The organism is Paenibacillus taihuensis (genome assembly GCF_003386535.1).
Lineage (GTDB): Bacteria > Bacillota > Bacilli > Paenibacillales > Paenibacillaceae > Paenibacillus_Z > Paenibacillus_Z taihuensis.
Genome location: NZ_QTTN01000006.1, coordinates 57,672 through 115,342, shown reverse-complemented (window position 1 = coordinate 115,342; position 57,671 = coordinate 57,672). Strand labels below are relative to the sequence as shown.

Below are 57,671 nucleotides of genomic sequence, written 5' to 3'. Positions count from 1 at the left end.
AGTTCATGCACGATGCAAGAAGAATCGCCATGCGCGGCGACAACGCCCGTGTTGATACGGAGGTTGCAATCGCATTAGCCGTATCATGGAAGCCATTGATAAAGTCAAATGCGAGTGCTAAGAAAATAACTACGCCAACCCAAATATATATCGTGTCCATCCTGCTCGTCCCCGCTCCTTAGCTATTACGCATAATGATGGTTTCGAGTGTGTTTGCAACGTCTTCGCAGTAATCGGTCGTTTGCTCCAGGCGCTCGTAGATCTCTTTGCGCTTAATCAGCTCGATCGGGTCTTTCACGTTGGTAAACAAGCTCTTGACGCTGACGCGAAGCAGGTCATCTGCCTGGTTCTCCAGCTCGTTGATATGAATCGCCGGCTCACGCATCGCAAGCAGCTTCTTGTCCGATAGGAGGTAGATCGCCTTCTTGATTTGCTGCGCGCAGCGCAGGATGTTGTCCGCGAACAATGTTACATACTCGTCCGGCTCCGTGATGTTGTACATCTCGAAACGGGAAGCGCATGCCTCGATACCGTCAAGCACATCGTCAAGCGACGTCGTCAGCTTCAGGATATCTTCACGCTCGATTGGGGTAATGAACGTCTTGTTCAATTCTGTCAGTATTTTATGTACGTAGCGATCGCACTTGCTTTCATACTCTTTCATCGACTTTGCAAACACGGTAGCATCCTTGATCTTCGAAACGTTCTGCTCGAAGTAATGCACGCCTTCCAAAATCGTGTCCGCCATCGACTCCAGCGTTGTAAAGAAAACGTCGTCTTTTTTCTTAAACATAGTTATCCCCTTCGTTTAACGTGCTTGGTTTACACTGGCGGCCCTAGTATTTTTCGCCAAAATCCACAGGAAACCGACAATATCTTAACATAGTATACCTTCCAATTGTTAAGCGATTGTAAAGGTTTTATGACTTTATTTCAAAATCCGAAATATATTTTTCGACAGCCGGCTTCATGCCCTCCTAGTGTTTTCTAGTGCTCCCGATTTTAACCGCCTTCTCAGCAAAAAAGAAGCCTGGAACCTCAGGGTAAGGTTCTAAGCTTCTTATCCAGCTCATACTCCAGTTAATGCTCCACTTACTACTCCAGTTGCTATTCCATTTCTATTCAGCCGCAATCTCCACATGGCCTTCGAACGTCGGCGTCATCGGCACGATGTGATAGAACGTATGGCCCGGCACGAACGGCAGCTCCTTGCCATCCTTCATAATGCGGATCGCCCCGTCGCTTCCGCGCTCCCATGCGGCGTCGATCTTCTTGCCAAGCTCGAACAGCATCGCTGGTCCGCCTGACTCCAGGTCAACCTCAAGCCGTCCGTAGTCGTCGTACGTCTTATGCTTCGCGCCAATAATGACAAGGTTCGCAGCCTTAAGCTGGTTGTTCGTCGTCAAGTCCGTATGCGGCTTATCGTTGATGAACCGGTCGTACAGCTCCGTGCTCGGATTGTAGATGTACGAGAGCTTGTAGTCCTTCAGCAGAAAATGAATGACGACCTTCGAGGCCGGATTTCCGCTCTCTGTCGCACCTGTCTCCGACCACTGGAACGTTGGAATATGCACCGTATCCTTGTACTTCTTCTTCGCGGCGCCTGCACGCAGCTTCTCCAGGTTCGAGTACAGATTGTGCGGCGCCTTGCGGAACGATTCGCGGTAGAAATAAGCGCCTGCGTTCGAGATTTCGTCGAGATAGTCCTTGCCGTGATGCTGCAGGATATCATAGCCCTGCTGGCTTGCCCCAGCGTGAGCGAGAATGGCGTTATAGCCGTCACCGATGCGAATGAGATACGGTCGATTGCTGCGAATCGGGCCGATTGGATCGCTCCCCGTGTAGCTTTGGAACACCGCAACGAGCCGCGTGATACCACCCTCGGCGAGCACTTCCCAGACTACGTCGGCATTCGGCAGTCCGGACTGTGGACGGGCTGCGGAGAAATTGTTCACCATCACCGCGATCGGGCGATTCTTCGCTTCCGTATCCTGCGCGAGCCCCGTCAGCGGCGCGATATATTGAGGCGGGTCCACTGCAGGAGGATCGATTGGAGCGGTGTCAGCCGGCTTGTCCGCATTCGTTGCTGGTGCCGTTACCGGCTCGGACGTATTCGCGTTCGAGTTGTTCTCGCCGCCGCAGCCGGTTACCATTACCGCTGCAAGCAGCAGCGTCGCGCCAAAGCCGATCGTACGCTTCACTCGATTCTGATTCGCATTCATATCTGCATACCCGCTTTCTTTTGGAGAATTTTGTCGTCGTACGAGGATTATACTTCATTACACCCCGCAAAGGGTAGCAGTCTCTTCCATCCTTGGCTGGAATTGAAAGCACGCATCCTTCGCATACTAGCACTACCGTAAAGCTCTAGCGCAAGCAGTCAGGAGGCTGTTCGTACGATGCCAACCGTTCTACATTGGATATCGCATCATTGGTTTTCGGTCACCATCATTGTTCTCTTGGCGATCGCCGTCTTCTTCGTCACCAAGAATCATAAATCCCTGTTCTACAAGGAATAGTGCGCGCTTGGACAAGATAACCCGATGAGCTACGTGCTGCGGACAGCACCTTGCTAATCGGGTTATTTGGGTTGTTCAACTTTAGTCGGAAGCCGGCTCCTGCCGCTCCTCGTCAGGCACGAGCGGGATGGAAATGAGCACTGTCGTTCCTTCGCCCGCAGCGCTGCTCACCTGGAACTGCCCGCCATGCAGCTCGACGATTTCTTTGCATATCGCAAGGCCAAGACCGCTTCCGGAACGCTGGCTTGTCCCTTTGTAGAACTTCTCCGTCACATGCGGCAGATCCTCGGGCGGGATGCCAGGTCCCGTGTCCTGAATCGTGATATGCGCTTCGCCGGACCTGCGCTCCCCAGTCACCGTCACCGTTCCGCCGCTAGGGGTGAACTTCAATGCATTATCGAGCACGTTGATGAATACCTGCTTCAGCCGGTTGGCGTCCACCCGTGCTACGAGCGGTTCATCGCTGTATTTGCCGATGATGCGAATGGACTCCCGCTGTCCGCGGGCGATGAATTGCCGCAGCGTCTCTCCAATTGTACGCCTGATATCAAGCGCCTCCGGATGAAGCACGATGCTCTTCGCATACAGCTTGGAAAAGTCGAGCAGGTCCTCGACCAGCCCGGACAGCCGCTCTGTCTCCCGCCCGATGATCGACAGCCCCATATTCAGCTCCTCGACGTCGCCGGGATCGCCGGATGCGAGCGTCTCGCTCCAGCCTCTGATCGACGTAAGCGGCGTCCGCAGTTCATGCGAGATGGAGGAGATGAAGTCCTCCTTCAGCTTCTCCCGGCGCGTCAGCTCGGAAGCCATCGTATTGAGCGTCTCCGCAAGCCGGCCGATCTCATCGCGATCATGGAGATGGACGGCGCGGCGCGTCCAATCGCCTTCTGCCATCTTCTCCGCTACGCGCGTCAAGTTCCGAATCGGCTTAGCAATTCGGTTCGCGATGAGCACGCTCATCGTGAAGAAGAGCAGGACGACGAATGAACCGACGAGCACCGTGATCGACAGTATGCTGCGGACGGTCTTATCGACCTCCTCCAGCGATGCCGTGTACCGGAACATCGCCACGACGCGCGGCCCTTGCATGACGGGCAGCGTCACGGCTGCGATGCGCTCTCCGGTGACTGGATCGGAGCCGCGCCAGATTCCTTTCTTCCCCTTCATCGCCTGATCGACGTCAGGCGTCAGCTCAGCCTGCTGCTCGCCAGCCGCGGCACCGCTATTGCTGCCACTGCCGCTGTTCGCCCCAAGCCCGTTGCTGTCCACGACGAGCTCGCCTGCGCTAGTCAGCAGCTGAAGATGCGTGGTGCCTTCGGACATATTTTGCAGCATGTATCTGGCTTTCGCTTTCATCGGCTCATACGCGATCATGCGGGTATGTATCGCCGATTCGGTCTCCGCCCGTTGGAGGACGGAACCGACGGCGCTGCTGTAGTAGTAGTTCCACACGAGCGTGCCGAACATCGTGCCAAGCATCACGACAACGAGAACGATCAGGATGCCGTAGCTTCGAACGATACGGGTTCGAAGACTGCCGCTCATTGCTCCTCGCCCCTCTTCCAGCGATAGCCGAAGCCCCACAGCGTCTCGATATGCTGCGGTTCGGAGGGGTTATTCTCGAGCTTCTGCCGGAGACGGCGGATATTGACGTCGACGATCTTCAGGTCCCCGACGTAATGGCGACCCCATACCGAGTTCAAGATATCATCGCGGCTCAGGCCCTCGCCCTCCCGCTCCATAAGCAGCTTCACAAGCGTCCATTCCGTCGGCGTCAGCACGATCTCGACGCCGGACTTCCACAGCCGGCGCTCCGCCGAAGAGAGGCGGAACGCGCCGGAGCGAAGCTCCCCCGCGGCTGAGGAGCGCGCGGCGGATTCCATCGCCGCCGCTGGCTGTTGCGCGCTCGGCGCCGGGCCGACGATCTGCGGCGGTACATCGACTGCTGCAGCGTCGCGTACCGCTGCCGCGCTGGCTCCCGCTGTCGCGCCGCTCTCGCCGCCGCTAGCCGCAGCTGCGCCGGCGTCGTCGCCAAGCGGCATCATGCGCCGCTTCAGCGCATGCAGCCGCGCGACAAGCTCGCCCGGGCTGAACGGCTTCTGCACGTAATCGTCAGCCCCGAGCTCAAGGCCGCGAATCTTATCTTCTTCCTGCGATTTCGCGGTCAACATAATAATACCCATGCGCGGGAACTGCTGACGCAGCTGCTCGCACACTTCAAAACCGCTCATTTTCGGCAGCATCACATCGAGCAGCGCGACGTCGAAGGGCGGATTCGCGTTTTGCGCGAGCACAAGCGCGCTCTCTCCGTCTTCCGCCTCCGTCACGTCCATGCCGCCCCGGCGCAAATTAATGCGGACGAATCCGCGGATCGCCTCTTCATCCTCTACATATAAAATACGCAATCTGCTTCTTCCTCCTTTGTAGCGGCAGCTCCTTAAGCTTCCGGCAGCAGCCTGAACAGCTGCATGATCTCTGCTTCATCAGGCGGGAACAACCCGCTTGCTTTACGCCCCTGCTGCTCATCCGCGCTATCCTCATCATCTGCCGAAGGCTTATCATGCCAGATCGCCACATAGACAAGTCCGCTCCCCGTACCAAGCTCGAGGTAACGGCTGCCGTCCTCGTTCAGCTGATGCACCTCTTTGCTCCAATCGGCCATCGGAATGACCCGAAGCGCCAATACTTGCTCGTGCAGCCCTCTCTCCGGATTGTAGGCATCCAGCGATACATCGCTGCCGCCCCCATCCTTCAATTGGCTAAATGTATAATTACTCCATTGCTCCGGAATTGTAATCGAATACGTTTGGCTCGGATCCACATACTGCTGACCGACGACGGCGAAGCTGCTCCTGCCGTCCCATTGCTTATACTGCTCAATCCAGAGCAGATCGCTGTAGGCAACGCCATTGGACTGCCCCGGCGCCTCATGCAGCATCGTGATATCCAGAATGCCGTCCCCGTTGCGATCGCCGCTCAGCTGGGTTCGAGCATTAATTTGCACCTGATCATCGCCTGTCTCCATCGGCGGATATACCGAGACGAGCTTGCCCGCTTCCCAAGCGAGCACCGTCGTCGTAGACGAATTCGCTCCAACCGTAGCATCCGCAACGATGCCATAAAGACCAGTTGGAGACACCTTGCCGAGCTTCAATTGCAAGTAGTCGTTCACCGATCCATCAAGTGCTGCAGCGCCGATCTTCTGCACGTTGTCAGCGGCAAATTTATAGATCCCGATGGTCGCTTGCATCTTATCACGCTGCAGCTTGATGAGCCCAAGCTCCGGGCTTCCATCGCCTTGCGCATCGCCAATCCCCATCGTATCGTACGGCAGCTCCGCAATCGGTTTCGGCAAATTCACCTCATCTACACCCGTGCGGACATGGTATATCGAGAGCACATGCTGCGGCTCCCCGTATTGATTCCATCCGATAAGCAGCTCCGGCTGGCCGTCCCGGTCCAGGTCGGCTGTGCGCAGCACATCAATCCCATAGCTCGAAGTCTCCGCGAAAATAAACCATTTGCGCCATGTCCCATTCACATTTTGCAGCACCATCACATGCTGATTGCCGCTGTCATCGGCATAGGTAACGAACGCTTCCTGCCGGCCGTCGCCGTCTGCGTCCATCTTCAGCACCGCCGTGTTCGTCGTCTCCTGCATCACAACAGTCAGCTTCGCCCTTGAGGGGAGCTCACTTTGCACGGCTGCAGCAAGGGCAGCACTGTCCGGCGATGAACGCGGACCTAATAGCAAGTCGGCCGGAGTCGCTGTGAACGAGCAGCCGGATAGAATGAACAACGCTAGCAGTCCGCTGAGGAGGAGCGCTCTTCTACGTATTTTGTTTCTTCGTTTCATCGTCGCCTTCCCTCCTCGCGCCTCGCGCTTACTTCTTCGATTGGCTTGACTGGCTAGCAGCCTTCGCTTTCGCTTTGGCATCCGCTTTGGCCGCCAGCAGCTCGCTTACTGTGACGAACGTATAGCCCTTGTTCTTCAAATCTTTAATAATAAGCGGCAGCAGCTGTACCGTATTGTCGAGCTTGCTGCCGAAAGAATGCATGAGAATAATGCCGCCTGGATGCGTGTTCTTGTTCACATTCGCCCGCATCGTCGCGACTGAGCTGCCCGCCCAGTCCCGCGTATCGACAGACCAACCGATCAGGTCGCGGTGATTTTCTTTCATAATCGTCCGCAGCAGCGGCGATACCGCACCATATGGTGCACGGACAATCCGCGGCACATAACCGCACTGCTTGTTAATGAGCACATCCGCCTGCTTAATTTGGCTAAGAATTTGATTGCGATCCAGCTTGCTCAGATCCTTATGCGAATAGCTGTGGTTCCCGATTTCGTTGCCTTCGGCCTTGATACGCTTCATCATCGAGCCGTAGTGGTTCACTTGAATGCCAACCGTGAAGAATGTGGCATGAATCTTGCTCGCCTTGAGAATCGAGAGAATCTCCGGCGTAAACCGTCCATCCGGCCCATCGTCGAACGTCAGAGCAACCAGCTTCGCCCCCTTCTTCGGCACATAGTCCACTGCCGGCTCGGTCGGTTTTTGCAGCAGGATCGGCACCGGCGGCAGCACTGGAGGAGTCGTCGACGTCTTGCCCGCCTGCTCAGCAGTGCCCGCCTTGGCCGGTGCGTTCGGCTTCGACTTCGGCGGTGTCGCTGTAGCGAGCGTAATCCCGCTATCCTGCTTCGGATTCGAATCCGCTGTTGCCGCAAGCTCTGGCTTCGCTCCATCCCGGTTCTGATCTTCGGACCAATTCACATCTATTATCGCTGCATGCTTCATCGAATGCGGCTTAATGCCGCAGCTCGTTGTAAGCGTGCCTATCATCAGGGTTGCCACAATCATTGCGGCTATTCTACTTCTGCTTCCTAATCGAACAGGTAACCGCATTTTAATCCCCTCGCCATTCAAAGAAAAGAATCTATGACCCTACTATACCTTATCTTAATAGAGTTGAGGGGGTGATGTAGTTACAAAGAGGTAACATAAAAGCTGGAAATGCTAGCCACGATGCAGGTTGCCCGGCAAGGCAGCGAGACAGCGAGGCGAGTGAGGCAACGCAAAAAGACCGCAGCCAGATTGGGCTGCGGTCTTCAATAGAGACCCCTCGTTTAACAGGAACGAGGGGTTCGGTTTGCTATAGTGGATAAATCCACTCATTTGTGCTGAAATCAGCGATTTCACTTGGCTATATTGGATTATTCCATTCATTTTCGGCGAAATAGCCGAAATAACGGCCATCGACGCAAAATGAGTGGATATTTCCAATATAGGCTGTTATTTTCTGCTTTTAGCCTGTTTTATAATGGATTTTTCCAATATAGCTACAGAGCTCCGAGAAAACGGCTTCCTGCCAATAACTCGTTTATCGCAATGCTTTCGCAGCGATATCGGTACGGCTGTGCATACCTTCAAAATGAATCGCGCTCACGGCCTCGTACGCCTTCGCGCGCGCTTCCGCAATATCGCGGCCGCGGCCGACGATGCCGAGCACACGTCCGCCGTTCGTGACGATATTGCCGTCCGCAAGCGCAGTGCCCGCGTGGAACACGAGCGCGCCTTGCGCCCGAGCAGCTTCCAGGCCAGTGATGACGCGGCCTTTCGGATACGGTGCCGGATAGCCTTCCGATGCGGCGATGACGCACACCGCTGCTTCGTCGCTCCACTCGATCTGAAGCTGATCGAGTCTTCCGTTCATCGAAGCGAGAATAATATCGAGCAGATCGGTCTTCAGGCGCGGGAGCACGACTTGCGTCTCCGGATCGCCCATGCGCGCGTTGAACTCGATCGTCTTGACTCCAGATTTCGTCATCATCAGACCTGCGAAGAGAACGCCGCGGAACGGACGGCCTTCGCTGACCATCGCACGCGCCGTCGGCTTGATGATGTTCTCGATCGCATCTTCGACAAGCGCCGGATCGATATGCGGCAGCGGGGAGTATGTACCCATGCCGCCTGTGTTCGGGCCTTTGTCATTGTCGAAGACTTGCTTATGGTCTTGAGCAGGCACCATCGCGCGAACCGTCTCGCCATCGACGAATGCGAGAATCGACATCTCTTGTCCCTCGAGGAACTCTTCGATGACGACGCGTCCGCCGGATTCGCCGAACACTTTGCCGACCATCATCCCTTGCAGCGCTTCCTCCGCTTCCTCCATCGAGAAAGCGACGGTAACGCCTTTGCCTGCCGCGAGTCCGTCCGCTTTGACAACGACAGGAATTTCTTGCTGACGCAAGTAAGTCAGTGCCGTCTCATAATCGGTGAACGTCTCGTACTTCGCAGTCGGAACGTTGTATTTCTTCAGCAGATTTTTCATGAAAATCTTGCTGCCTTCAATCTCTGCCGCATTCTTCCGCGGTCCGTAGATCGGAACGTTGCGCTCTTCGAACGCATCGACGATGCCGTCCGCAAGCGGATCATCCGGGCCGACGACAACGAGGTCGATCTCGTTGTCGCATGAGAACTGGATCAGGTCGTCGAACCGGTTAACCGGAATCGGCGCGCATTCCGCCAGCTCTGCAATGCCGGCGTTGCCAGGCGCACAGAAGATTTTGCTTACTTTATCGCTCTTGTTCAGCGCCCATACGATCGCATGCTCACGACCGCCGCTGCCGATAACGAGAATACGCATCGTTTACGCGCCTCCTTCGGCCGAACGGTTCACGACCGTCAGCGTCGACTCTCCGTCGCTAATGCGGATCGACTTCACGAGCAGCGAGATTTTGTTGTCCGCATCAAGCATGTCCCAGTAGAAGCGTGCCGTCTTCTCTTCATCGTCGAACAACGGCGCCATTTGCGGCTCGCCGGCGAACGAAGGCAGCGGATTGCCATCGCCCACATACGTGGAGATGAAGTGTCCGTAACCCGGAATCGCTTGCTCATAGTGGAAATATTGACGCTTCGTCTGCGATTCGTCGTTCTCGTTCGATTTCAGAATCGACAGCTTGTATGCGTTCTTTGCATCGTTCAGATCAACGATACCCGAGATACGCGGCGTAAAGTTCGGTGGATCCGGCTCGTACGTGCGTGTTGCGAGCGCACCTTCGAACGTACCGCCTGCTTTGATCGCTTCCCAGATCGTATCGGTCTGGTCGCCGTTCGTAACAATATGCGCGCCGCCTTCATGGCGAAGCGGATAATAGATGATCAGCGATGGATCAGTCAGCTTCGCTGGATCGCGAGCTTCCGTACGAAGGAAGCCGTTCTTCTCCGGAATGAATACACGGTTGCGGCTGTTCTCGCTGCGTCCCATGATCCAATAGACTTGCACGAAGCGCGTCGCGTCCGGCGTCAAGCCGATGATGATACCGCGCCCTGGATAGCTGTTCTCTTGCAAACGCTGTACGGTTGCATCCGCGAGCGTCTTCCATTTTGTCGTTGTGTTCGTGGACATCCTCGTCGCCTCCTACTCCTATCAGTGATGAAACAGGCGTACGCCCGAGTATACCATGACCATGCCGTAATCGTTCGCCGCTTGCACGACCTCTTCGTCGCGAAGCGAGCTGCCTGCTTGAATGACGTATTTCACGCCGCTGCGGCTTGCCCGGTCGAGATTGTCGCGGAATGGCAGGAACGCATCGGAACCGTAAGAAACGCCTTGCAGACCGTTCAACCATTCACGCTTCTGCTCGCGAGTGAGACGCGCGGGCACTTTTTCGAAGCAACGCTCCCAAGCTGCTTGTTCAACCGGCGTTACTTCGTCTTCGAGCCACAGGTCGATCGCGTTGTTCTGCTCCGCGCGCGACACGCCTTCGCGGAACTTCATGTTCAGCGCAGCCGGGTGCTGGCGAAGATACCAGCGATCCGCCTTGTCGCCTGCAAGACGCGTACAGTGAATACGCGATTGCTGACCCGCGCCGATGCCGATCGTTTGACCGTCCAGCGTATAGCAGATCGAGTTGGATTGCGTATATTTCAGCGTAACAAGCGCAACGAGCATGTCGCGCTTCGCGCCCTCCGTCAACTCTTTGTTCGCCGTAACGACTTTATCGAATACCGAAGCATCCGGAACGGCGCTGTTACGTTCTTGCTGCATTTTCATACCGAACAGCGTGCGCGTTTCGACTGGATCCGCCACATAGTCGGGATCGATCTGGAGAATCAGGTACTTGCCGCCCTTCTTCTGCTTCAGAATGTCGAGCGCTTCCGGCGTATAGCCTGGCGCTACGACAAGGTCAGACACTTCACGCTTGAGCAGCTGCGCCGTCGATGCGTCAACGATGTCGCTGAGCGCGGCAGCGTCGCCGAACGAAGACATACGGTCCGCGCCGCGGGCACGTGCGTATGCCGTTGCCAGCTCCGACAGCTCCATGCCGTCAACAAAGTAAGCCTTTGCCAGTTCTGCCGACATCGGCGCGTATACCGCAACGCCCGCTGGGCTTACGTGCTTGAACGAAGCCGCCGCAGGAAGTCCTGTTGCTTGGCGCAGCTCGCGCACAAGCTGGTACGCGTTCAATGCGTCAAGCAGATTGATGAAGCCAGGGTCGCCGTTAACGACAGTAAGCGGAAGCGCCTTGCCGTCTGCGGAGTAGATTTTCGCTTCCTTCTGGTGAGGGTTCATCCCGTATCGCAAAGCAATTTCTTTAATATCGCTCATAAATTCGTTCTTCGTCCTTTCTCGTATCCCGTCTTCGCGCGGAACTAGCCGCCGCTTCTTACCGTAACCTTGCGTCCGTCCAGCGCGACGCGTCCTTCAGCAATTGAGCGGACCGCCAGCGGCAGCAGCTCGTGCTCCACCGCATGGATTCGCTCGCCGAGCGTTTCTTCCGTATCGTCGTCTTGGACTTCGACCGCCTGCTGCATCATGATCGGCCCCGTGTCCATGCCGCCATCCACGAAGTGGACGGTTACACCCGTCACCTTGACGCCGTATTCCAGCGCCTGACGAACGCCTCGCACACCCGGAAAAGCAGGCAGAAGCGCCGGGTGCACGTTAATGATGCGCCCATAGTAGGGCTTCACGAGCACGTCGGTAATGATCCGCATGTACCCGGCAAGCACGATCAGATCAATGCCTTCCCGTCGCAGGAGGCCGACAATCTCTTCTTCGCAAGCTTCGCGGGAAGCATACGACTTCGGGTCGAAAAGATATGCCTTGACGTCCAGCGCCTCAGCGCGCTGCACGACCTTCGCCGCCGGCTTGTCGCATACGAGCAGCGCGATCTCTGCGGGGAACGCTTCCTCGCGGACTGCTTCGGCAAGCGCCTGAAAATTGCCCCCGTTGCCGGATGCAAATACGGCGATGCGCAGCCGCGAGTTCCCGTCCGTCATTACAGCTCGGCGCCTCCGAACGTGACGATCTTGTTGCCCGAAGTCACTTTGCCGATGATATACGCATCTTCGCCAAGCTCTTGAGCCGCGCGAAGCGCTTCCTCAGCTTGTTCAGCGCCAACGACGACGACCATGCCAACGCCCATGTTGAACGTTGTGAACATGTCACGGTCGGAGATGCTGCCTTGAGCCTGCATCAGCTTGAAGATAGGTTGGATCGGCCATGAGCCCATCTCGATGTCCACGTTCACGCCTTCCGGCAGCACGCGCGGAATGTTCTCGATGAAGCCGCCGCCTGTGATGTGCGCCATGCCTTTCACCGTTACGCGGTTGATCAGCTCCAGCACCGATTTCACATAGATGCGAGTCGGTTCGATGACGACATCGCCAAGCTTCTTGCCTTCCAGCTCAGGAAGCGAATCGTTCAAGCTATAGCCAGCTTGATCAAGCAGCAAACGGCGAACGAGCGAGAAGCCGTTGCTGTGAATGCCGCTCGATGCGAGGCCAAGCACCACGTCGCCCGGCTGGATGCTCTTGCCGTCGATGATTTTCTTCTTATCTACGATGCCGACCGTGAAACCAGCAATATCATACTCGTCGCCTTGGTACATGCCCGGCATTTCAGCCGTTTCGCCGCCGATCAATGCGCAGCCGGACTGCACGCAGCCGTCGGAAATGCCTTTGATGATCGCTTCGATCTTCTCCGGCTCTACCTTTGCGCAAGCGAGGTAGTCGAGGAAGAAGAGCGGCTCCGCGCCTTGTACCACGATATCGTTCACGCACATCGCAACGGCGTCGATACCGATCGTGTCATGCTTATCCATCGCGAAAGCGATCTTCAGCTTCGTGCCTACACCGTCAGTACCCGAAACAAGCACCGGCTCCTCATACTTGTCTTTGTTCAGACCGAACAGCGCGCCGAAACCGCCAAGATCCGTCAGCACTTCCGGACGGAACGTCTTCTTCACGTGCTTCTTCATCCGTTCGACTGCTTCATTACCCGCCGCAATATCGACGCCGGCTTGTTTATAAGCTTCTGACACGATAGTCACTCCTTAATGGTTTTTTGCAAAGGTTTCGTCCTTTGCCTTATCACTTTATATGCCAACCAGTCGGGTAAACGACGGTTGAATAATCTGTTCTTATACCCCGAGGTGAGGAGGAGGACGAAGGCTGATATGAAGTTGGAAAAGCGTCAGCGGTCGCCTTTGTACAGGAATTTCTACCTCTAATCACTTATTGTTCAAGGAAATTCTAGGTACAACAGCGATTGGAAACTCATATCAGCCGCAGGCCATACGCACTCACCTAACTAGCAGCTGCAGCTCTTCTCCGAAGTCGGATCAACCGGCGTCGGATAATCATTATCGAAGCAAGCCAGGCACATGCCGCGGTTGTACTCGCCGTCATTGCCGCCTACCGCTTCAATGAAACCATCGTGGCTCAAGAAATGCAGCGAATCCGCATTGATTGCCGCGCGAATCTCCTCGACCGACTTCTGCGAAGCGATCAGTTCCTTGCGGTCCGGCGTATCGATGCCGTAGTAGCAAGGGTTCTTGAACGGAGGCGACGTGATGCACACATGCACTTCAGTCGCGCCCGCTTCGCGAAGCAGGTTCACGATGCGAAGGCTTGTCGTACCGCGCACGATCGAGTCATCGATCATGACGACGCGCTTGCCCTCGACGACTTTGCGCACGGCGGACAGCTTCATCTTCACGCCCTTCTCGCGAAGCTCTTGCGAAGGCTGAATGAAGGTACGGCCGGTGTACTTGTTCTTGATCAAGCCGAGCTCGTACGGGATACCCGTCTGCTCCGCGTAACCGATTGCCGCCGAAATCGACGAATCCGGCACGCCAGTTACAACGTCCGCATCGATGAATGCTTCGAGCGCCAGGCGCTGACCCATTCTTTTGCGAGCCGAGTGCAGGTTGATGCCGTTGATGTCGCTGTCCGGGCGGGCAAAATAAATATATTCCATCGCGCAAGTCGCGCGGCGCTCCAGCTGATCGAAGCGATCTTCACGGAGTCCGTCACGATCGAGCACCAGCATCTCGCCAGGCTGCACATCGCGTACGTACTCCGCGCCGCATGTTTCAAGCGCGCAAGTTTCCGATGCAAACACATATCCGCCAGCCAGCTTGCCCATTACGAGCGGGCGCAAGCCATTCGGATCCGACGCGACGACAAGCTTGTCGTTGGTCATCAGAAGGAAAGCGAAGCCGCCAATAAGCCGCTGCAGCGCATCCTTTGCCGCACTGACAAAATCCTTGCTCGATCGAGCGATCAAATGCGCGATAACTTCCGTGTCGCTTGACGTTTGGAAGATTGAGCCTGAACGTTCGAGTTCTTCACGGATCGATGGCGCGTTCACGATATTACCGTTCGTCGCTACGGCAAGATCGCCGTCGCGATACTTGAAGATGAGCGGCTGCGCATTCGCCAGCTTGCTCTCGCCTGCAGTAGAGTAACGAACGTGACCGATGACGCGGTCGCCTGGGAGACCGTCCAGCGTCTTCTGGTCGAACACTTCCTTCACGAGGCCCATGCCGCGGTGGTAGGAGAACTTGCCGGTTTCGGATTCAACCGAAGCCATGCCAGAGCTTTCTTCGCCGCGATGCTGCAGCGCGTGTAGACCGTAGTAACCGAGCGAGCACGCATCCGGGATGCCGAACACCCCGAATACGCCGCACTCCTCACGCAATTTATCAAAAATATCGTCCCGGCCAATGCCTTCGTTATAGTGATCGCCAGTCCACAGCTTCGGCAGCTGTTTTATTTCATCAGACATGGAATCGCATCCTTCCAAACCTGTTCCAATTCTGCAATGCTGGCATTGATGCCCGGTTTGCCGTTAACCGAAGCAACAACGTCTTTGCCGCCAACCTTACCGATAACGGCATTCGGAACCCCGTGAGCCGTTAGGTAGTTCGTCAGCTCTGCTGCCTGCTCCGGCTTCGCCGAGAGCAGAATACGGGATTGCGATTCGCTGAACAGCGCCGCATCCGCGCGCAGGCTTGTCTCTACATTCACTTCAGCGCCAAGCTTGCCGCTGATTGCCGATTCCGCAAGCGCTGCTGCAAGGCCGCCCTCGGACAAGTCATGCGCCGAAGCGACATAACCTTCGCGAATTGCGCCAAGCACGCCGTCAAGCAGCATCTTCTCTGTTGCCAGGTCGATTTGCGGAGGACGTCCTTCGCTCTTGCCGCTCAGCACGTATTGCAGCTCGCTGCCGCCCATCTCATGCTTCGTTTCGCCTGCGAGGATGATGACATCGCCCTCAGCTTTGAAGCCTTGAGTCGTAATATGATCAATGTCGTGAACGAGACCAACCATACCGATAACCGGCGTCGGGTAGATCGCGCCTTTGGCATTCTCGTTGTACAAGCTGACGTTACCGCCGATAACCGGCGTATCGAGCGTACGGCAAGCTTCGGAAATACCGTCTGCTGCCTTCTCGATTTGCCAGAACACTTCCGGCTTCTCCGGGTTACCGAAGTTCAGGTTGTCCGTAATCGCAAGCGGTTCGGCGCCGGAGCAAACGATGTTACGAGCCGCTTCCGCAACCGCAATACGTCCGCCAACCTCCGGATCGAGGTATACGTAACGGCCGTTGCAGTCCGTAGTCATCGCAAGTGCTTTGCGAGTACCGCGGATCGTTACAACTGCTGCATCAGAACCCGGTTGAACAGCTGTGCTCGTGCGAACCATGTAGTCGTATTGGTTGTAGACCCACTCTTTGCTCGCTACTGTCGGAGAAGCCAGCACTTGCTTAAGCGCGCCAGTCAGGTCAGTTACTTCTGGATAAGCTGTAGTATCAATTGCACCGTTAGCCGCGTAGTACGCTGGCTCGGCGGATGGTTTGTCATACATCGGGCACTCGTCAACGAGCGCTTTCACCGGCATATTCGCCACTTCTTCGCCTTTGTGGAACAGGCGCAGACGGCCATCGTCCGTCACTTTACCCACCTTCACGCAGATAATGCCCCAACGGTCAAAAATCTCTTGCGCCTGTGCTTCATGCTGCGGCTCAACGACGAACAGCATACGTTCCTGCGACTCGGACAGCATCATTTCGTAAGGCGTCATGCCTTCTTCACGCTGCGGCACTTCGTCGAGGTAGAGCTCAAGGCCGTTGCCGGCTTTGGATGCCATCTCTGCGCTGGAGCAAGTCAGACCTGCTGCACCCATATCTTGAATACCGACTACGATGCCGGCATTGATCAGCTCAAGCGTTGCTTCCATAACGAGCTTCTCCATGAACGGATCGCCCACTTGTACCGCTGTACGCTTCTCTTCGGATTCCTCGGAAAGCTCAACCGATGCGAATGTCGCACCATGGATACCGTCACGGCCCGTTGCTGGACCAACGTAGAACACCGGGTTACCTACACCTTTTGCAACGCCGCGTTGGATCTTGTCATGATCGATCAGACCGACGCACATAGCGTTAACGAGCGGATTACCCTCGTAGCTCTCGTCGAACATCACTTCGCCCGCAACTGTCGGGATACCGATACAGTTACCATAACCAGCGATACCGCTAACCACGTTCTCGAACAGATACTTCACGCGTGCATTTTCCAAGTTGCCGAAACGCAAGCTGTTCAGAAGAGCTACAGGACGCGCGCCCATCGAAAAAATGTCACGGATAATGCCGCCAACCCCTGTTGCTGCGCCTTGGTACGGCTCAACCGCGGATGGATGGTTATGCGATTCGATCTTGAACACGACTGCTTGGTTATCGCCGATATCCACAATACCCGCGCCTTCGCCCGGTCCCATCAGAACCTTCGGTCCATCGATCGGGAACTTCTTCAGGATCTTCTTCGAATTCTTATAGGAACAATGCTCGGACCACATGACGCTGAACACGCCGATCTCCGTGTAGTTCGGCTTACGGCCTAGAAAACCGCAAACGAGCTCATATTCATAATCTGTCACGCCGAACTGCGTGTAGATACGCTGATCCGCGATTTGTTCTGCTGTTGGCTCCTTAGCCGTTAACTGCTGCGCCATGTTGTTCCCTCCATGCATTCAAAATCGATGTAAACATCCGTTTGCCGTCCGCCGAGCCGAGAATTTCATCTACGGCGCGCTCCGGGTGAGGCATCATGCCAACGACGTTGCCGCGCTCGTTGCAGATCCCTGCAATGTTCTCGATCGAGCCGTTCGGGTTCGTATCGCCCGCGTAACGGAACACGATCTGGTTGTTCTTCTTCAACTGTGCCAGTGTTTCCTCATCACAGTAGTAGTTGCCTTCGCCGTGCGCGATTGGAATATCGATGATTTCACCTTTGTTGTATTCGCCAGTGAAAGCAGATGTATTGTTAACGACCTCAAGCTGCGTTTGAGCGCAAATGAACTTCATGCCGTTGTTGCGGCGAAGTGCGCCAGGCAGCAGGCCAGCTTCAGTCAAGATTTGGAATCCGTTGCAGATGCCGAGAATGAACTTGCCTTGCTCGGCAGCTTTGACCACTTCGCTCATTACAGGGGCAAAACGAGCGATTGCGCCGCAGCGCAGGTAGTCGCCGTAAGAGAAGCCGCCGGGAACGAGAATGGCATCGTAAGCGGACAAGTCAGTCGCTGTGTGCCATACGTAGTCAACGGATTGGCCGATTGTGTCTTCGACTGCTTTGTAGCAGTCGATATCGCAGTTGGAACCTGGAAAAACGAGTACCGCGAACTTCATCGTTTATCCCTCCAATTCAAAACGGTAGTCTTCAATAACCGTGTTCGCCAGCAGCTTCTCGCACATTGCCGTCAGGCGCGCTTCTGCTTCCGTGCGATCCGATGTGCTCAGGTTGAGCTCCAGAAATTTGCCGATACGAACTTTGCCGACTTCATCGAAGCCCATGGAATGCAATGCGCCTTGTACTGCGCTGCCTTGCGGGTCGAGCACGTTTTGTTTGATTGTTACGTAGACTTTAGCCTTCATTGGGGGGTCGCCTCCTGGAAAATGTGAAATTGGGGTTGGAATAGCTTCGCAAAACGCGGGTATGTTGGACTACGTCGCTGTTGAACGAACGGAAACTTTGAACAATTACTTGCGGTAACTTCTTGAAACATTTCTCCATGATGCTCTTGGGAGCATCATGGGCTCGCTTCGCGGGGCTATTCGCCGCCTCTTGCATCGCCTGATTTATATGGTGCGAGCCATCTTTGCTTGGCTCGCGGGTTTCTTGTGATCGAGCCATCTTGCCTCGCTCACGAGTCCTTGTTACTTGAACGGCACTTCGTGCCGTTCTGGCTCCGAGTGCGTGATACGCTTGCTGGGTCACCGGCTATATTGGATAAATCCACACATTTTGTGCAAATTCAGCGATTTTGCTTGGCTATATTGGATTTATCCATTCATTTTCGTTCAAAACAGGCCAAAAGGGCTTTTTCGAGCAGAAATGAGTGGATTTTTCCATTATAGGATGCGATTTGAGCTATAAATGCCGTTCTCTATTGGATAAATCCACTATAGAACGCGAGAGTGGCTTACAAGTCCTCGCCCGTCAACGCCTTGTAGATAGCTAGGTAACGATTTGTTGTTTCTTCGACAACCGCTTGCGGCAATGGATCTGGTTTGCTGTCTCTGTCCCAGTCGGAACCAAGAAGATACGTGCGAACCGGTTCTTTGTCCATGCTGTCGATCTCGACGTCGTAGGCGAACTTGTCTTTAGCCCAGAAACGCGAGGAGTCCGGCGTGAAGATCTCGTCGATCAGGATGACTTTGCCATCGATAAGTCCGAATTCGAATTTGCAATCCGCGAGGATGATGCCGCGCTCTTCGCAGCGCGCCGCAGCGAATTCATAGAGCGCAATGCTCTTGTCGCGAAGCTCTTCAGCCAATTCAGCGCCAACCATCTCTTTCATCCGTTCGAAAGGAATGTCTTCGTCATGGCCGACATCGTTCTTCGCAGCCGGCGTGAAGATCGGCTTCTCGAAGCGTTCGTTCTTGCGAAGTCCCGCTGGAAGCTCGATGCCGTTAATTGCCGAAGTTTTTGTATATTGTCTCCAGCCGCCTCCGGTGATATAGCCGCGAACGACACATTCAATATCGATTCGCTCGGCTTTCTTCGAAACCATGATGCGGTTCTTCAGCAGCTCAGGCTCAGTCACGAGGTCGCCAAGCTTGTACACGTCAGTGTGTACAATATGATTCGGCATCATCTCAGCCGTTTGCTCAAACCAGAACGCCGACAATCGGTTCAGCACGTTCCCTTTCTCCGGCACGGCCGGATCAAGCACATAATCGAACGCGCTGATGCGATCCGTTACGACGATCAGAAAATGCTCGCCAAGATCGTACAGCTCACGCACTTTGCCTTTATAAAGCAGCGGCGCTTTCACATATCCCACAGCCGTGGACAACGCTTGTGTCATTCCTGTTCCCTCTCCTTTAGGCTTGGTATTGATTTTGTTGCAGGTTTCAGTTTTGCAGTTGATCTTAAGGTTGAGTGACGGAGCAGGCATGAACGGTCCGAAGAAGCGCTAGCGTTCGCCTAGGCGAAATGATGTGCGTTGCCTAAGCTACGCACGTCATTTGCGCCTTTGTACAAGAATTCCTACCTCTAATCACTTACTGTTCAAAGGAATTCCAGGTACAACAGCGATCGGAGGACGTTCATGCATGCGCAGTCATGCCCTTAGATCAATTCCAATCGTCTGAAAATCGTATCAACGTGCTTCAGATGCCAAGCCGGGTTAAACGCATCTGCGATTTCCTCAGCCGACAGATGCGCCGTAATCTCCGGCGTCGCTTCGATGATGTCGCGGAATTGGCGCTGTTCTTCCCATGCTTGCATCGCGCGCGGTTGTACAGTGTCGTACGCTTGCTCGCGGCTAAGGCCTTTATCGATCAGCTTCGTCATGACGCGGCCGGAGAACGGCACGCCGAACGTACGCTGCATATTGCGCTTCATGTTCTCAGGGAACACTTGCAGGTTCTTGATGATGTTGCCGAGGCGGTTCAACATGTAGTTGAGCAGCATCGTCGAGTCCGGCAAGATCACGCGCTCTGCCGACGAGTGGCTGATGTCGCGCTCATGCCACAGCGTTACGTTCTCGTACGCAGTCAGCATGTGACCGCGGATAACGCGGGACAGACCGGAGATGTTCTCGCAGCCGATCGGGTTGCGCTTGTGCGGCATAGCCGACGAGCCCTTTTGCCCCTTCGCGAACGGCTCTTCCACTTCACGGAATTCGCTCTTCTGCAAAGCGCGAATTTCAGTAGCGAACTTATCGAGCGATGTTGCAATCAGCGCGAGTGTACCTACATACTCCGCATGACGGTCACGCTGCAGCGTTTGCGTCGAGATCGGAGCCGGCGAGATGCCGAGCTTCTTGCAAGTGAACTCTTCTACGAATGGATCGATGTTCGCGTACGTACCGACCGCACCGGAGATTTTGCCGAATTGAACGCCGTTTGCCGCATGGCGGAAGCGCTCCAGGTTGCGTTTCATTTCCTCGTACCACAGTGCCAGCTTCAGACCGAATGTCGTAGGCTCAGCATGAACGCCGTGCGTACGGCCCATCATTGCTGTATCTTTATAAACAACCGCTTGACCGCGAAGGATCTCGATGAAGTTCGTAATGTCCTTCTCCAGAATCTCGTTCGCTTGGCGAAGCAGATAGCCCATTGCTGTGTCTACGACATCAGTAGACGTCAGGCCGTAATGTACCCATTTGCGCTCAGGACCGACTGTCTCGGATACCGCGCGCGTGAACGCGATAACGTCGTGGCGAGTTTCCAATTCGATCTCGTTGATGCGGTCGATGTTGAATGTTGCATTCTCGCGAAGCGCCTCAACATCTTCGCGCGGGATAACGCCAAGCTCTACCCAAGCCTCGCATGCGCAAAGCTCAACCTCGAGCCATGCTTTGAATTTGTTCTCTTCCGTCCAAATTGCTCTCATTTCCGGTCTGCTGTAACGATCTAACATCTACTTTAAACCCTCCAAGTGTTCGTTTCGGAAATCCACGCCAGCGCCTCATCCACATTCGCGGCAAGCACGTTGACATGACCCATTTTCCGTTTATGTTTGGCTTCATGTTTCCCATATAAATGAATTTTAGGCGCGACGCCGAGGCGTTCTGCGCTAGCATCCGGCTTCGCGACTAGATCCAGCAGCGGCGCAACGTGCTCGCCGAGCACATTCACCATAACGACCGGCGTCAGGAGCGACGTGTCGCCGAGCGGCAATCCGCATATCGCGCGCACATGCTGCTCGAACTGCGAGGTCCGGCAAGCTTCCATCGTGTAGTGGCCGCTGTTGTGCGGACGCGGCGCCAGCTCGTTCACGAGCAGCTCGCCGTCTTCAGTCAGGAACAGCTCAACCGCGATCAAGCCGACGACGCCGAGCCCTTCAGCGATGCGAGCCGCAAGCACTTCCGCTTCGCGCTGCAGCGCCTCGTCGATCCGTGCAGGCACGATCGACAGATGCAAAATATTATCGACATGGACATTCTCCGCAGCTGGGAATGTGCGAATCTCGCCTTGCGTGCTTCTCGCCGCAATGACGGACAGCTCCTTGCTGAAGCGAATGAACTGCTCCAGCACCAGATCCGTTCCCGCGCGCTTCAATGTCTCGAACGCTTCTTCAATCTCGTCCGCGCTGCGGATGACCCACTGGCCTTTGCCGTCATACCCGCCAGTCGCGGTCTTCAGCACGCACGGCAGTCCGAACCGGCCCGCCGCTTCGCGAAGCTCATCGCTGCTTCGCACCTCCGCGTACGGCGCGACCTTCACGCCTGCCGCTTCGATCGCTCGCTTCTCGCGCAAGCGATGCTGCGTCGTATAGAGCAGCTCGCTGCCTTGCGGCACATACGATTCTTCCATGAGCATCGCCGCAACGCCTGCGTCGACATTCTCGAACTCGTACGTGATGACATCCGCGCGCTGCGCCAGCTCTCTGGCCGCGCCCTTGTCATCGTACGCTGCCACGATCTGCTGCGCGACCTGTCCGGTCGGCGCATCCGGCGTCGGATCCAGCGCGACGAACCGATACCCCATCGCGCTTCCCGCATTCGCCATCATCCGGCCGAGCTGGCCGCCGCCCAGAATACCGACCGTAGCGCCGGGAAGAATTACCCGCCCTTTACCGTTACCTGCCTTTCCCCCGCTCATAGCGTCTCACTGCTTTCCAGCACTTCTCGCTGAATCCGATCGCGGCGGGCTTGTACGCGTGCTTGCACGTCCGGGTTAAAAGCTCCGATCATTTGCCCTGCCAACAGGCCGGCATTCGTTCCGCCTGCATTGCCGATCGCGACCGTCGCTACCGGAATGCCGCCTGGCATCTGGACGATCGACAGCAGCGAATCAAGACCGTTCAAATTCGAGGACTTCACAGGCACGCCAATGACCGGCAAGATCGTCTTCGCAGCGACCATGCCGGGCAGATGCGCAGCGCCGCCTGCTCCCGCAATAATCACTTTCAAACCGCGGGCTGCGGCAGTCTCTGCGTATTCGAACATCAGATCAGGTGTCCGGTGAGCCGAGACAACCTTCTTCTCGTAAGGGATTTGCAGCTCATCCAGAACGTCGCAGGCCAGTTTCATTGTTTCCCAATCCGACTTGCTGCCCATAATGACGCCCACTTCAACTGACATTTGCTAATGACCACCTTTTCTTAAGAGGAGATAGGATACTCGTGTTGGTAACGACATCTTGTTGATATAAAAAAGTCCCAAAGCACACATTCCATGACCGGAAGGCTTCGGGACTTTAAGACCATAGCGGAAAGCAGTCTCGCGCCCGGCACCGATATCCATAACTAAATATTGGCAAACACGGGCAGTAAGACAACATCAGGCTGCCCCATAATAGCGGCAACCTGTTTCCTTCCAGCTTAGGCTCGTAGTCCGAAAATTAAGGTTTCCGGGTAGATACTCTCAGGCCTGATTCCCGAGTATATACGAGTGTGTGTATGATTTAATTTTAGCGTATTAACTATTAGTAGTTTAACAAGCCCACCACCAAATGTCAACGCGAAAACACGAACATTAAATAATAATTGACTTTAAAAGTTCGTATTTTGACACACTCTTTCGGTAATCCCAATCGGAATTGACGGAACTGACAACCTGTTCTCCACGAACCAAAATGACTATTGACTCGTCAGTCAACGAGGATTACAATCACATTGACTCGTTAGTCAATCTATATCATTAATCCTCTAAAGGAGGCCAATCCGCGTGACCCAACCTATCGTGGACATCAAGCAGCTAACCAAAACCTACGGCAAAAGCCGCGGGATCTCGAATATCACCTTCTCAATCGAGGAAGGCGAAGTATTCGGCTTCATCGGTCCGAACGGCGCCGGCAAGAGCACGACGATCCGTACGCTGCTGAACTTTATTTTCCCCACCTCCGGAAATGCGACGATCTTCGGCAAAGACATCGTGAAGCAGGCCAAAGCCATTCGCCAACAGATCGGCTACCTGCCTTCGGAGATTTTCTACTACGACGACATGAAAGTGATCGACCTGCTTCGCTATTCGGCATCCTTCCATCATTATAAGAATCTGGGACGCATTCATGAGCTGTCGGAGCGGCTCGATCTCGATACAACCCGCAAAATCGAGGACCTCTCGTTCGGCAACCGCAAGAAGGTCGGCATCGTCCAAGCTTTGCTGCATGAGCCGAAGCTGCTCATCCTCGACGAACCGACCGGCGGGCTCGACCCGCTTATGCAGAACACGTTCTTCGAGCTGCTGAAGGAGGAGCGGAGCAAAGGAACGACGATCTTCTTCTCGTCCCACATCCTCAGCGAGGTGCAGAAGATGTGCGATCGCGTGGCCATTATTAAAGAAGGGGCACTGATTAAAGTCGAATCCGTCGAAAATTTGCTCAAAAACAACCTGAAGAACGTAACGCTGACCGCATCAAATCCAGCTGCAATCAACCTGTCTGCATTAAGCGGCGTCATCAAGCAAGAGACTGCCGGTACACATCTGAAGCTGCTGTACGGCGGCGATATGAAGAAGCTTGTTGCTGCAATCGCAGACGCGCCTTTTAACGATATCCTCATCGAGGAACCGTCGCTTGAAGAAATCTTCATTCATTATTATGAGAAAGAATAAGGGGGTTATGGCGCATGCTGTTTAGAAGAGAATTTAAACGAAACCTGCGGAGCCTCATTATTTGGAGCATTATAATAGCCGCGATCATTTTGCTGTATTTGAGCATCTTCCCAGAGATGGCGAAGCAGCAGCATAGTCTCGATGAAATGATGAGCTCCATGCCCGAGGGTATGAAGAAAGCGTTCGGGATGGATCGGCTCACGATGGGCACGGCGCTTGGGTTCTATGGGATCGAGATTCATTTGATGAATACGCTGCTCGGAAGTATTTTTGCCGCTATGCTTGCATCGAATATTGTCGCGAAGGAACAAGGCGAGAAGACGATTGAGTTTCTGCTCGCGAAGCCGTTCACAAGACAGCAGATTATTACGGAGAAATGGGCTGCCGTGTTCACAAACGTCTTGATCTTCAACATCGTCATTGTGCTAGCCAGCATCATCGGGTTTCAATTCACCAAAGGCGCGGACGTCTCCTACTCCACCTTCTTCTTGCTGGAATCAGCGGTCGTTCTGATGCATCTGACGTTCGCTAGCGTCGCTTTTCTCATTTCCACCATTGTGAAACGAACAAGAACCGTCGTCTCTTCTTCGCTCGCACTCGTGTTCATTATGTACTTCTTCAGCATTATCGCGGGCGTCTCGGACACGTTCAGCTTTCTGAAATATGTCAGTCCCTTTAAGTATGCCGAAGCGGCGACGATAATAACCGAGAACGACTTCGATCCGCAATACATCACGATTATGGCTGTCGTCATCGTCGGTTGCGTATTGGCAGGGCACTGGTATTATAGTAGGAAAGACATTACGGTCTAGCCCCTATGAACTGAGGTGTAAGCTGTGTATCCCGCCTTCGCCAAGCTGCCTGAAGAGAAGCAGGAGCTTATCATGACGATCTGTATCGAGGAATTCGCCAGCAACGGCTACACGAATACGTCCACCGATACCATTACGGCGCGAGCCGGCATATCGAAAGGCATTTTGTTTCATTATTTCAAAAGCAAGAAGAACCTCTATCTCGCCGTCGTCCATCATGCGATGGAAGTGTTGATCGAGAAATCGCTGCAGGCGGTCGATGCAATTGAGACGACGGATTTCTTCGACCGGATCAAGGAGATCGTGCTCGCGAAGCAGCGCGTCACGCTGCAGTACCATCAAGAAACAGAAATTACGCAGCGCGTTATCAGCCACCCGCCGAAAGCCGTCGAAGCGGAAATCGAGAAGCTCATTGCCGACTTTCAATCGAGGTTTACGACGCCGAAGATGCTGGAAATGATCTACAAGGGCGATCTGCTCAAAACGGTGCCGCTGCGTGAAGGCATTACGCCAGAGAAGGTATTCAGCCTGGTCACGCTCACTTTGAACGCATTGTCGATGAAATATTTGCAGCTGCATAAAGGGCAGCCTCACCCGTTTATCGGCGCTGAAGAGAAGCTGATGAAGGAAATCGATGATTACCTCGATATGATCAAGTACGGAGTGTATCGCGCTTAGCGCAAAATAAAAAGGACAGCGCCGGTCCAGCGCTGTCCTTTTTTTCTCTCTATTTTAACTTAAGCCTACGTTTGCCTTAGCCTTGGCTGCCGATAAACGCGTAACGTGCGACGATCAGAATCGCGAGCACCCACATGAGCCAGTGCACTTTGTAGCTGCCCTTCTTGCCCACTAGATTGCCAGCTGTTGCAAGAACAACGTACGATACGATACCGAACGAAACACCGTTAGCGATGTTGTACGTGAATGGCATCAGCGCGATCGTCAAGAACGAAGGAATACCATAGACAAGGTCTTGGAAGTCGATTTCTTTGATCGATTGAACCATCAGAACACCTACGATGATCAGTGCCGCTGCAGTAGCAGAGCCCGGGATCAACGAGATGACCGGCCACAGGAACAATGCAGCCAAGAACGCTACGCCAGTCGTTACCGCAGTAAGACCTGTACGTCCGCCTTGCGCGATACCTGCGGAGCTCTCAACGAATGCTGTAACTGTGCTTGTACCAAGGATTGCGCCGCCGCTAACGCCGACAGCGTCAACGAGCATTGCTTTACCGACAAGCTTCTTGCCCTTCTCAGGGTCTTTCATGTAGCCCGCACGGTTCGCAGTACCAACGAGTGTACCGAATGTATCGAACAACTCAACGAATGTGAACGTTGCGATGATGGAGATCAAACCTGTATCGAAAGCGCCTTTGAAGTCGAAGTCCCAGAAGTTGCCTTTGCTGAAGTCCGGGCTCCACGATTGGCCTTTCAATGTAGCAGCAACATCAACGTTGCCCGTGATGATTGCGATGATCGTTACGCCGATAATACCGAACAGAATGGCGCCCGGTACGCGAAGCACCAATAGAATCGCGATAAGCAGAACGCCGATCAGCGTCAAGTAAACGTCTGGGCTTTCCAGGCTGCCCATATGGAACACGGATTCAAAACCAAGAACATCGGTGAATACACCTTTAGGGATGTCCGTTACTGTATTCTCTACGCCAATCGTCATGACGCCGCTGTTCTTCAGACCGATAATCGTGATGAACAGACCGATACCAACTGTAATCGAGTGCTTCAAGCTGTCAGGAACAGCTACGATGAGAAGCTGACGAATTTGTGTAATCGTCAGGATGAAGAAGATAATACCGGAAATGAATACGGCTGTTAGTCCAACCGATGGTGAAATCGGCGTGTTCGTTGCTTTCGAAGCGAGTACCGTAGCCGCGAAGTACGCGTTAAGTCCCATACCAGGCGCGAGTGCTACCGGGAAGTTTGCGAACAAGCCCATTGCTGCCGTAAAAATACCGCCTGCGAGTGCCGTTGCCAAGAATACCGAGTAAGTATCAAGTCCTGCATTGCCCAGAATACCCGGGTTGACGGCAAGAATATATGCCATCGTCATAAAAGTTGTAAGGCCCGCCATAATCTCTGTCCTTACATTTGTTCCGCGTTCCTTCAGTCGAAAGAAACTATCCATTTTTGATAATACCCTCCCCAAAAAATGTGTCAGAACAAACAGGATTCTAGAATAAAAAAAAGCCGATCATCAGTGATGACCGGCTTTTGCTCTATCTAGACTCCACGCAAAACAAGACGTAACGCAGGCGAATGGACCGTTCGCGCGCCATAAATCGTCTTGCTTCTTCGTAGACAGGTCATTTACGGTGACCTCGTAGAGACTCTCAAGCCGATTCTTGAGATTATACGAAAAAAATATGCTGTTTGTGTTTGTTTATAATGATTCCTTGAACATAATAGCGACTAACTGATTCCGCTGTCAATGGGAAAGGCTGTAACAAATGAAAGAATAGCTGACATAAGGCAAAAAAAGTTTGCGCCGAATGCCATTTTGCTGCCTACATTTACTTTTCCGTAAGCGTATTCGAAATATTCGCCTTCGCCTTTAAATCTTCAAGCCATGTCGCAGCAAGCTCGGAAATCTTCTGGCGAGTGAGCGTTTCCTTGATTTCGGCCTGATATTGATCGAGCGTTGCAGCCTTCGCGGCTTTATGGTCCGTCACCTTGATAATGTGGTAGCCAAACTGCGTCTTCACCGGTTCACTCAGCTCGCCAACCTTAAGCGAGAACGCGGCTTGCTCAAACTCAGCGACCATTGTTCCTTTACCGAAATAACCAAGATCGCCGCCAGCGTCCTTGCTGCCTGTATCGAGCGACTTTTCTTCCGCCAGCTTGGCAAAGTCTGCCCCTGCATTCAGCTGCTTCAGAATTTCATCCGCTTCTTCTTTCGTTGCGACCAGAATATGCAATGCTTTCACCTGTTCAGGTTGATCATATTGTTCTTTATTTTGCTCAAAATATTGTTTCACATCCGCATCCGTCACCTTCACGCTTGGCTCCACAAGTTTGGTAATGCGAAGCTGCGCCGGGGTTTGTTTCTTCAAATCGTCGAGCGTCATGCCCGCTTGCTGCAAGGCAGATTGAAAGTCCGCTTCGGTAGGAAACTGCTTCTTGATCTTCGCAATCTCCGCATCTACATCCTTGTCAGTAATGACGATTCCTTTCTTCTTCGCTTCTTGCTTAACTAGCTCGTCCTGAATAAGGTTGTCCAAAGTCTGCTTGCCGCCGACTGCAACCATCGCATCGTACAGCTGGTTCTTCGTAATGGTGACGCCATTAACCGAAGCGACCGCTGCATTGCCGACATTGCCGGATTTGCTGGCAATCGTGACGGAATTCGAAGCGGCGTTGTAGTTCACGTTAGCGCCGAGCATCTCAGCAGCGGAGCGGATTGGAACGTAGGTAACACCTTTCATGATTACGGGTTCTACTGCTGATTTCTGGCCATTCACGAACAACGTCATTTTCGTTGCAGCGTACGCCCCCGCACCTGCCGCGACCGTCATTCCCGCTACAATCATAGCAGCTATACCCACTCTACGAACCAGAATACTGCGTTTACTTTTACTCACCATTTAGCCCTCCGCTAGAGTCATATTCGATAACAATTGATGAATGCGTTCATATCGAATTTTATCTCATAGCTATGGATATAGAAACCAAAGAATAGCTAAAAAAAATTGCCCCCTTCCATTTGCAAATGCTGCAAACGGAAGAGAGCAATTATCGTTTCTAACCTATTCCCACTCGATCGTCGCAGGCGGCTTGGACGTTACGTCGTACACGATACGGTTAACGTTGTCCACTTCGTTGACGATACGAACCGAGATTTTCTCGAGTACGTCCCATGGGATACGCGCCCAGTCCGCTGTCATGCCGTCGATGGAAGTAACCGCGCGGATGCCGACGGTGTACGAGTACGTACGCGCGTCACCCATAACGCCAACGCTCTTCATGTTCGGCAATGCTGTGAAGTACTGCCAAATTTCACGGTCGAGGCCAGCTTTTGCAATCTCATCACGAAGGATCGCATCCGACTCACGGACGATCTTCAGCTTGTCCTCCGTTACTTCGCCAAGTACACGGATCGCAAGACCCGGACCCGGGAACGGCTGACGCCATACGATCGCTTCCGGAAGTCCGCATTCTTCGCCGACTTTACGAACTTCATCCTTGAAGAGCGCCTTCAGCGGCTCAACAAGCTTGAACTTAATATCTTCAGGCAAGCCGCCAACGTTGTGGTGCGACTTGATCGTTTGTGCGGTTGCCGTGCCGCTCTCTACGATATCCGTATACAGCGTGCCTTGTGCGAGGAATTCGAAGTCATCGAACTTCGCGGACTCTTCTTGGAACACGTAGATGAACTCGTTGCCGATGATTTTGCGCTTCTGCTCCGGATCGTCGACGCCTTGCAGCTTGCCAAGGAAACGCTCGCTCGCATCGATCTTCACGACTTTCATATCGAACTTGCCGACGAACGTCTCCATTACGCTCTCCGCCTCGCCCTTACGCAGCAAGCCGTGGTCGATGAACATACATGTCAGCTGATCGCCGATCGCTTTGTGAAGAAGAATCGCAACGACGGACGAATCAACGCCGCCGGACAATGCGCAAAGCACTTTGCCATTGCCGACTTGCGCGCGGATATCGCGAATCGTATCGTCGATGAACGTGCTCATGCTCCAATTGCCTTCACAGCCGCACACATTGTAGAGGAAGTTGCGGATCATTTCGTTACCTTGAACGGAGTGGCGCACCTCCGGGTGGAATTGCACCGCGAACACCTTGCGATCCGGGTGGCTCATCGCCGCAATTGGCGCATGGTCCGTGCTCGCATCAACGCGGAAGCCTGTTGGCAGCTCCGTTACGTGATCGCCGTGGCTCATCCATACCGTTTGGCTCGAATCGAGGCCATGCACGAGGTCGCTGCCCGATACGAATGCAACATCAGCTTTGCCGTACTCGCGCTTGCCTGCGCGCTCAACTTTACCGCCCAGCTGATGCGAGATCAGCTGCATGCCGTAGCAGATGCCGAAGATCGGCAGTCCCAGATCATAAATCGCAGGATCTACAAGCGGCGAATTCTCCTCATATACACTTGCCGGTCCACCCGAGAACACGATGCCTTTCGGCTGCAGCTCGCGGATCCGTTCTACCGAGGTATTGTAGGGCAGCAATTCGCTGTATACGCCTAAATCGCGGATACGTCTTGCAATCAACTGGTTGTACTGTCCGCCGAAATCAAGAACGACGATCATTTCATTTGGCTTATTCACTTTTTGGAGTCCTCCCTCAAATCATTGTGTCAATTATATATAGGCGGTATGGGACAGTCAAGGCGACAAGAAGCACGAGAAGAGGACAGACGTTGACATTTTAAAATGCTATTAAATATGAAAACGTTTAACGATCGTCTCAATGCTAATACTTCCCTAAAAAAAGAGCATGGAGCCCCCAGGCCCCATGCTTTTTAATTTGCTTATTATTGCTGCGGCTCGCTCGATGCAGCTGTTTGCTGCTGTGCTGCAAGCGCTTGGTTCTGCTTATTCCGCGCAAGCTTCAAATAACCGTACACGTTCTGGAATTCGCTCTCCGTCACGAAACGAAGACGCACGTTGCCTGCCGCTTCGTTAATGTAATCGCGCAGTGCGACAGCGCCGCCGCCGAGTACATAGAAGCATTGAATGTCCGGATTCTTCTTCCAACGCTTTAGGATCAGATCAACCACTTTGTTCGCCGCGCGAGTAAAGTAGTTGTCGATGATCGGACGGATATCCGCCTGCCCCTCGCCAATGCGCTGAATGACATAATCGCGCGTCTTAATCCGCTGAATAAGCTTTGTCCGGCTTTGGAACCGGTGGCCGAATTGGTCTTCCACGTCGCGGATAATGTTATCGAGGTAGCTCGCCAGACCGAACTGCTCGCCTGTGCTGTGCTGATTATCGATGCTCATCCGGCGAATGACTGGAAAATCAGTCGTCAGCGCGCCCATCTCACAGATGCCGATGCAGCCATAATACAGCTCTTCATTGCGAACCGACAGGTTGTCGTGCGTCGCCATGTGGAACAGTGCCGCTGCGCCTTCAATCGAGATGACGGCACGTTTAATAATGACGCGAATCGTACGGCCGCGCAGCTTCGGCGTCGATAGGAACGACACTTCATGCTCGCCGACCAGACGCTCTTCGAACGTTTTATGGAAGCCTGCATATGTACGCACTGGAAGTCCTGTACCGATGACATATTCCACGACTTGCGTGGACTGGCCTTCTGCTGATTCATAGTTCTGGCTCGTCAAGCCTGCGTATGCGAGCGCAGTCAATGCGACGATCAATGCTTGATCGCTGGTCGCTTTGTTGTCCGTCTCTTCCAGCTCGGAATTATCTTGATCCTCCATCGCCAGGAGCCCGACGAAATAGCGCTGATTGTTCTTCTTCAGCTTAGGGCTATATACCCGCACGTCAAGCGCCTTAAGCGGAGAATCTTCTTCTTGGAACACATGTCTCTCATAGCCGGGAGAGAGAATGCTAGGTATTACGATCGGTTCAGAAGAACCATCTACAACGAGTTTTACACTATCGTTTCCTACGTCAATGCCTGCGAGTTTAATCACGAAATATCCCCCGTTCATTCAGTAAAGCTAGCAAAGTTCGATCACTCTATTCTATATATCGGCACAAAATCCTTTTTTTCGACTTTTTTACGAAAACTAAGTTTTTCGTCCTATGTCGCCGATAACTATCCGTATATGCTTATTTTTTGAGCGGGAAGTACCATCTTTGAAAATTGATATAGGAGGTAGACATGAAAAAATCTGTAGTTCCAAGGGGCAAGCATTTCACTTTTCTTGTCTTGCCGGACGGCGCACGCCCTGTACTGCGCTTTCGGGTACACGCCATCCTCCTGGTTCTGCTTCCAATCATCTTCGTTGCGCTGATGGCTATAGCATCAACGCTGTACATGCTGCATGATCATGCACGCGGACAGCTGGACCAACTTCATAGTAAGCTCTCCACAGCGAATGAGACGTATTCGAAGCAGCTAGCGATGAAAGAAGGCACGATCAAGCAGCTGCAGGTCGAACTAGCCCAGCTTGCGCAGCAAGCGGAGTCGGTGGAGATGCGGATCGAGGAGCTGAACAAGCTGGAATCCGACGTGAAGTCACTTGTCGGCATTCCAGAAGAAGAAACAGGCCCTGCTGAACCTTCCGAAGACGGCGTCGGCGGCGAATATGTGGCCATTCAAGATGACGAGCTTGAGGAGCTGGCTCACAATACGAGCACAGTCTTAAACTCGCTTGACGGTGAGATTACCGATCTGAAGGAGCGGTTGACCTCTACCAAGGAGCTAGCGCAGAAGCGTCTCCAAACGCTTCGTGTCACGCCGACGTACTGGCCGACGCAATCGCAGCGAATTACATCGTTCTTCGGCGTTCGGATGGATCCGTTCTCCGGCGAGCCTGGCATACATAAAGGGATTGATATTGCAGGGCATATGGGCGATCCCGTATTTGCAGCAGCCGACGGCCGCGTGTCCGATACCGGTACAATGAGCGAGCGCGGCAATTATGTCGTCGTTACGCATGCGATGGGGCTAACTACGAGATACTTTCATCTCAGCCGGATCGAAGTGAAAACCGGAGACCGCATCCATCAGGGCGTTGTCATCGGCAAAGTCGGTTCATCGGGGAGAAGCACAGGGCCTCATCTTCATTTTGAAGTGATGAAACGCGGCGAGTCTGTCGATCCAAGACCTTATTTAAAAATGGCGATAAAGGGGAATTCAGCTGATGTTCAAGTGGAAAAAAGACAAGATTAGCTCCAAAATGACTGATACCTTTATTGGTGAAGGCACCATCGTAGAAGGTACCGTTCGTTCAGCGGGAAGCCTGCGTCTGGAAGGCCAGCTGCGCGGCGATATTTCGTGCGAAGGCGACGTCATTCTTGGAGAAAGCGGCTTTGCCGTCTCGAATATAACCGCTAATAACGTTGTTCTGGCTGGTCAAGTGAACGGCAACGTTACGATTACAGGCAAGCTTACGATTATGTCGACAGGCAAGCTGTACGGTAATATGACGGCAGCAGCGCTAACGATCGAAGAAGGCGGCTTGCTGCAAGGCAGCAGCGCAATGGATCAGGACGAGCCCGCTCTGACCGAGCGCCGCTCCGGTGCAGATCGCCGCGTCTCCACTCTGCCCTATCACGGTCCGGAACGCCGCAGCGGCTTCGACCGTCGCAATCTGGCAGAAGGCGAAGTGCCGGCGATTCCGAAGAAAATCAGCTATCGCGCGATTGAAAAGCCGTCGGCTGATGAGGCAGATGGTACATTTGAGGTGATAGCAACAACGGAGACCGCCAAAGATAATATAGATCCGCTAAGAGAGAGCGGAAGAGCTTTCATACATAGCATTGCCGGCGGCACGAAGGAGTCCGGCGAAAATGCAGCTGCAGCACAGCTGGCAAACAACAGGTTGAACGAGGGTCTGAGTGCGGGGGAGCGATCAGCGCTTAGCGGTATACTGCTCGCAGAAGCAGTTGAGATAAAGAATGAGACGGCTGCTCAAGCTCGGGAAGAAGTCGCGGATGCGGCTGAAGAGATTGCGGTTGGCTTGGAAGATAGTATGGCTGAAGTAGTTGAGCATGATGAGACGGTTGAGGCGGTTGAGGCGGTTGAGACCGTTGAGACAGTTGAGAGCGTTGAGGCGGTTGAGACAATGGGAACAGTGGATCATGAAGAGACAATTAAGCCCGTTGAGACCGTTGAGAGCTTGAGTGTCGCGGAAGATACTGTAGATATTAGTGTGGAAGTTGTTGAAGCTATTGAGACTGTGAGCGATGCATCTGACGACGTGTATTCATCGAGCGGCCGCAGTGCTTCGGATGCCGCGGATTTACTGAAGAATTGGTAAGACAGAAGAAGCCGAGAGATCAAATACGATCTCTCGGCTTCTTTTTTGTGGCGTTTTCGTGCTGAGAGATCGTATTAGGCCTCTCAGAACAGTTAAGAGCATAATAACAGGTGCTTTGCTGGTCGAGAGATCATATAGGGTCTCTCAGCTTCGGATCCGCAGCTGTTTGATGCTGAGAGACCGTACCCGATCTCTCATGAATCGACTGGAGCTTCGACACCAGCTCGGTCAGCTGCTGCTTCGTCGGCCGGTTCTGCCAGCTGACGTCGAAGCACGCTGCTTCGTCCCAGCGCACCAGCTCCGCGACTAGCTGCGCGGTATGCGGCGGCAAGCTCAGCTCCGCCGCATACTCCCGCGCCGTGCGGTGCATCGGCTTCGCACCGCACCGCTTGTACAGCTCGCGCCAGCAGGCATCCGCGAGCTGGAGGAACTGCCGGCGGGCCGCTGTATGCCGGCCCGCCTCGAGGGCGCTGCCATAGCGATGCAGCGCCTTGGCGAACGCGAAGCGTTCGCGGCCGCGCCGCGCCGCCAGCGCGAGGCCGGCGGCGCCCGTGGCGCCTGCGGCGACGGAGGCCTTCGCCCACGGCGGGGCCGCCATGGCGCTTCGCGCCGCTTGCGCGAGGGCATCGGCCCCGCGCTGCGCCGCTGCAGCCGCGCGATTCACCAGCGCGCGGGCGCCAGCGGCTTCGCCGCCGGCCGCAGCGCCGTCAGCGCTTGCGGCAAGTGCAGGCTTCGCCGCATCGCCTGCCGCAGCAGACGATAAGGCTTCGCCGGCGGCACCGCTGCCCGGTGCCGCAAAGCCCGGCGTCGGCTCGAACTGAACCCAGCCGACGCCCGGGAAGAACACCTCTACCCAAGCGTGCGCGTCACTTGCACGCACGGTGTAGATCCCCGCCTCGCCGGACGCAGACTCTTCCGTAGGCTCGCCCGGCGCAAAACCCTTCACATACCGCGCAGGGATCCCCTGCGTCCGCAGCATGACCGCCATCGCCGAAGCGAAGTGCACGCAGTAGCCTTCCCGCTGATTGAACAGGAAATCATCGACGAAATCAGCTGTCGATGCCGTAGCCTTCGGCTGCAGCGTGTACTTGTAGTTGCTGCGGAGATATCCCTCGACCGCTTTCACTTGCTCGTAGCGGCTCGTCGGATTTCCCGCCGCCGCCAAAATCTCCGCCGTGAGCGTACCAATCTCCGCAGGCAGCTTGTCTGGCAGCTGCGTATAGGCGGCATCGAGCGCCGCCGTTTCAACATATTCATTCTTCTCTCCGTCTATTGCACTCGATGCACTTGATGCACTTGATGCACTTGATGCACTCGACACACTGGACGCACTCGACGCACCTGATACACCTGATGCACTTGACGCACCCGACGTATCTTCATCACTCGACGCCACACCGCCTACCACGCCGTCACCGTCTTCCACCCCTGCCGACGCATCAACAGAAGACTCCACCTGCCGAAGCCGCTTCAGCGCTTCATCCGGCATCACGGACGCCACCGTATAACGGACGACCCGATCCTCCTCCGACGCCGGATAGAGCGCTCCGGTCACTGCGTCTTGCCGATACGAAGTCGTGTCGCCCGATCCGTTCACCGTCTTGATATCCGTCACCTTGGCATCCGCGCTGCCAGCAAACAGAGGCCAACCCGCAGCCGGAAAAGCTGTCGTAACCGTCTGAACGAAAACATCGTCAGACGGTTCATCGACCTGGCCACCCGTACTCCGACTCCGCTCACTCTCACTTACGCCATTTTCGCCGCTCCCCATCACATCCCGATGGTCCGCCTGCCATTCCGACACGCTCACCGTATGCCATGCATGCTCGACCTGCTCCCAGCCTTTGCCGGTATAGAACGATTTGCTCTCGCCCCGCAAATACGACGCTTCCTTCTCTGCCACGGTGAAAAGCGCCGTATGATCCTGCGTAATCGGACCGCCAAGCGCGGAATCATCGAAGCCGTAACCTGTCGCACTAGGTTCGCCTAAGCCTGTGGCTGCCATCGCTTCTTCCGCAACTGTTTTGGAACTGGCTGAATGGCTGAAACCAGAATAATTCTCCAGCAGCCGCCTCTGCCCCCAATCCATGGCATCTGCCGCCCATGGGGCTGGCTCGGACGCAACAACCGGCTTCGCCAAGCTTCCCGACGCAACGATTGCTGCGGCCAGCACCACAACAGCGAGCCATGCTGCGCCATTCCACCAATTCACCGCCCAGCCTGCCAACGATTTCTTGACGGCACGGCCGTCGAATAACGTTGAACTGCCCAGCAGCCGTTCCAGCCGCGGCACCGTCACGAGCGCGCCGAGCAGCAGCCCTTCTGCGCATACCCGCTTCAATCCCGGCAGCACATCGAGCCCCAGGAAGCTATAGAGCAGCAGCAAATACACCGCGGTCAGCCCCGCCAATCCGAGCCCCCACTGCCGCAGCCAAATTAGCGATTGCACGGCGACGGTCATCATCCCAAGCCCGCTGACTAGGAGCAAGGTGCGCGTCTCTCCGCTCAGCATGATTTTGCCGCTCGCCACTGTAATGGCATCATGTCTCAGCGCCTCTAGCAGCCCCGTGACACTTTCATGCCAGGAACCATAATGTACACTAAACATGACAAGCACAGTCCCTGCCGTAATGACGGCGTTGAGCAGCACGGAAGCCCAGGTTGGCGGCACGACCAGACCGACGGCAAGAAACAGACCGACTGCGGCGAGCAGCGGGCGAATCTCATTCAGCTCTGTAAAATCCTTCAGCTGCACGAGCGGCAGCAGCCACTCCGCAATAAGTCCAAACAGCAACAGGCTCGTCACCAGCCGCCTCGGCATGAAGCCGAAGAAATGCAAGCTTTCCCGCTCCTGCTGCCGCTTCGGCTTCTGGTTCTCTTTCACGCCGCCCTGCGCGCTGTCAGCTCCTTGCACTGCCGACATCGATAACGCCTCCTTCCCTGCCCGTTGTCATCGTTAACTCCGTTACCCCAGGCACCATACCACGGTAGCTTAGTGGAACAGGCATCGCTCGCACTTTGCATTTTGCGCCTTGCAGCCGTTCGCGCCATTTCTGCTCCGCATACTCTGGCAGCATATCCCGTGCCTCCGACAGCAATACGTACAGCTGTACGCCACGGACAGCAGCAAGCTTCGCGCTGTACATGATCATACCCGCTTCGCTAGTTGAATCCCCTTGCAGCTCACCTGCCGTGAGGCAAATTAGCGCAGACCCTCGTGTCAGACTTGCTACCGCATCCGACAGGCGCAGCGACATCGATTCTGACCTGCCCCACCCCAGCCGGGCGAGCTGCTCTTCAGCTCTTCGTGCTGCGACTCGATCACCCGCATCGACTTGCAGCCCGAGATCGTCCGCAGTGTTCTTCAGCAGCAGAACGCTCTTGCCTTCTTGATGCGCTTGCTTGATCAGCTGCGCAGCACGGCCGACATGCGCGTCGAACAAGCGGATGTCTCCGCCGTACGCCTGCTCGCTCGTCTCCAGCAGTATGATCAACTCGGTGCTATACTCCGCATTGCTGGTGCGCGTCTGAAGGCCAAGTCCCCTCGCCATCGCGCGCCAGTCGACGCGTCCGAGCGGATCGCCGGGCATATAGGAACGCACATCAGGTCCTGCCCCATGACGGCCAAAGCGTGCCGCCAGCGTCTGCATCTGACCGCCTAATGAAACAACCAGATGTTCGCCGGTCGTCTGTACGCCAGGCCTATGCCCAGGCAGATTCACGAAAGTCTCTCCCAGCGGCGGCGCAGCCTTTACGAGTACCGTACCGGGAGAACAGTCGATAGCGAACCCTCGTACCGTCAAGCCAAGCATATCCCCCACAGACACGTGCACCGGCTGAAAAAGCATCTCCCCGCGCGTCAGTCCCTTAACGGTATAGCTCAGCTGAAATTGACGAGCGAAGCCTGGCAGGAACGCATGCTGGACAAGTACGGATACGCCAGGAGCTCTAGCCCTAATCACTTGACCTGCTTTTTCATTTCCTGCATTTCCTGCATTTCCCGCCTTACCTGTCTGCTCCCCTATACGCGCAAGCTCCTCGCGAACACTCACCCACATAAACGGCAGCAGCCCGCTCAGCCGCAGCGTTAACGTGACCTGCAGCTCGCCGCCATCCGTAAGCTGAGATGCTTCCGATACGGAGCGCTCCACCGAGATTTTCCCGACCGTCATATAGGGCAAAATCATACTGCCAAAAACAATCGCCCCCACCACAATGACGAGCAGCCATTCGACCGCGCCGCCTCGCTCATAGAGGGCCGCTATGCAGATGGCGAACATAAGCAGCGTCACCGCGCGAGCCACATGCCTGCTGCGCAGCCTTGACCTGCCAGCCTCGTTCTTCTTCGCTTGCTTCCCCGCGTCGCCGCTCTTCCCGGCTTCGCCTTTCTTCCCAGCTCTGCTTGGCTTCCCCGCATCTCCCGACTGTCCCGCCAGCGCACCTTTGCCCGGCTTCCCTGCTGCACGGGCCTGCTTCATCTGCGCCGCCCGCCGTCTGACGCCGGAATCGGAACCGGCGAGACCGACATGATCGCCTCCAGCACCGCTTGCGCGCTCTTACCGCCGATCATCGCCTCGTCCTGCAGGATGAACCGGTGCGCCAGCACGGCCTCCGCCGTTTCCTTCAAATCATCCGGCACGACAAACCGCCGTCCGGCGATATATGCCGTCGCCTGCGCCGCGCGAATCCAGTCCAGCGTCGCCCGCGGACTTGCGCCGAGCAGCAGCTCCTTGGATGCACGCGTCTGCGAGGCGATGTGCACGGCATACGCCATCAATGCAGGGTGTACGTGCACCGATTGCGCATCGCGCTGCATGCGCAGCCACTCCTCCGGGATGATAACTGGGCGGAGCATCTCCGGCACGAGGCGCTGCGCCGTCTTCGCCTCCAGCATACTGATCTCGTCCGCCGGAGACGGATAGCCGATGGACAGCCGCATCATAAACCGGTCCAGCTGCGCTTCCGGCAGCGGATAGGTTCCGTCGTCGCGCAGCGGATTTTGCGTCGCGAGCAGCATGAACGGCTGCGGCAGCTGCCGGGTGATGCCATCTGCCGTTACGCTCTTCTCCTCCATCGCCTCGAGCAGCGCCGATTGCGTCCGCGGCGGCGTCCGGTTAATCTCGTCGGCGAGCACGACATTCGCCATGAGCGGACCTTCGCGCCAGACAAGCTCGCCCCGCTTGCCATCCCACACCATGCCTCCGACAACGTCGGCCGGCTGCATATCCGACGTAAACTGAATGCGGCGGAAGTCTCCGCCCATGACTCTTGCGATTGCCCGCACGAGCAAGGTTTTGCCCACGCCGGGCACATCCTCGAGCAGCACATGCCCGCCTGCGAGCAGCGCGCTGAATACACGCGACACGACGTCGCTCTTCCCGAGCAGGACGCTGTTTACCCGCGCCATCATCAGCTGCAGCGACTGCTGCGCCGCTTCCGGCCACATATCTTGAACGATCGTTTCCTCCTGCTGCACCGTCTGTCTAGGTATCACGAATTTCAACTCCTATTCTTGCAATCTATGAATGGCTAGTCGTACTAGTTTCGCCAGCAAACGCCGCCTTTACACCCCCCGCGCATAACAAAATCGCCCTTCCAGCGCGGAAGGGCGATTTCACATGAATCTATGATTTGGTTCCGTACTCATTCCAAGCTGCAGCTAGTGTCCGAAGTGGATGCACGATCCGGACACCGAGCTCACGCTCTACCATCTCCGCGGCATCGACCATCGACAATTGAGCGACCGACAGCCTCGCATGGGCCCCATTCTCCGCAAAGAAGGTTCGGATGCTGCCCGTTAACTCGTGCATATAGGCTTCCTTTTTCCCCTGCATAATGAGCTCGAATGTGTTCGGTACGACCTGCACTTCAATCGGTCCAAGCGCAATGCCGCGTTCTGCCGCGTAAGCACGAAGGCGGTTCATCGTCCCGTCTACCGTCGCCGGGTTCGTGAACAGCACCGTTTGCGGCTCACGTGAGCTGCAGATCGCAGCGAAGAATGGCTCATCGATCTTAATAATCGGGATCGCTGTCTTCAGCAGCCCCTCATCCAGCAGCGCTATGTAGTTCGTGCATGTGATGAGAATCGCATCGACCTGCGCGCTGGCGATCCATTCGATTTGCTCTACGACCTTCGCTCGTGCCTGCGTTTCATCTAACCCGCTGTCTGAAGACGACAGACGGCTCATCAGCCCAGGATCAACATAGTGCACCAACTGGACTTCCCCGGAAGCAAAAGCCTGCTCGATATACGCGATATTCGAATAATGCGCGTGCAAACACGCCAGCTTGCTGCCCATCCCGCACTCCCCCTCAGTCTATAGCGCTCTTGCCGCTTCCAGCACAGCCTCCACATGGCCTTTCACGCGGAGGTTCCGCCACTCCTGAACGAGCTTGCCTTTGGCATCGATCAGGAACGTGGAGCGCACAAGCCCCATATACTCGCGGCCATACAGCTTCTTCATCTGCCAGACGCCGTACAGCTCGCATACGCAATGTTCTGGATCCGCCAGCAGCTCGAAGGGCAGCTGGTACTTCGCCGCGAACCTCTCGTGCGTCGCTTCGTCGTCAATACTGATGCCAAGCAGCACCGTATTGCTGTCACCGAATGCGGAATAGGAGTCGCGGAAATCGCAAGACTCCTGCGTGCATGCCGGCGTCAGGTCCTTCGGATAGAAGAAGAGGACGACTTTGCGTCCAATGAACTGACTGAGACTAACCTCGCGTCCATCTCGCCCCGGCAATGTGAAGTCCGGCGCTTTTTTGCCTACAACCGCTTTTGCTTTAATCGCCCTAGCTATCTCACTCATCCCCTAACTAACCTTTGAAATTACGATCCTGCTCCCCGATATTTCTTCACGCCGAGGTTCCATATCCCGAGCCCGATCGCTCCGACGACAATCCCCATAACAGGCGTCAGAATCGCAAGCTTGGACAGACCGGCATGGTCCTTATCCAAGAAGTACGAAGCCGGGATTACCCCGACAAAAGCAAACGGAAGAAGCCACGTCAGCGTGAAACGGATGATCTTGTTATAAATATTAACCGGATAACGCCCATAGTTCGAGATGTTATACATAAGCGGCAATATGCCCGTCGGCGCATCCGAGTAGAACGAGATCGCTGTCAGTGCCGTGAACAACCCCGCGTAAATCATGATGGAACCAATGGTGAAAATGACCATCATCAGGATATCCACGACGCTAAACGCAAGTCCGAGATCGCCCCAGCTGAGCACCATAATGACAAGTCCTACGAGCGAGCCGAACAGAGACGGCGGATCGAGATTTTCCAGCAGCACCTGATACAGATTGTAAGCCGGACGCGTCAGCACGCGGTCGAACTCGCCTTTGACAATATAACGATCGCTGAAATTCCAAATATTGAAGAACGCGCCGAAGATGCCCGCTGGCACCATGAAGTAGCCGTAGACGAACACAACCTCCGCCTCCGACCAGCCTCCAAGCGCCGGCGTATGCTGGAACACGATCAGAATGAAGATCAGGTTAACCCCTTGGAACAAGAGGTCCGACAGCAGCTCTACCCAGAAATCCGCGCGATATGTCAGCTTCGTCTTCGCGTAGTTCTTCATATACTCCATCGCAAGTGACCAATAGAACATTGCCTTAACCCCCTTGCACGAACAGCCGGGTCCGCGCCATACGCCAGATCAATGCGATCGGGATGATCAGCACGAGGAACCAGATGAGTTGGATTCCGAATACGCGCAGCACATCATCGCCGGCCGTGCGGCCCGTGAAGACGGAGCTCGGCAAGTACGTGATCGCTTGGAACGGCAGCCATTTCATCGTCACGGCGAGCCACCCCGGGAAGAATGACACCGGAACAATTACGCCTGAGAACAAGTCCACGACGACGCGTTTCATCCGCAGCATCCCCTCATTGTTCTCCACGAAGAATGCGAACAGGCCTACCAGCATATTTATTTGTGTATTTATTAAGAAACTGAAAAGCAGCATGACGAGGTATATGCCCCATGTTCCGAGATCGGTCGGCAGCTTCACCGGGAATATCAGGCAGACAAGCGCGAGGCCTGGCCCCATGAACAGCAGCAGCCGGAATAATCCTTCGCCAAAGCCCTGCATGAGCTTCACGAACAAGTAGTTGTATGGACGGATGAACTGGACGGCTACGCTGCCGTCTCTAATTTCATTCGCGATCTCGCGGTCCAGGTTGTTGAAGTAGAACGCTCTCGCCATCCAGGATACCGCGACGTAAGTGGTCATTTGGGCAAGCGTGAAGCCCGCCAGCACCTTCTGATCGCCGAAGATCGCTTCCCAGAGAAAATAGTACGCGCCGATGTTGATCGTGTAGATAACGATCCCGCTGTAGTAATTCACGCGGTAAGCGAGCATCATGAGGAACCGGATACGGATAAGTTCGAGATAGGCGCTGTTCATCGCTGCTGCACCTTCTCCTCGTCAGACGCGGCAGCGACTGTCGCTTTGCCGCTCTCTGTCTCGTTCGCTGCTTCCTCCGCGCTTGACGGCTGGCTCAGCTTATCTGCCGCCTCGCTCGAAGCAGAGCCGGATTGGTAAATTTCACGAACGATCTCATCGGTGTTCGTCTCCATGATCTTGATGTCGCGAATGTCCGCGCGGCTGCCCACGACACGTGCCAGCGCATCCGATACGTTCACTTCATGCGGAAGCCACATTGTTGCGGTAAGCTCGTTGTCGACCGTCCATGTAACGCCATGCAGACCTTCGGTCAGCTGCTTCAGTACATCAAGCGGCGGCAATTCGCCGAATTGGAACTGCAGCTCGCGTCCTTTGCTCCATCTCGCTTTCAGCTCATCAAGGCCGCCGTCGTAGATAATGCGGCCGTCGTCGAGCATAATAACGCGCGAGCAAAGTGCTTCGATGTCTTGCAGATCATGTGTGGTAAGCAGGATTGTGGTGCCATGCTCCCTATTGATCTTTTTCAGAAACTCACGGATCTCCGTCTTCACGACAATGTCCAGACCGATCGTTGGCTCGTCAAGAAACACTATGGATGGGTTATGCAGCAGCGAAGCTACAAGCTCGCAGCGCATCCGCTGACCTAGGCTGAGCTTACGCACAGGGCGATTTAGCAGATCACCGAGGTGAAGACGCTCAACCAATTCATCGAGCCTTTGACGGAATTCCGCCTCCGGCACCCGGTACACCTTGCGCAGCAGCTGGAACGACTCGATAACGCCGATATCCCACCACAGCTGACTGCGCTGACCGAATACGACGCCGATGCCGCGTACGAACTTCTCCCGCTCCTTGTACGGCACGAACCCGTTGACCTGCAGATGACCGGAGGTTGGGACTAGAATGCCTGTAAGCATTTTGATCGTCGTCGACTTTCCGGCGCCATTCTCGCCTATGTAGCCGCAAATTTCACCTTGCGGAATTTGAAACGAAATGTCCTTGACCGCAGTAATATCATTATACTCGCGCTTAAACAGGTCTTTTAGCGCACCGCCAAGACCTACGCGGTTCTTCTGAACTTGAAACTGCTTGCGCAAATCTCTTACATCTATTGCTAGCATATTATCATGCTCAGCTCCTCTCTTTTCGACATTTCCTGGGAAATGTCGCCGTTATTCGTTTCTAGCAGATAAAACTTGCTTCTCTACGACAATCCATTTTATAATTTTAAGATATGTAAAGCTATAGGGTTAACCAAAAATGTCGGCACGTTTACTCGACTATACAAAAAATTAAAATTCGGTCTTAGGAGGAAAGCAACGAAAATGGCACGTGCACGTTCTCAGCAACCCAAAAAGAGAAAGCCATGGAAATGGGCGCTACTCGGCGTAAGTGTAGCCATCCTCATGGTTGTCGGTTTCTTTATTTATCAAGGTGTCGGAGTCGTACAAGGCTTGGACGGAATCAGCAAGCCGCAGGATGAGTCCAGATTCGGACAGTTCGAAGTTAAACCGGAAGAGAAGCCGCCGGAATGGACAGGTACAGAACGCGTCAACATTCTCATTATGGGCGGCGATAACCGCGGTCTGAAGAAGAATGAAACAGCACGTTCCGACTCGATGATGGTCGTTTCCGTAGATCCGGTTACGAAGAAAGCGCACTTATTCTCTGTTCTGCGTGATACGTATGTAGACATTGACGGACATGGCGATGGCCGAATTAACACAGCGCTCGCGCTTGGCGGTCCTAACCTGGCCATGAAGACAATCGGCGACTTGCTCGGTCTTAATATTCAATATTATGTGTATACCGACTTCGAAGGATTCAAGTCTCTGATCGATGCGCTCGGCGGCATCAAGGATTTCGATGTCGAGAAGGATATGAACTACGTCGATAATGCCGACGGCAACCGTTACGACATTCACTTGAAGAAAGGCATTCAAGATCTTGACGGTACAAAAGCGCTCCAATATGTGCGTTTCCGTCACGATGCGATGAGCGACTTCACACGTACAGAGCGTCAGCGCAAGCTGCTCTCTGCGGTAGCCGATGAGCTGAAGAACGGCTGGAACCTGCTAAAAATGAAGAAAATCGTGAACAGCATTCAGCCGTATGTAGAATCCAACATCGAATTGACCGATATGATGAAGCTGGCTGAGCTAGGCGTTAAGACGAGCGTAGCCGGTCAAACGCAAGTCCCTCCGATGGAGCTGCTTGGCGGCGAGAAGGTCGGCGGCGCTTCCGTGCTCGCGGTTAGCGACGATGGTAAGCTGCTCGCTTTCGTCCAAGACGAGTTGGCAAAAGACAACACGCCTGCTGCAACAGATCCGGCTGCGGATGGCAGCACAAGCACGGACGGCGGCACTAACGCGGGTACGGGTTCGAATTCGACGAGTACGAACAGCGGGAACACTGCGAACGGCACAAGCAAATAAAATCGGTTGAGGAGAGGCTGAAATGGACTGGACAGGTCCGTTTCGCCTCTCCTTTGTTGTGTCGCCGCATTCGTAGCGGTACAATAAGGAATATTATCCGGCCAGGAGGTTCTAATTCGTTATGACTATTCAACGACCGCGCTCCGAACAGCTCTATGCGGAAGCGCTCGAACATATTGTCGGCGGCGTCAACAGCCCGTCCCGATCTTTCAAAGCCGTTGGCGGCGGCGCGCCTGTCTTCATGAAACGCGCGCAAGGCGCGCACTTCTGGGACGTCGACGATAACCGCTATATTGATTACTTATGTGCGTACGGCCCGATCATTACCGGCCATGCGCATCCGCATATTACCGAAGCCATCACTCGTGCAGCTGCGAATGGCACGCTGTACGGCACGCCGACCGAGCTTGAAATTACGCTTGCCCGCATGCTGAAGGAAGCGATCCCTTCGATGGACAAGGTTCGCTTCGTCAACTCCGGCACCGAGGCCGTAATGACGACAATCCGCGTCGCTCGCGCCTACACGAAGCGCAGCAAAATCATCAAGTTCGCCGGCTGCTACCACGGCCACTCCGATCTCGTGCTCGTTGCCGCAGGCTCCGGCCCTTCGACGCTCGGCATCCCGGACAGCGCAGGCGTCCCGGTCAGTATCGCGAACGAAGTCATCACCGTTCCGTTCAACGATCTAGAGGCCTTAAGCGTCGCGCTTGAGACCTTCGGCGACGATGTGGCCGCCGTTATGGTCGAGCCGATCGTCGGCAACTTCGGCATGGTGATGCCGGAGCCGGGCTTCCTGGAAGGCTTGTGCCGCATGACACGTGAAGCCGGCGCGCTCGTCATCTACGACGAAGTCATCTCTGCCTTCCGGTTCCATTACGGCAGCGCGCAGACCTACAGCGCGTTCCCGGATCACGCTGCCACCCGGCCAGATCTCACGGCGCTTGGCAAGATCATCGGCGGCGGCTTGCCGATCGGCGCCTACGGCGGCCGCAAGCATGTGATGGAGCAGGTCGCGCCGCTCGGCCCAGCCTATCAGGCGGGCACGATGGCCGGCAACCCGGCCTCCATCTCGGCAGGCATCGCCTGCTTGGAGGTGCTCCAGCAGCCAGGCGTGTACGAGCGGATGGATGCGCAAGCGATAGAGCTCGCGTCCGCGCTGCAAGGGTCAGCGGATAAGCATGGCATTCCGCTGACCATTAACCGCATCCGCGGCTCGTTCTCCGCGCACTTCTGCGACCATCCGGTGACGAACTACGATGAGGCGCAGGACACCGACGGCGAGCGCTTCGCGGAGTTCTTCCGCCTGATGCTCGACCAAGGCATCTGCCTCGCCCCGTCCAAGTATGAGGCGTGGTTCCTCACCACGGCGCATACGAGCGAGGATATCGCCGCGACGATCGCGGCGGCGGAGCGAGCTTTTGCTCAGATGGCGCGGTAGATAAGACGAAAGAGTGGTCCCTAGGACCACTCTTTTATGTTTTGCGGGTGATTTTCGCCAATGTGTGGTTCCACGTACCACTCTTTGACGTTTTGGTGGCGATTTTCTCTAATGTGTGGTTCCACGTACCACTCTTTGACGTTTTGGTGGCGATTTTCTCTAATGTGTGGTACCACGTACCACTCATACTGAATTGAGCCACATGTAGCTGGTTTGCTGGACTTCTTTCGGCGATTTCCCACATTCTCCGCCAATGTAGCCGGTCTGCTGGACTTCTTCGGCTGTATTTTCCCATTTCCACCTCATGTAGCTGGTCTGCTGGACTTCTTTCGGCGATTTTGTTCTTTCTCCGCGAATGTAGCTGGTCTGCCGGACTTCTTCCACTCCCCTAACAAAAAACGCGCACACCGACTGGTGACGCGTCTCCCCTATTTCACTCCCAAACCACGATCCCAACGATGATGAACGGCACCGCCAATATCCCGAGAAAAATCACCCAGCCAAGCGGTCTGCCGAAATTGACCGTCCACCCGATACCATGCCGCTTCGGCACGAGAAGCGCAGGGTCCTGCGGGTTGTAGTAGAAGCCCCCCTGCGATCCATTTGCCCGCCCCTTCGCCGACGTCTCCATTTTGCATATGGATGCCTAATTTCCTCACATAGACGATAAGTGCGGCAACCCCCGCAATGATGCAGATGAGCAAAATAATCGTCGCCCACATCGCGCCTCTAATCGGCCAGCCGTACAAGATCGTTGCTTGTACATAACTAAAAAAAGCGACGAGCACAAGCGACAGCACATACAAAAGCAGTCCGTTCGCATAGCGAAATTGTCGCTGCTTCTCCTCCGGCATTCCTCTTCCCAGCGCTGCCGCATCGGAAGTAACGACACGCTCGGCCCCCATCAACAGGGCGAGTAGAAACAGCTGGATGATGTTCAAAATAAACACGCTGCCGCCGTTCTTCTCCTCATAACGGTCCGGGTGAAAAGCAATTTCATAATGAACCGCCAGCCGCTCCGGTATCCGATCCCATAGCAGCACCGCCGCAATTACCGATGCCGCGATAAGGATGCATTGGACCAAATACCAGCTCGCTGGAACCCGCACCCGTCCCGTATTCCGTATACCTGCCGTCATTCCAAAGTGTCTCCCATCCTCGTTAAGTCGCTGCGATATATGCTTACACATGCTTTGCTGAATTCGGCCTCTGACATGCCTCTTGCTCTTCCTTCTGCCGCCAGCGCTTGGAGCTGCTTTTGCAGACGGTTCATATACGCCTCCGTCACCTTCGGCATCTCGGCCAGAGATGGAACGAGCACGCCTAACCTGCCGTCATAGCGCTCCTGCAGGAAACCTTCCTTGAGCAGCGTATGGTACGCCTTGTTCACCACCTGCGATTTGACCCGCAGCGCGGAAGCGAGCCGCCTTGCCGAAGGAAGCGTCTTGCCTGGCTCTATCGCACCTGAAGCGATCCCGGCTATAATTTGCTGCGCAATCTGCTCATGCATCGGCACATCGCCTTGTATATCAAGCTCAATATACAACATGCAGCCAGCCTCCTCTCCATGAAGCTTCATACGCTATTCTATGCAAAAGAACGCCTCTTCTCCCATCATGCCTGGACGGTTCAAGAGACGTTCTTTATAAGCAAACTATTAGTTGCCGGATTCCGCCTGCTGCAGCGCATGCAGAAACTCGTCATGGATATGAGCATTCGAGGCCACGACGTGACGCACGCCGAGGTCATATGGATTTCCTTTAATGTCCGTAAGACGTCCGCCGGACTCGGTGACGAGCAGCGAGCCAGCTGCCAGATCCCACGCATTGAGTCCGAGCTCCCAGAATCCGCTCAGACGACCAGCCGCCACATACGCCATATGTAACGCCGCCGATCCCCCGGAGCGAATATTGCGCACTTGCGGCACAAGCGCCTGCAGCCCCTTCATATTCAGCGGAAGCGCGTAGTTCGGATCTGCCGGGAAGCCTGTTGCGATCAAGCTCTCCCGCAGGTTCTGTTCGGACGACACGCCCATACGCCGACCGCGCACGTAAGCGCCTTTGCCTTTCTCTGCTACAAACAGTTCATCGCGAATAGGGTCGTACACGACACCTACGATAACTTCTCCACGATGCGCAAGCGCAATCGAAACGGAGAAGAACGGGAAGCTGTGCACGAAGTTCGTCGTTCCATCGAGCGGATCAACGACCCACAGATACTCGGCGTCCCTCACGGATTGCAGCGCACGAGTCGATGCTTCCGGTCCCGGTTCAACGCCTTCTTCCCCCAGAAACGAATGATCCGGGAAATGCGTCTGTACCAAATTTCGAATCATCATCTCTGCGCCTTTATCAACTTCGGTCACAAGATCCTGCGCGGAATATTTTAACGACAAGCTCGTATGGTTGCCGAGCTTCGTCTTAATCCATTCTCCAGCTTTGGCCGCGCAATTAATTGCGACAGCGGTAAAGCTCTTGCCCCCAATAATCTGGTCACTCACGGCTGATCACACTACTTTCCTATGAGTTCAATATTCTTATTACAATACGATACGAATGAAGCAGAGTTTCAGCTGCTGCTGCTGGCGGTATCTTACTTAGTTTACTTCATTTCCTGACCCGAATGCCAGCCGACTAGGGAATTTGTGGCACAAAAAAAAAACACTTCGTACCGCCTTTATCCGGCAATACGAAGTGAATAGGCTACGAACTAGGTCTAAGCCTGGCCGTAACCAGATATCGCTGAGGCGCTGTTCCGACAAACTGAAATGGATAACAAGTAACTAAAGTCAGCAGATGGTCCTCGGATTGCACGATCGCGTTCCTCTCATCCGCATCCACAATGTCCGTATTCGTTATGACATAATCAAGCGTACCTGCGAATGTGGTGACTTCAAGGTTGTCGCCAATCTGCAAGCGGCCTAGATCCCGGAAAACAGTCTCTCGGTGCCCAGCGAGAACACTATTCCCTATTGATCCGAGGCTGCTGCTCCCCGTATAGTGTCCGATCCCTCTACCCAACTGCTTGCTTTCTGTACCCTCCAGAATGGCAAAATGTTTTCTCAGCCGCGGGATATACAGCTCGCCTAAAATATCGTCTGGACCATCTGATGGCGCGCCGCCCTGGAGCGTACTGCCATCTTCGTCTTGGGCGGGCTTCAACACATTCTCATCAGTCCGGGCAGGACTAACGAGTCCAGCCGGAACAATAATCTCCTCCGATAGGTCTGCATGCGCTGCATGGGCTTGTTTCAGCTGCTCCCATTCTTTAAGCGCCGAACTTTCTCTCAGCGGTGCGGACACTATCTGATAGCCTGCATACACAAGCACGCCAACGGAGAGTAGCAGCACGATCTTCGCAACCATAACCGCAATGCTTCTCATCGACGCCCTTGCCGCTTCACTTCAGGCTTTTGTCTTAACTTAATGAGCAGGAATCCCGATGCTGCAATCAGGAGTGAACTAACCAGAACCAAGTTGTACCAATTCGCAGCTGTTTTGGGCAATGTCATAGGCATCGCAGGAGGAGCATCACCAACCAGAGCAGCAAGAGGCCCTTGTGTCAGCTCTAGTTCACTGGACTGCGCTTGGCCTGCGCCTTGCGTTGAATCTTCATTCGGTTGCGACGCTGCAGGTATAGTTACCGACGGCGGCTCTGTTGTCTGTGCTGTTGGTGTTTGATCTGGTACTTGATCTGGTGTCTGATCCGGTAATTGATCTGGTGTTTGTTCCGGCGTTTCAGTTGGTGTCTGATCCGGCTGCTGCCCAGGCTGCTGCTCCGGCGGATTGGAACTACCCGGATCTGGGACAGGCGCTGGGTTCGTGACAGCATCAAAATCAAATGCAACCTTCACTTCTTTACCTTGAAATTCATTGCCGGCTTCCGGCGGCATTGCAATCGTAAAAACGATTGTATCTTCTTTCTTTACATCGAGCTCACCAAGCTTCGTTTGCTGGGTAATGCCGCTTAATTTGCCTTCATAAATAATCGTGTCTCCGTCGCGAATACCGAAGTCCAGCAGCTCAAAGAAGCTTCTGTCACCGGAAATAAATCGGGCCGCCAATTCATACGCGAGCGCTTCGTCATCAACATTGCGTATCGTTAGTTGGGAGATCTGGCTGTCTCCAGGCTTCATATTGCCTATATTCAGAAAGCTAACAGGGTTAGCGTCGATTTCGAGTTTAATAACATCTGCGCTTGCCGGATCGGCATGCCAAGCAAGCCCGATGATAACGATAATCAACAAACTTATTGCTGCGAATATGCGGTACTTTACACTCCATTTCATACCTCGATACGCTCCTCCAAAGTAACAGATATGAATAAGAAAAGGGTGGGACGCCCCACCCTTTCGTTTTATGCGTGAATTAAGCCTTAGTTAGCGTTTGTGATTGGATTTGCAATTGTGGCAGGGTTAGCATTGCCAATGTTTTGGTTATTCACAGTACCTGCACCCTGTCTAGCATCGAAGTTGAATGTCAGATGCGCTTGCTTGCCTTGGAGGTCATTTTGAGGAACGTTGGTTTCAGGGAATTTAACCATCATACGGAAGCGGTGGTCGTCGACGCCTGCACCAGCTTTAATACCGTCTGGAGTCAGGTTAAGCTTGCCATCGGCAGTCAGATATTCAGCCTTGATTTTGCCAGCATAGTTACCAGCAATTGCATCCGACAATGTGATATCTTGCGAGTTCATGAGCAGATATTCATTGTTATTGCCAACACTTACAAAGTAGCTGATTGTCAACGTATTCAGCAAACCAGCATCGCTGCCTGCATCGGAAGTAAAGCTCATCAACGTGTTAGCGATATCCAGGGAACCGATGTTTTGAAGAACGAATTGTCTTTCAGTAACGTCGCCTGGTTTCATATTGACCAGATCAAAGTTAGCCGGGAAATCCCATGCTTTAGTAGCGTTAAGATTGATAGTACCGGATGCGAAGGAGTTTTGAATCGATGAACCAGCGTCGTTGAAGTAAGCATATGTACCGCCGCCAATCAGTGAAAGACCCAAGCTTGCCGTAATAATACCCATACCCAATTTTGCTTTAATACTCATTTGATAATTCCTCCATTTACCCCACCGGGTTTATTTTTATATATTGAATCTTTATCTAGGATAAAGATTTCAACCAGAGACATTGGAATCTGCTTTAGATTCCTTCGGTTTGATCTCTAATTTGGATATAATTTTCCAAATGTTAGTGATCGAGTAAAGTATCAACAGTACGCCAGGTACAATTAGAAGCCATAGCGAGCCTGGCTTGGATTTAGCAAAATCTATAAAGTACCCGAGTTGCGGTACCGTAAAGCCAGAGTAAGTAGCGACAACATTTTGAGAGAGCACCTTATCCGTATCCGGAGCTGGGTTGTTATCACCTTTCGTTTGGTACATCACTTGGCCATTGCCGGTATTAAGGACATCTATGATTCGGTGCGTAATGACAATCTCTTGTCCGTTCATCACTTGCCGAAATGTGATGACATCGCCTTTTTTAAGTTTTGATGCATCCTGAATCGGTTTAATTGCAATAATGGAGCCTGTTTTGATACCTGGTTCCATGGAACCGGAGAGTACCGTTTTGAGCTGATATCCAAAGAAGCTTGACTCGCCACCTGACTTTGATGCAAATACAGCAAGCCCTACGGCAAGCATCAGAACTAGCAATACTCCAGTGACAAAATTGCTAACCCACTTTTTCACTCTCATTGCTGCTACCACTCCTTAATTTGTTTCCAAAATCGGCTGCTGAAGTGCTAATTGATCCTGGCCTTGATCGGACGGTTGGTCCTCTTGTTGTTGGTCCTCTTGTTGTTGGTCCTCTTGCTGATCCTTTGATGGATCTTGGGGTTGTTCTTGAGGTTGTGCCGGCTCTTCCTGTTCTGACTTATCTATCTCATCCCCGGCAGGTTCGTCGGCATTCACTGAATCCTCCGAAACGGCCTTCGCTTGTTCTCGACTCGCAATCTCATCATTTATTTGCGCAAGCTGCTGTTGCAGGGTCGAGCTTTGTTGTGCGAGTGAGCTGTTCGCGCCTGCTAGTGATTGTTGAGCGCCTTGATAGAAGCCAATCGCAGCAGGACTTATCGTCGAACCGTCATTGTTGGAGAGTCCCACGGCACTAAGCTCCGGTTGGCTGCCTGACAATGCGCTGTGAATCGCTCGAGCTTGATTCTTCAGCGACTCTGAAGCGGCACCGCCTGCTTGCATCGAGCTCAGGAATTCGCTCAAGCTGGATTCGCTCGGTGTAATGCAGTTCATGCTTACGCTGCCGATATATCCAGAGAGCTGAGACAGCACTGCTGCTGCCGAAGCAAGTTCACTTTGCGTGCTTTCAAAAGCAGATGTATTGCCGCTTGAGAGACTCTCGATGGATTGCCGGCGGTCCGAAATATTGCCGACCTTCGCGTTTATTTCGTTTATCCATTGGTTAAGCTGTTCGTCTGTAGCCCCGGCTAAGTCCAGATCCGCGATCCCTTCACCGGCCGAACCAGAATAGCCAGCGATACTCAGGTAATCAGTTCCAGCCAAGTTCATATGTTGAACGAATTGGCTCAGCAGCTCCTCGATCTGACTCGGATACACCGAGCAAATTCCGATTGAGCCGCCATCGATCTCAGCTCTGGCCGTGAATAACCCGTATGTCTTACCCGTACGGCTGGATATGGCAACGAATATGAGAAACACGATGGAGACGGAGTTAATGGCAAGGAAGAGAACCTTCTGATTTCGCGACTTTCGCCTTCGTTTTCGTTTTTCAGTTCTTTTGAGCAAGTGGCCCCTCCTGTCTTTACAAAGAACATTTCGTTCGTTATCAAGAACAACTCGCACATTTAATATAGCCCAGCTTCCTTATTTTTGAAAAGTCCCAAATTGAATCGAATTTTCTCATTTAAGAACATTTTCACACTGAATCACTCCATTTATCGCCAGTTATCTTATGTTATCTCCATTTTTTGTTCGTTTTAAAGAACGAATGAAGACAAAATCAATAAAACAGGCAGATTTCGTTTGCTGGAGAGACGTTCAAAAGATTATCATAGGTATAACCCTCTTCGAAGCTGCGAGAGTAGAAGAGATCGAAAGAACTGCAAACAAAAAACATCTGACCAATGATGGCCAGATGTAGGAATACCTTACGCAAACCTTTACAAACGACTAGGTTAAACGTAAGATAAATTTATCTATTGTAGGAATTTGTAAGTTTTTTACAAACATGAAATCTCGTAATCAACCATTACATATAAGAGGAGGCGTAGCGATGATAGAAGAAATCGGCAAGAGAATTCAACAGCTCCGCACGGAACGCAGTATATCCTTATCCGAGCTCGCCGAACGTGCTGATGTTGCCAAATCTTATATAAGCAGCGTTGAACGCGGACTTCAATCGAATCCTTCCATTCAATTCTTGGAGAAGATTTCGACAGCGCTTGACGTTTCGATACACGACATTTTATACGGCAATTCTGCTGCACAAGAGAAACTGCTGGACGATGACTGGCAGCAACTTCTTCGAGATGCTATGGCTTCCGGTATTAGTAAGAGTCAGTTCAAAGAATTTCTGGAGTTTCAGAAATGGAAGAAGAATAACGAAGGCGCCAATTAGAATTTCGGGCTGGTTCGAGTGCTCTATCTTCTAGTTGGCTTTTTTTTGCAATTGAAATTCTTTAATAAAAGCCCGAATTTCCTCCGCGGTTACGCCTATTTCCTTTGCCAGCAGCAATAAAGAGATCCAGTCATATTCTGCTGCCTCTTCTTTTACAGAAGTGATCATGAAGTGGTACTCCCCCTCAATTACCTTTGAGAATCAACTTCTTCTTATTAACCCCTACAGACAATTCTGGAAAATTTTTAGCAATTGAAGTAATAAAAGTCAATTTCTTTAACTGATCTTTATGATACAGATTGTATACAGAAAAGGTTGTCGAACGATGTTGGCGATCAAAATTTTTTTTGGACAATAAGTCCTAGAAGTCTCCGCTTATCGAAATCCCCTTCTCCTGCATAAGCACACAATAAAAAGCGTCCCCTGAGCTTGTCCGCACTTTCCGGAAAAGCTCTAAGGAACGCCTCACTATGACCTTGCTATTCTGGATTCTAGATCCCTACAATGTTGTATCCGTTATCTACATAGATGATCTCGCCCGTAATGCCGCGCGACAGGTTGCTCATCAGGAACATCGCCGTGTCGCCCACTTCGGAAGCGTCGGTCGTCCGGCGAAGCGGCGCCTTAGCTTCAACTTGGCGGAGAATCGAGTTGAAATCTTTAATGCCCTTCGCCGCAAGCGTGCGGATCGGGCCTGCGGAGATTGCGTTCACGCGTACGTTATGCGGACCAAGGTCAGCTGCCAAGTAACGAACGGATGCTTCCAGCGCAGCCTTCGCAACGCCCATAACGTTGTAGTTCGGCAAAGCGCGCTCGGAACCGAGATAAGTCATCGTCATGATGCTGCCGCCTTCGGTCATGAGCGGATAGATGCGCTGCGCGACCGCTGTGAGCGAGTATGCGCTAATGTCATGTGCAAGCGCGAAGCCCGCGCGCGACGTGTCGACAAACATGCCGTCGAGCTCTTCTGTTTTCGCGAACGCGATGCTGTGCACCAGGCCATGCAGCACGCCGAACGATTCTTTCAGATGCTGCGCCAGTCCATCGATCTCTTCATCGACGGTGATGTTGCACTGCAGCAGCAGCGAACCAGGGATGGTCTCCGCCAGCTTGCGGACACGCTCTTCCACCCGTTCATTCTCATATGTAAAAGCAAGCCTAGCGCCTTGCGCAGCAAGCGATTGTGCGATCGCCCAAGCGATGCTCCGATCATTCGCTACCCCCATTACAAGCATGTTCTTCCCGGTTAATAATCCGTTCATTGTTTCACAATCCTCTCTACAAAGTATTTGTGATCCATATTGAAGGTCTTAAGCTGCGAGATGCGAATTGCGTGCTGCATAACAAATTCGTCATGCGAGGGAGCCATGATAGCCGAATAGAATGATAGCGCTTCCTTACCCAAAAATAAACGAAGGGACAGAAAAGATCAAGCCCCTTCCTGTCCCTTATCTGATTTCGATGCTGCCCCCGTCGATGACGCGCAAGCCTTCGCCTTCCAGCTCCAGCTGGCGGAAGTCCGCCATCAGCAGCAGCAGCGCCGCATCCTTCTGCTTGGCTTCGATCATGACGTCCAGACGCTCCGTAGATCCTGCGATCCCGCGCAGGAAGCGCAGCAGCGGCGCCACGTCCACGAACTCGGCATGGCCGCGCGGGTCCTTCTCGCTCTTCGGGCTCGATACGTGCAGCTTCGGCGGCACGCTAACCGGCTCGCCGCCAGCGCTTGTCCACGTGCGCAGAATGCGCGGCCACAGCTCGCCATACATCGCGGCGTCCGACTCGCCGCCGTCATTGACGGCGTGATGGTGAATATCCAGCACCATTGGCGTTCCTACCGCTTCGGCACATGCAAGCGTCTCGCGCGTCGTGAACGTCTTGTCGTCGTTCTCGAGTGTTACGCGATGGCGCAGCCGCGGCTCGAGCGCGCCGAACTGCTCGATGAACCGCTGTCCCGAAACTTCTTTATCGCCATAGGCGCCGCCAACGTGGATGTTACATTTTGCAGAGGACTCGGGGAGCCCCATATGCTCCAGCATCGTGACATGGTAATTCAAGTCCTCCTTCGACTTCGCCAGCACCTCCGGTCTCGGCGTGCTGAATACGCAGAAATGGTCCGGATGGAAGGAGAGCCTCATGCCCTTCTCCAACGCAAACTTCCCGATATCTGCGAATGCTTCGGTAAGCACTGGATAAGGATTCCATCCCTGCAGCGCGTCATGCGTCACAAGCGGAATGATCTTCGACGTCATCCGGTACACGTACACGTCATGCCCTACGCAGTGGCGCATCAGCCGCAGCGTCGTCCGCAGATTCTCTTCCGCAATGCGCTCCAGCCTGCGCAGCCCCGCCTCCCGATCGTCCAGCTTCGAGAAATTGGCATAGGTCATCGTCCGGGACGGCGACACATTCTTCTCCAGCAGCGTACTCATCGCAACGAAGCCGAAACGCACAATCATGCTTGCTCTCCGAAGAACATTTCATGGGCAAGCGCAGTCTGAATCCGCGCTTCTTCCTCCGTCAGCTTGCGAACGAGCTCCATCTCCACTTCCGTCACTTCTTCGCCTGCGAAGTTGATCTCTGCAATGGATACGAGAATTTTCACGATCGCAATCGCCTCATTCTCAGGTGTGTACGCAATGACCTTCTGGCCGGTCGGGAAGACGCGGAAGCCGCTTTTCACCATTTTGCCGCGGCCATACTCGAGAAGCTCGTACAATTCTTGCTTCGACTTGAACTTGCAAACGGAATTAAACTCGGTTTGAAAACCCATGGATGATACCAGCCCTTCGTCCAAAATTATGTACCAAGCAAATACTAAAAAAGCGAGGAACCCGGCAATTAAGCCGGGCTGCCACCGCTATAATCGATCGTTTGCTTCTCGGCATGGCGCTCGATCGCAAGCGCAATAAGCGTATCCAGCAGCTCCGTATACGGAACGCCGCTTTCTTTCCACATCAGCGGATACATGCTGTACGGCGTGAAGCCCGGCATCGTATTCACTTCGTTGATGAAGATTTGGCCGTCTTCCTTGCGAAGGAAGAAGTCTACGCGCGACAAGCCAGAGCCGTCAATCGCCAAGAATGCGCGAAGCGCCATCTCGCGAACGGAATCGGATTGTTCCTGCGTGATGTTAGCCGGAATATGCATCATCGACTTGCCGTCGATGTATTTGGCCTTGTAATCATAGAACTCGCTCGAAGAAGTAATCTCGCCCACGACGGAAGCACGCGGCTCGTCATTGCCAAGCACGCTCACCTCGATCTCGCGCGCATCGACGAACTCTTCCACGATGACTTTGCGGTCGAAACGAAGTGCATATTCTACAGCAGCGATCAGCTCATCACGATTGCGCGCCTTCGAAATGCCGACGCTCGAACCAAGGTTAGCCGGCTTCACGAAGCACGGGTAACCAAGCGCAACTTCGATCTCCATGATGTAGTACGATGAGTCCTTCTTCCACTGCGTCCGGTTGAAATGCCGGTAGATGCACTGGGGCAAACCTTCTTGCGCGAAAATCTTCTTCATCGTGATTTTGTCCATCCCTACTGCCGAAGCAAGCACCCCTGCTCCTACATACGGAATGTTCGCCATCTCGAACAAGCCTTGAATCGTACCATCTTCGCCGAATGTGCCATGCAGCAGCGGGAACACAACGTCAATCGTTCCTTCAGCTTCGGGTACCGCTACGTCTGTAGATACGGAAGATATCGTCACTTTGCCAGGAACGGAAGAGATCGAAGCCGGAGCTGGAGCCGCATCTACGTCAGCTGCGTCAGCCGCTTCGTCCGCGCCTTGACTGCCGAATACCGGCATGAGCGCTTCCGTACCAATCGCGGAGCTGCCAGCCAGACGAAGCTGCTCGAGTCCAGCCGGAGCCGCCAGCAGCATATCACCCGCGCGCCATTCGCCTGTCTTGGAAATATAGAAAGGTTTAATTTCGTATTTGCTGTAGTCAAAAGCTTTCATAACTGCCAGTGCGGTTTGCAGCGAAACCTCATGCTCGCCCGAGCGCCCGCCGTAAACAAGTCCTACGCGCACTTTCTCCCCCATGGTTAATCCTCCGGTTATGTTAGTTTCCCACACAAGTGGGTCGTCATACGTGGTTGGGCTTGAAGCGCACTTTAAAACTCATCCGCAATGTGAAAAA

The 57,671-nt window shown here is 54.1% G+C and carries 54 protein-coding genes and 2 riboswitches (2 of these 56 cut by a window edge); of the genes, 8 read left to right on the top strand and 46 right to left on the bottom strand.

Going from position 1 to position 57,671, the window contains the following annotated elements; genetic code table 11:
• The 20 genes from A8990_RS07195 to purE form a co-directional block, all read right to left on the bottom strand.
• Positions 1 to 160: the start of an inorganic phosphate transporter gene (locus A8990_RS07195; RefSeq protein WP_116188334.1), read on the bottom strand. It extends 842 nt beyond the left edge of the window; only the first 160 of its 1,002 coding nucleotides appear in the window; it begins with the start codon at positions 158 to 160; its stop codon lies beyond the left edge, outside the window.
• A gap of 18 nt (positions 161 to 178) precedes the next feature.
• On the bottom strand, positions 179 to 793 hold the full coding sequence (locus A8990_RS07190) for a DUF47 domain-containing protein (RefSeq protein WP_116188333.1): 615 nt from the start codon (positions 791 to 793) through the stop codon (positions 179 to 181).
• Between the two features lie 325 nt (positions 794 to 1,118).
• Positions 1,119 to 2,222 (bottom strand): DUF3048 domain-containing protein, encoded by a 1,104-nt coding sequence (locus tag A8990_RS07185; RefSeq protein ID WP_245995880.1) that lies wholly within the window; start codon positions 2,220 to 2,222, stop codon positions 1,119 to 1,121.
• Between the two features lie 378 nt (positions 2,223 to 2,600).
• Positions 2,601 to 4,064: a sensor histidine kinase gene (locus tag A8990_RS07180; RefSeq protein WP_116188332.1), complete on the bottom strand. Its 1,464-nt coding sequence runs from the start codon at positions 4,062 to 4,064 to the stop codon at positions 2,601 to 2,603.
• Positions 4,061 to 4,924: a response regulator transcription factor gene (locus A8990_RS07175; protein WP_116188331.1), complete on the bottom strand. Its 864-nt coding sequence runs from the start codon at positions 4,922 to 4,924 to the stop codon at positions 4,061 to 4,063. Before A8990_RS07175 ends, A8990_RS07180 begins: the two co-directional genes overlap by 4 nt.
• A 32-nt stretch (positions 4,925 to 4,956) precedes the next feature.
• Positions 4,957 to 6,375 (bottom strand): FG-GAP repeat domain-containing protein, encoded by a 1,419-nt coding sequence (locus A8990_RS07170; protein ID WP_181909443.1) that lies wholly within the window; start codon positions 6,373 to 6,375, stop codon positions 4,957 to 4,959.
• A gap of 28 nt (positions 6,376 to 6,403) precedes the next feature.
• The gene (locus A8990_RS07165) at positions 6,404 to 7,378 is read right to left on the bottom strand and encodes a polysaccharide deacetylase family protein (protein WP_245995879.1); all 975 of its coding nucleotides are present in this window, start codon (positions 7,376 to 7,378) and stop codon (positions 6,404 to 6,406) included.
• Positions 7,379 to 7,898: 520 nt separating this feature from the next.
• The gene (purD, locus tag A8990_RS07160; protein ID WP_116188329.1) at positions 7,899 to 9,164 is read right to left on the bottom strand and encodes a phosphoribosylamine--glycine ligase; all 1,266 of its coding nucleotides are present in this window, start codon (positions 9,162 to 9,164) and stop codon (positions 7,899 to 7,901) included.
• A gap of 3 nt (positions 9,165 to 9,167) precedes the next feature.
• Positions 9,168 to 9,926 carry an IMP cyclohydrolase gene (locus tag A8990_RS07155; RefSeq protein ID WP_116188328.1) on the bottom strand — a complete coding sequence of 253 codons (759 nt, stop codon included), beginning with the start codon at positions 9,924 to 9,926 and terminating at the stop codon, positions 9,168 to 9,170.
• 21 nt (positions 9,927 to 9,947) lie between these two features.
• Positions 9,948 to 11,129: a phosphoribosylaminoimidazolecarboxamide formyltransferase gene (locus A8990_RS07150; RefSeq protein WP_116188327.1), complete on the bottom strand. Its 1,182-nt coding sequence runs from the start codon at positions 11,127 to 11,129 to the stop codon at positions 9,948 to 9,950.
• A gap of 44 nt (positions 11,130 to 11,173) precedes the next feature.
• Positions 11,174 to 11,803 (bottom strand): phosphoribosylglycinamide formyltransferase, encoded by a 630-nt coding sequence (gene purN / locus A8990_RS07145; protein WP_116188326.1) that lies wholly within the window; start codon positions 11,801 to 11,803, stop codon positions 11,174 to 11,176.
• Positions 11,803 to 12,846 (bottom strand): phosphoribosylformylglycinamidine cyclo-ligase, encoded by a 1,044-nt coding sequence (purM, locus tag A8990_RS07140; RefSeq protein ID WP_116188325.1) that lies wholly within the window; start codon positions 12,844 to 12,846, stop codon positions 11,803 to 11,805. Before purM ends, purN begins: the two co-directional genes overlap by 1 nt.
• 269 nt (positions 12,847 to 13,115) lie before the next feature.
• The gene (gene purF / locus A8990_RS07135; RefSeq protein WP_116188416.1) at positions 13,116 to 14,594 is read right to left on the bottom strand and encodes an amidophosphoribosyltransferase; all 1,479 of its coding nucleotides are present in this window, start codon (positions 14,592 to 14,594) and stop codon (positions 13,116 to 13,118) included.
• Positions 14,579 to 16,822 carry a phosphoribosylformylglycinamidine synthase subunit PurL gene (gene purL / locus A8990_RS07130; protein WP_116188324.1) on the bottom strand — a complete coding sequence of 748 codons (2,244 nt, stop codon included), beginning with the start codon at positions 16,820 to 16,822 and terminating at the stop codon, positions 14,579 to 14,581. Before purL ends, purF begins: the two co-directional genes overlap by 16 nt.
• On the bottom strand, positions 16,800 to 17,495 hold the full coding sequence (gene purQ, locus A8990_RS07125) for a phosphoribosylformylglycinamidine synthase subunit PurQ (protein ID WP_116188323.1): 696 nt from the start codon (positions 17,493 to 17,495) through the stop codon (positions 16,800 to 16,802). The genes purL and purQ overlap by 23 nt, the downstream gene beginning before the upstream one ends.
• Before the next feature lie 3 nt (positions 17,496 to 17,498).
• Positions 17,499 to 17,741 carry a phosphoribosylformylglycinamidine synthase subunit PurS gene (purS, locus tag A8990_RS07120; RefSeq protein WP_090582867.1) on the bottom strand — a complete coding sequence of 81 codons (243 nt, stop codon included), beginning with the start codon at positions 17,739 to 17,741 and terminating at the stop codon, positions 17,499 to 17,501.
• Between the two features lie 548 nt (positions 17,742 to 18,289).
• Positions 18,290 to 19,177 carry a phosphoribosylaminoimidazolesuccinocarboxamide synthase gene (locus tag A8990_RS07115; protein ID WP_116188322.1) on the bottom strand — a complete coding sequence of 296 codons (888 nt, stop codon included), beginning with the start codon at positions 19,175 to 19,177 and terminating at the stop codon, positions 18,290 to 18,292.
• Positions 19,178 to 19,440: 263 nt separating this feature from the next.
• Positions 19,441 to 20,736 (bottom strand): adenylosuccinate lyase, encoded by a 1,296-nt coding sequence (gene purB / locus A8990_RS07110; protein WP_116188321.1) that lies wholly within the window; start codon positions 20,734 to 20,736, stop codon positions 19,441 to 19,443.
• A 5-nt stretch (positions 20,737 to 20,741) separates the two neighbouring features.
• Positions 20,742 to 21,920 carry a 5-(carboxyamino)imidazole ribonucleotide synthase gene (gene purK, locus A8990_RS07105; RefSeq protein WP_116188320.1) on the bottom strand — a complete coding sequence of 393 codons (1,179 nt, stop codon included), beginning with the start codon at positions 21,918 to 21,920 and terminating at the stop codon, positions 20,742 to 20,744.
• The gene (gene purE / locus A8990_RS07100) at positions 21,917 to 22,402 is read right to left on the bottom strand and encodes a 5-(carboxyamino)imidazole ribonucleotide mutase (protein ID WP_116188319.1); all 486 of its coding nucleotides are present in this window, start codon (positions 22,400 to 22,402) and stop codon (positions 21,917 to 21,919) included. The genes purK and purE overlap by 4 nt, the downstream gene beginning before the upstream one ends.
• Before the next feature lie 228 nt (positions 22,403 to 22,630).
• Positions 22,631 to 22,731: riboswitch (purine riboswitch) on the bottom strand.
• Positions 22,732 to 22,987: 256 nt separating this feature from the next.
• Here purE and A8990_RS07095 point away from each other — a divergent pair.
• The 3 genes from A8990_RS07095 to A8990_RS07085 are packed head-to-tail and all read left to right on the top strand — an operon-like array spanning position 22,988 to position 25,365.
• On the top strand, positions 22,988 to 23,875 hold the full coding sequence (locus tag A8990_RS07095; RefSeq protein WP_245995878.1) for an ABC transporter ATP-binding protein: 888 nt from the start codon (positions 22,988 to 22,990) through the stop codon (positions 23,873 to 23,875).
• 14 nt (positions 23,876 to 23,889) lie between these two features.
• Positions 23,890 to 24,687 (top strand): ABC transporter permease subunit, encoded by a 798-nt coding sequence (locus A8990_RS07090; RefSeq protein ID WP_116188318.1) that lies wholly within the window; start codon positions 23,890 to 23,892, stop codon positions 24,685 to 24,687.
• A 24-nt stretch (positions 24,688 to 24,711) separates the two neighbouring features.
• Positions 24,712 to 25,365: a TetR/AcrR family transcriptional regulator gene (locus A8990_RS07085; RefSeq protein WP_116188317.1), complete on the top strand. Its 654-nt coding sequence runs from the start codon at positions 24,712 to 24,714 to the stop codon at positions 25,363 to 25,365.
• A 76-nt stretch (positions 25,366 to 25,441) separates the two neighbouring features.
• On the opposite strand, the gene A8990_RS07080 is transcribed toward A8990_RS07085, so the two are convergent.
• The 4 genes from A8990_RS07080 to A8990_RS07065 form a co-directional block, all read right to left on the bottom strand.
• Positions 25,442 to 26,836 carry an NCS2 family permease gene (locus A8990_RS07080; RefSeq protein WP_116188316.1) on the bottom strand — a complete coding sequence of 465 codons (1,395 nt, stop codon included), beginning with the start codon at positions 26,834 to 26,836 and terminating at the stop codon, positions 25,442 to 25,444.
• Between the two features lie 150 nt (positions 26,837 to 26,986).
• Positions 26,987 to 27,087, bottom strand: a riboswitch (purine riboswitch).
• A gap of 134 nt (positions 27,088 to 27,221) precedes the next feature.
• Entirely contained in the window at positions 27,222 to 28,289 is a 1,068-nt protein-coding gene (locus A8990_RS07075) for a peptidylprolyl isomerase (RefSeq protein ID WP_245995877.1), read from the bottom strand.
• Positions 28,290 to 28,454: 165 nt separating this feature from the next.
• Positions 28,455 to 29,993 (bottom strand): glutamine-hydrolyzing GMP synthase, encoded by a 1,539-nt coding sequence (guaA, locus tag A8990_RS07070; RefSeq protein WP_116188314.1) that lies wholly within the window; start codon positions 29,991 to 29,993, stop codon positions 28,455 to 28,457.
• A 206-nt stretch (positions 29,994 to 30,199) separates the two neighbouring features.
• Positions 30,200 to 31,330, bottom strand: a complete 1,131-nt coding sequence (locus A8990_RS07065) for a ParM/StbA family protein (RefSeq protein ID WP_116188313.1) — start codon at positions 31,328 to 31,330, stop codon at positions 30,200 to 30,202.
• Positions 31,331 to 31,521: 191 nt separating this feature from the next.
• Here A8990_RS07065 and A8990_RS07060 point away from each other — a divergent pair, with 191 nt between their 5' ends.
• Together A8990_RS07060 and A8990_RS31790 are read left to right on the top strand one after the other, a co-directional pair.
• On the top strand, positions 31,522 to 32,535 hold the full coding sequence (locus A8990_RS07060) for a peptidoglycan DD-metalloendopeptidase family protein (protein ID WP_116188312.1): 1,014 nt from the start codon (positions 31,522 to 31,524) through the stop codon (positions 32,533 to 32,535).
• Complete coding sequence (locus A8990_RS31790; protein ID WP_220376784.1) at positions 32,507 to 33,625, top strand: bactofilin family protein; 1,119 nt, start codon at positions 32,507 to 32,509, stop codon at positions 33,623 to 33,625. The genes A8990_RS07060 and A8990_RS31790 overlap by 29 nt, the downstream gene beginning before the upstream one ends.
• 130 nt (positions 33,626 to 33,755) lie before the next feature.
• On the opposite strand, the gene A8990_RS31450 is transcribed toward A8990_RS31790, so the two are convergent.
• The 8 genes from A8990_RS31450 to A8990_RS07015 form a co-directional block, all read right to left on the bottom strand.
• The gene (locus A8990_RS31450) at positions 33,756 to 36,548 is read right to left on the bottom strand and encodes a transglutaminase-like domain-containing protein (protein WP_245995876.1); all 2,793 of its coding nucleotides are present in this window, start codon (positions 36,546 to 36,548) and stop codon (positions 33,756 to 33,758) included.
• Positions 36,526 to 38,103 carry a DUF58 domain-containing protein gene (locus tag A8990_RS07045; protein WP_116188311.1) on the bottom strand — a complete coding sequence of 526 codons (1,578 nt, stop codon included), beginning with the start codon at positions 38,101 to 38,103 and terminating at the stop codon, positions 36,526 to 36,528. The genes A8990_RS31450 and A8990_RS07045 overlap by 23 nt, the downstream gene beginning before the upstream one ends.
• Positions 38,100 to 39,119: an AAA family ATPase gene (locus tag A8990_RS07040; RefSeq protein WP_245995875.1), complete on the bottom strand. Its 1,020-nt coding sequence runs from the start codon at positions 39,117 to 39,119 to the stop codon at positions 38,100 to 38,102. The genes A8990_RS07045 and A8990_RS07040 overlap by 4 nt, the downstream gene beginning before the upstream one ends.
• Before the next feature lie 130 nt (positions 39,120 to 39,249).
• A complete protein-coding gene (locus A8990_RS07035) occupies positions 39,250 to 39,924 on the bottom strand; it encodes an aspartate/glutamate racemase family protein (protein ID WP_116188310.1) in 675 nt (224 codons plus the stop codon).
• Between the two features lie 18 nt (positions 39,925 to 39,942).
• Complete coding sequence (gene bcp, locus A8990_RS07030; protein WP_116188309.1) at positions 39,943 to 40,434, bottom strand: thioredoxin-dependent thiol peroxidase; 492 nt, start codon at positions 40,432 to 40,434, stop codon at positions 39,943 to 39,945.
• Between the two features lie 20 nt (positions 40,435 to 40,454).
• Complete coding sequence (locus tag A8990_RS07025; protein WP_116188308.1) at positions 40,455 to 41,246, bottom strand: ABC transporter permease; 792 nt, start codon at positions 41,244 to 41,246, stop codon at positions 40,455 to 40,457.
• 4 nt (positions 41,247 to 41,250) lie between these two features.
• On the bottom strand, positions 41,251 to 42,045 hold the full coding sequence (locus A8990_RS07020; protein WP_116188307.1) for an ABC transporter permease: 795 nt from the start codon (positions 42,043 to 42,045) through the stop codon (positions 41,251 to 41,253).
• The gene (locus tag A8990_RS07015; RefSeq protein WP_116188306.1) at positions 42,042 to 43,166 is read right to left on the bottom strand and encodes an ABC transporter ATP-binding protein; all 1,125 of its coding nucleotides are present in this window, start codon (positions 43,164 to 43,166) and stop codon (positions 42,042 to 42,044) included. Before A8990_RS07015 ends, A8990_RS07020 begins: the two co-directional genes overlap by 4 nt.
• A gap of 204 nt (positions 43,167 to 43,370) precedes the next feature.
• Between A8990_RS07015 and A8990_RS07010 the strand changes: the two genes are divergently transcribed.
• Together A8990_RS07010 and A8990_RS07005 are read left to right on the top strand one after the other, a co-directional pair.
• Entirely contained in the window at positions 43,371 to 44,480 is a 1,110-nt protein-coding gene (locus A8990_RS07010; RefSeq protein ID WP_116188305.1) for an LCP family protein, read from the top strand.
• A 121-nt stretch (positions 44,481 to 44,601) separates the two neighbouring features.
• Positions 44,602 to 45,918: a glutamate-1-semialdehyde 2,1-aminomutase gene (locus A8990_RS07005; RefSeq protein ID WP_116188304.1), complete on the top strand. Its 1,317-nt coding sequence runs from the start codon at positions 44,602 to 44,604 to the stop codon at positions 45,916 to 45,918.
• Positions 45,919 to 46,346: 428 nt separating this feature from the next.
• Here A8990_RS07005 and A8990_RS32700 read toward each other — a convergent pair whose 3' ends face one another.
• From A8990_RS32700 to A8990_RS06960, 8 genes are all read right to left on the bottom strand, one after another.
• Entirely contained in the window at positions 46,347 to 47,057 is a 711-nt protein-coding gene (locus A8990_RS32700; RefSeq protein ID WP_181909442.1) for a DUF1648 domain-containing protein, read from the bottom strand.
• Entirely contained in the window at positions 47,054 to 47,467 is a 414-nt protein-coding gene (locus A8990_RS06990; protein WP_181909441.1) for a GntR family transcriptional regulator, read from the bottom strand. Before A8990_RS06990 ends, A8990_RS32700 begins: the two co-directional genes overlap by 4 nt.
• Before the next feature lie 108 nt (positions 47,468 to 47,575).
• Positions 47,576 to 48,418: an inositol monophosphatase family protein gene (locus tag A8990_RS06985; RefSeq protein ID WP_116188300.1), complete on the bottom strand. Its 843-nt coding sequence runs from the start codon at positions 48,416 to 48,418 to the stop codon at positions 47,576 to 47,578.
• Between the two features lie 202 nt (positions 48,419 to 48,620).
• Positions 48,621 to 49,301 (bottom strand): sortase, encoded by a 681-nt coding sequence (locus A8990_RS06980; RefSeq protein ID WP_116188299.1) that lies wholly within the window; start codon positions 49,299 to 49,301, stop codon positions 48,621 to 48,623.
• The gene (locus A8990_RS06975) at positions 49,298 to 50,206 is read right to left on the bottom strand and encodes a hypothetical protein (protein ID WP_116188298.1); all 909 of its coding nucleotides are present in this window, start codon (positions 50,204 to 50,206) and stop codon (positions 49,298 to 49,300) included. Before A8990_RS06975 ends, A8990_RS06980 begins: the two co-directional genes overlap by 4 nt.
• 86 nt (positions 50,207 to 50,292) lie before the next feature.
• The gene (locus tag A8990_RS06970) at positions 50,293 to 50,976 is read right to left on the bottom strand and encodes a TasA family protein (RefSeq protein WP_116188297.1); all 684 of its coding nucleotides are present in this window, start codon (positions 50,974 to 50,976) and stop codon (positions 50,293 to 50,295) included.
• Positions 50,977 to 51,045: 69 nt separating this feature from the next.
• Positions 51,046 to 51,627 carry a signal peptidase I SipW gene (gene sipW, locus A8990_RS06965; RefSeq protein ID WP_116188296.1) on the bottom strand — a complete coding sequence of 194 codons (582 nt, stop codon included), beginning with the start codon at positions 51,625 to 51,627 and terminating at the stop codon, positions 51,046 to 51,048.
• 15 nt (positions 51,628 to 51,642) lie between these two features.
• Entirely contained in the window at positions 51,643 to 52,692 is a 1,050-nt protein-coding gene (locus A8990_RS06960; RefSeq protein ID WP_147306783.1) for a hypothetical protein, read from the bottom strand.
• A gap of 487 nt (positions 52,693 to 53,179) precedes the next feature.
• Between A8990_RS06960 and A8990_RS06955 the strand changes: the two genes are divergently transcribed.
• Positions 53,180 to 53,524: a helix-turn-helix domain-containing protein gene (locus tag A8990_RS06955; protein ID WP_116188294.1), complete on the top strand. Its 345-nt coding sequence runs from the start codon at positions 53,180 to 53,182 to the stop codon at positions 53,522 to 53,524.
• A gap of 30 nt (positions 53,525 to 53,554) precedes the next feature.
• On the opposite strand, the gene sinI is transcribed toward A8990_RS06955, so the two are convergent.
• The 6 genes from sinI to A8990_RS06925 all read right to left on the bottom strand — a co-directional run.
• Entirely contained in the window at positions 53,555 to 53,692 is a 138-nt protein-coding gene (sinI, locus tag A8990_RS06950; RefSeq protein WP_116188293.1) for a DNA-binding anti-repressor SinI, read from the bottom strand.
• A gap of 323 nt (positions 53,693 to 54,015) precedes the next feature.
• Positions 54,016 to 54,786 carry an enoyl-ACP reductase FabI gene (gene fabI, locus A8990_RS06945; RefSeq protein ID WP_116188292.1) on the bottom strand — a complete coding sequence of 257 codons (771 nt, stop codon included), beginning with the start codon at positions 54,784 to 54,786 and terminating at the stop codon, positions 54,016 to 54,018.
• A 186-nt stretch (positions 54,787 to 54,972) separates the two neighbouring features.
• Positions 54,973 to 55,980 (bottom strand): UV DNA damage repair endonuclease UvsE, encoded by a 1,008-nt coding sequence (uvsE, locus tag A8990_RS06940; protein ID WP_116188291.1) that lies wholly within the window; start codon positions 55,978 to 55,980, stop codon positions 54,973 to 54,975.
• Positions 55,977 to 56,294, bottom strand: coding sequence for a hypothetical protein (locus A8990_RS06935; RefSeq protein ID WP_116188290.1), 318 nt, complete (start codon positions 56,292 to 56,294; stop codon positions 55,977 to 55,979). The genes uvsE and A8990_RS06935 overlap by 4 nt, the downstream gene beginning before the upstream one ends.
• 68 nt (positions 56,295 to 56,362) lie before the next feature.
• Entirely contained in the window at positions 56,363 to 57,574 is a 1,212-nt protein-coding gene (locus tag A8990_RS06930; protein WP_116188289.1) for a D-alanine--D-alanine ligase family protein, read from the bottom strand.
• Between the two features lie 71 nt (positions 57,575 to 57,645).
• A protein-coding gene (locus A8990_RS06925) for an amidase domain-containing protein (protein ID WP_245995874.1) crosses the window boundary here: on the bottom strand, positions 57,646 to 57,671 show its 3' end. The gene runs 1,150 nt beyond the window's last position; only the last 26 of its 1,176 coding nucleotides appear in the window; the start codon falls outside the window, past its right edge — the gene reads right to left on this strand; the stop codon is at positions 57,646 to 57,648.

Excerpts from the sequence above, each read along its gene's own strand:
- A8990_RS07190 (WP_116188333.1), bottom strand. The coding sequence starts at position 793 with ATGTTTAAGAAAAAAGACGACGTTTTCTTTACAACGCTGGAGTCGATG.
- A8990_RS07185 (WP_245995880.1), bottom strand. The coding sequence starts at position 2,222 with ATGAATGCGAATCAGAATCGAGTGAAGCGTACGATCGGCTTTGGCGCG.
- A8990_RS07180 (WP_116188332.1), bottom strand. The coding sequence starts at position 4,064 with ATGAGCGGCAGTCTTCGAACCCGTATCGTTCGAAGCTACGGCATCCTG.
- A8990_RS07170 (WP_181909443.1), bottom strand. The coding sequence starts at position 6,375 with ATGAAACGAAGAAACAAAATACGTAGAAGAGCGCTCCTCCTCAGCGGA.
- A8990_RS07165 (WP_245995879.1), bottom strand. The coding sequence starts at position 7,378 with ATGATTGTGGCAACCCTGATGATAGGCACGCTTACAACGAGCTGCGGC.
- purD (WP_116188329.1), bottom strand. The coding sequence starts at position 9,164 with ATGCGTATTCTCGTTATCGGCAGCGGCGGTCGTGAGCATGCGATCGTA.
- A8990_RS07155 (WP_116188328.1), bottom strand. The coding sequence starts at position 9,926 with ATGTCCACGAACACAACGACAAAATGGAAGACGCTCGCGGATGCAACC.
- A8990_RS07150 (WP_116188327.1), bottom strand. The coding sequence starts at position 11,129 with ATGAGCGATATTAAAGAAATTGCTTTGCGATACGGGATGAACCCTCAC.
- purN (WP_116188326.1), bottom strand. The coding sequence starts at position 11,803 with ATGACGGACGGGAACTCGCGGCTGCGCATCGCCGTATTTGCATCCGGC.
- purF (WP_116188416.1), bottom strand. The coding sequence starts at position 14,594 with ATGTCTGATGAAATAAAACAGCTGCCGAAGCTGTGGACTGGCGATCAC.
- purL (WP_116188324.1), bottom strand. The coding sequence starts at position 16,822 with ATGGCGCAGCAGTTAACGGCTAAGGAGCCAACAGCAGAACAAATCGCG.
- purQ (WP_116188323.1), bottom strand. The coding sequence starts at position 17,495 with ATGAAGTTCGCGGTACTCGTTTTTCCAGGTTCCAACTGCGATATCGAC.
- purS (WP_090582867.1), bottom strand. The coding sequence starts at position 17,741 with ATGAAGGCTAAAGTCTACGTAACAATCAAACAAAACGTGCTCGACCCG.
- A8990_RS07115 (WP_116188322.1), bottom strand. The coding sequence starts at position 19,177 with ATGACACAAGCGTTGTCCACGGCTGTGGGATATGTGAAAGCGCCGCTG.
- purB (WP_116188321.1), bottom strand. The coding sequence starts at position 20,736 with ATGTTAGATCGTTACAGCAGACCGGAAATGAGAGCAATTTGGACGGAA.
- purK (WP_116188320.1), bottom strand. The coding sequence starts at position 21,920 with ATGAGCGGGGGAAAGGCAGGTAACGGTAAAGGGCGGGTAATTCTTCCC.
- purE (WP_116188319.1), bottom strand. The coding sequence starts at position 22,402 with ATGTCAGTTGAAGTGGGCGTCATTATGGGCAGCAAGTCGGATTGGGAA.
- A8990_RS07090 (WP_116188318.1), top strand. The coding sequence starts at position 23,890 with ATGCTGTTTAGAAGAGAATTTAAACGAAACCTGCGGAGCCTCATTATT.
- A8990_RS07080 (WP_116188316.1), bottom strand. The coding sequence starts at position 26,836 with ATGGATAGTTTCTTTCGACTGAAGGAACGCGGAACAAATGTAAGGACA.
- A8990_RS07060 (WP_116188312.1), top strand. The coding sequence starts at position 31,522 with ATGAAAAAATCTGTAGTTCCAAGGGGCAAGCATTTCACTTTTCTTGTC.
- A8990_RS31790 (WP_220376784.1), top strand. The coding sequence starts at position 32,507 with ATGTTCAAGTGGAAAAAAGACAAGATTAGCTCCAAAATGACTGATACC.
- A8990_RS31450 (WP_245995876.1), bottom strand. The coding sequence starts at position 36,548 with ATGTCGGCAGTGCAAGGAGCTGACAGCGCGCAGGGCGGCGTGAAAGAG.
- A8990_RS07045 (WP_116188311.1), bottom strand. The coding sequence starts at position 38,103 with ATGAAGCAGGCCCGTGCAGCAGGGAAGCCGGGCAAAGGTGCGCTGGCG.
- A8990_RS07035 (WP_116188310.1), bottom strand. The coding sequence starts at position 39,924 with ATGGGCAGCAAGCTGGCGTGTTTGCACGCGCATTATTCGAATATCGCG.
- bcp (WP_116188309.1), bottom strand. The coding sequence starts at position 40,434 with ATGAGTGAGATAGCTAGGGCGATTAAAGCAAAAGCGGTTGTAGGCAAA.
- A8990_RS07025 (WP_116188308.1), bottom strand. The coding sequence starts at position 41,246 with ATGTTCTATTGGTCACTTGCGATGGAGTATATGAAGAACTACGCGAAG.
- A8990_RS07020 (WP_116188307.1), bottom strand. The coding sequence starts at position 42,045 with ATGAACAGCGCCTATCTCGAACTTATCCGTATCCGGTTCCTCATGATG.
- A8990_RS07015 (WP_116188306.1), bottom strand. The coding sequence starts at position 43,166 with ATGCTAGCAATAGATGTAAGAGATTTGCGCAAGCAGTTTCAAGTTCAG.
- A8990_RS07010 (WP_116188305.1), top strand. The coding sequence starts at position 43,371 with ATGGCACGTGCACGTTCTCAGCAACCCAAAAAGAGAAAGCCATGGAAA.
- A8990_RS07005 (WP_116188304.1), top strand. The coding sequence starts at position 44,602 with ATGACTATTCAACGACCGCGCTCCGAACAGCTCTATGCGGAAGCGCTC.
- A8990_RS32700 (WP_181909442.1), bottom strand. The coding sequence starts at position 47,057 with ATGACGGCAGGTATACGGAATACGGGACGGGTGCGGGTTCCAGCGAGC.
- A8990_RS06990 (WP_181909441.1), bottom strand. The coding sequence starts at position 47,467 with ATGTTGTATATTGAGCTTGATATACAAGGCGATGTGCCGATGCATGAG.
- A8990_RS06980 (WP_116188299.1), bottom strand. The coding sequence starts at position 49,301 with ATGAGAAGCATTGCGGTTATGGTTGCGAAGATCGTGCTGCTACTCTCC.
- A8990_RS06975 (WP_116188298.1), bottom strand. The coding sequence starts at position 50,206 with ATGAAATGGAGTGTAAAGTACCGCATATTCGCAGCAATAAGTTTGTTG.
- A8990_RS06970 (WP_116188297.1), bottom strand. The coding sequence starts at position 50,976 with ATGAGTATTAAAGCAAAATTGGGTATGGGTATTATTACGGCAAGCTTG.
- sipW (WP_116188296.1), bottom strand. The coding sequence starts at position 51,627 with ATGAGAGTGAAAAAGTGGGTTAGCAATTTTGTCACTGGAGTATTGCTA.
- A8990_RS06955 (WP_116188294.1), top strand. The coding sequence starts at position 53,180 with ATGATAGAAGAAATCGGCAAGAGAATTCAACAGCTCCGCACGGAACGC.
- sinI (WP_116188293.1), bottom strand. The coding sequence starts at position 53,692 with ATGATCACTTCTGTAAAAGAAGAGGCAGCAGAATATGACTGGATCTCT.
- fabI (WP_116188292.1), bottom strand. The coding sequence starts at position 54,786 with ATGAACGGATTATTAACCGGGAAGAACATGCTTGTAATGGGGGTAGCG.
- uvsE (WP_116188291.1), bottom strand. The coding sequence starts at position 55,980 with ATGATTGTGCGTTTCGGCTTCGTTGCGATGAGTACGCTGCTGGAGAAG.
- A8990_RS06935 (WP_116188290.1), bottom strand. The coding sequence starts at position 56,294 with ATGGGTTTTCAAACCGAGTTTAATTCCGTTTGCAAGTTCAAGTCGAAG.
- A8990_RS06930 (WP_116188289.1), bottom strand. The coding sequence starts at position 57,574 with ATGGGGGAGAAAGTGCGCGTAGGACTTGTTTACGGCGGGCGCTCGGGC.